Genomic DNA, 57,671 nt, shown 5'->3' with positions numbered 1-57,671 from the left:
ATCGCCCCGGCGCCCGCGATGACGACACTCTCCGGCAGCGTCTCGCTGAGGATCTGCTCCTCGTACGTCACCACGCGCTCGGACAGGGACGTGCCGGGCAGCAGGCGGGTCGTCGCCCCGGCCGCGACGATGCAGTGGTCGAACGTCACCGTACGCACCGAGCCGTCCGCGCCGCGGACCTCCATGGCGTTCGGGCCGGTGAAGGCGCCCCGGCCGTCGTACTCGGTGATGCCGTTCTTCTTCATCAGGTAGTGGACGCCCTTGACGCGGCCGTCCGCGACCTGGCGGCTGCGCCGGAACGCGGCGCCGTAGTCGAGGGAGATCCGGCCGTCCACCTGGATGCCGAACGTCTTGGTCTCGTTCGTGAGGATGTGCGCGAGCTCGGCGTTGCGCAGCAGCGCCTTGGAAGGGATGCACCCGACGTTGAGGCAGACTCCACCCCAGTAACGCTCCTCGACGACCGCCGTACTCAGCCCGAGCTGGGCCGCGCGGACCGCCGCCGTGTACCCGCCGGGCCCCGCGCCGAGGACCACCACATCGTAATGATCGGTCATGGACGGGACCCTACGCCGCCGCCTTCTCCCGCGTTCCCCGGGGCCGGATGGAAGGGGCCGCCCGGGGTAGAGGCCGGGTACGCGCCAGACAGGGAGGAATGACCGACCATGAGCGAATTCGAGCGTTCCCGCAGGATGCCTGCCCCGGCCGACCAGGTCTTCCGGCAGGCGAGCGACGTCGGCAGTCTTGATCTGTGGATGCCGCGCGAACTGCACGTGCGCGAGGAGGAGCCGCCCGCGGTCACCGTCCACGAGGACCAGACGGGGGAGGACGAACGCGCACTGCTGCGGGCCGAGCAGGACCAGCTGCGCATGGAGTGGGGCACCCGGGACGTCGACCGGTACGCCGGCTGGCTGCAGGTGGCCGGCATCGACGACGACAGCAGCGACGTCACGGTCCACCTGTCCTTCTTCGACGAAGGGCACACACCGCCCGCCGAGGCGGTCGAGCGGGCCCTCGACGAGAGTCTCGAACGCCTCGCCGACCAGGTGCGCCGCCAGGCCGCCTGACCCCCTGCCCGGCATGCCCAACGTGCCCGACTGCCCGGCCTGTTCGGGCTACTCGGCCTCCCAGCCGGGGCCCGGGCCGTCCGCGTCCCCCGGGTGGCCCGGATGGCCCGGGTGGCCCAGGCCGGCGGACGGGGTGGGCGGCAGGGGCGGGGTGAACGCGGATGCCCGGGCGCCGGCCAGGCCGAGGACCTGGCGTATCCACGCCTCCAGGCACGTCGGGTCCGGCGGTGCCAGAGGGTCCTGCCCGCTCTGCCCGCTCTGCCCGTTCTGCCCGCCATGCTCTCCGCGCCCCCGCCCGGGAGTCGCCGCGGTCACGCCGTCATCCCAGGAGGGCGGGGGCCAGCAGCCGCAGGTGCTCGACCTGGGCGCCGGCCGAGCCCGCCAGCGGCTGGACGCACACGTGGTCCGCCCCCGCATCGTGGTGGGCGCGGACACGCTCGGCGATCGCCTCCGGCTCGCCCCAGGCCACGATCGCGTCGATGAGCCGGTCGCTTCCCCCGCCGTCGACGTCGGTGTCGGAGAAGCCCAGCTCGCGGAGATTGTTCACGTAGTTGGGCAGGGAGAGGTAGAAGGCGGCGTACTCGCGGGCGATCTCCCGGGCGCGGCCGGCGTCGGTCTCGACCACCACGGCCTGCTCCGGGACGAGAACCGGGTCCGGGCCGAGGATCTCGCGCGCCTTCGCGGTGTGCTCGGGCGGCACGAAGTACGTGTGCGCCCCCTGGGCGTGCTGCGCCGCCAGTTCGAGCATCCGGCGGCGCAGCGCCGCCAGCACCCGGGGCGGCCTCTCCGCCAGCGGCACGCCGAACGACGCCTGGTCCATCCCGTCGAGGTAGTCCCGCATGTACTCGAGCGGCGCGGAGTATTCGTGGCCGCGAGGGGCGACCAGCGGCTTGTGGCTCACACCGAGGCCGAGCACGAATCGGTACCCCCACGCCTCGGCCAAGGTCGCGGCGCCGTTGGCCGCGGCCACCGCGTCCCGGCCGTAGATGTTCGCGATGCCCGTCGCCACGTGCAGCCGCTCGGCGGCCGACAGCAGGAGCGCCGCGTTCGTGAACGCCTCCCGCCCGTCCGGGGACTCGCCCACCCAGAGCGCCGGGTATCCGAGCCGCTCGATCTCCGCCGCGGCCGTTCTGGCCTCGTCCGCGGTCGCCGTTCTCGACAGCGAGAACAGCCACACCCCCGTACGGCCGAGGCGGCGCCTCAGGTCGGACGGTTCGACGGTGGGCGGTCGCGTGCGCTCGGCCATCCGGATGCTCCTTGTCTGTCGCGAGATCAGGCGAAGGGGGGGGCGGTTCGCCGTGGGACGCCGCACCCCCGTGGCCGGACGGCTGCGCTGACGGGCGTCTCAGCCTCAGCATCGCATCGCACGCGCCGGTGACCTCGGCACCTCCCCGCGATCGGTTCGCGTGTCGGGGCGCACTGCCGCGCCCGTACGGCTTACTCCGATTTCTGGCGGTTCATCCGCATTGGTCGCTGATTCGCCCCGAACGGGCGGGAGATCGGTGCGGCGGAACCCACGGAACGGCAAAGGCCTGTCCCCGATCTTGGCGTCCGACGGCGGGGGCACCGGCGCCGCGTGTGTCCTTGGAGCCGACTCGCCCACTTCCGAGGAGGCCCAACATGAGGAAACTGCTGTATACCGGCGCGGTCGCGCTCAGCCTGCTGGCCGCCGGATGCGGCGGTGCCGGCGACAACGAGGCGAACCGGGTCGCCAACGACCAGGCCAACGAGACGACCACGGCGGAGCCCTCCGAGTATCCCTCGGGGACGGTCGCGCCGAGCACCGGAGTCCCGGCGACACCGACCTCTCCCGTCCAGGCGACCCCGACCGGTCCCGCGCGCCTCGACGCGGCGTCCACCTCGCTCGGCACCGTGCTGGCCGGCGTGGACGGCCGGACGGTCTACCTGTTCACCAAGGACAAGGGCGGCGTCTCCGCCTGCACCCAGGCCTGCGCCGCGGCCTGGCCGCCGGTGCTCACCGCGGGCACGCCCCAGGCCGGCTCGGGAGTGCGCGCGGACCTGCTGGGCACGATCAGACGGCCGGAGGGCTACACCCAGGTGACCTACAACAAGCACCCGCTGTACTACTACGCCAAGGACCGGAAGGCCGGGGACGTGACCGGCCAGAACGTCCGCGACTTCGGCGGCGAGTGGCACGCCGTCACCCCCGAGGGGAAGAAGGCCAAGCACTGACGCCCGGGTCGTCCCGGCCCGCCATCCGCCCTCCCGTACGGCTCCCGCCGGGCCGTACGGGAGGGCGGTTTTTCGTGTCCGTCCCGACCGCCGGAGCGGCCTGTCGGCCAACCCTGAGGATCACCTGGATTCCACTGCTCACAGCCCACTAGGCTTAGGGGCAATCCGCCCTGTGTCCGCGGCCGCTTGATCATTTGAGAGTGGGCTCGCGATGGCATCGGACGCGTCGTCGGTGTTGGAGAACGTCCTCACCGGCATGGCAGGCCTGTTCGGCGTGGACGGCGCCGCGTTGATGCTCCTCGACGCACAGGACCGCCTCCGCGCGATCGGTGCGACCGACGACGCCGGGGTCCTGCTGGAGTCCGCCCAGGAGCACGTGGGCGACGGCCCGGCCATCGCGAGCGCCGCGAGCGGCGGTCTCGTCGCGATCCAGGATCTGCACGCCGATCGCCCCCTGGGGTTCCCGCACGTGGCCGTCCACGCACTCCCGGTCCGGGCCGTCCTCTCCGTACCGCTCATCGAGGGCGGGGAGCTCATCGGCGTCCTGGACTTCTACGCCCGGGCGGGGCACATCTGGGAGCACACAGAGGTGGAAGCCGGATCCCGCCTCGGTGAGCTGATGGTCATCGTTCTGCAGGTCCTGGCAGAGAGCAGGACTGATCGCGCCCCTTCAGGGCAGTTGTGATGGCCGAATCGCCACCTCCCCCACGGCCACGACGGTGCGAGGTGAGGTTCACGAGAGGATACGGAATGACCCATATCGATCCTGAGGCTCTTGTCGCCAGCCTACGACGTCTGCAGAAGGACAGGTCGGCGACCGGGATCGTGCACCACCTTGAGCGAATCGTCCAAGTGGTCGATCGGCTTTTCGGGTACTCCGGCGCCGGCCTGATGTTCGCCGAGGAGGATCGCACCCTGCGTTACCTCTTCGCGACGGACGAGCGCGGCCGCAGCCTCGAACGGGCCCAGGCGGTGACGGGCCAGGGCCCGTGCGTGGCGGCGTACGTGGGGGACACCGCGGTGACGACGGTCGACGTGCGGGCCGACCAGAGGTGGCCGGCCCTGCGTGATCTGTTGCACCCCGAGGTGCGCGGTGTGGCGGGGGTGCCGATCCGGCTCGGTGGTGTGCCCGTGGGCACCCTGAACGTCTACCAGGACGCGCCGCACGAGTGGCAGGAGAACGACACCCAGGCCCTCCACGCGTACGCGCACGTGATCGAGCAGGTCCTGGTGGCGTCCATGGAGGCGGACGAGAAGGCGGTGCTCGCCGACCAGCTCCAGTACGCCCTGGACTACCGGGTGGTGATCGAGCGGGCCATCGGTTATCTCATGGGCAAGCACGACCTGACGGCGTCACAGGCGTTCACGGGACTGCGCAAGCAGGCCAGGGACAACAGGCGGAAGGTATCCGAGCTCGCGGCGGAGCTGCTGGGCGAGCAGGGCCCGAGGAATGTTGCGAATCCGGACCACGTCGTCTGAGGCGGGCCTCGGGCTCATCCTGAGCGGCGACCTCGACGTGTCGGGGGCGCCGGAGTTCCGCGCGTGCCTGGGCCAGGTGATCGGGACCCACCGGCCCGGGCACGTCGAGGTCGACCTGTCCGGGGTCGGCTTCCTGGACTGCGCGGGCGCCCGGAGCCTGGTGTGGGCCGACGAGCGCGTGCGGAGCTGGGGCGGCAGCGTGACCTTCCGTCACCCCGGCAGAAGTCCGCTGCGCCTGCTGCGGCTGCTGGGCTTCGACGCCGCGCTGTCCATCCGGGTGGCGAGGCGCGTGCCGCTCGTCCAGCCCACCGCCCAGGGCCGCCCGCGGCTCAACTGACCCGCCGGAACCGGGAGGCGCGGGCCGGACGCACGGCGTCCGGACGATAGTCTGGCCGTGATGTATCGACTCGTGTTCACGCAGGTCCTGAGCCGCCTCGACGCCGAGGCCGCCCACCATCTCACGATCAGGCTGCTGCGCCTGCTCGGGATGTTCCCGCCCCTCACGCGGCTGCTGCACCGGCTGCTCGCGCCGCGGGCGGAGTCGCTGCGCGTCCAGGCGTTCGGCGTCCACTTCCCCTCCCCGTTCGGGCTCGCCGCCGGGTTCGACAAGGACGCCCGCTGCGTCGAGCCGCTCTCGGCGATCGGCTTCGGGCACGTCGAGGTCGGCACGATCACCGCGCACGCCCAGCCGGGCAACCCGCGCCCGCGGCTGTTCCGGCTGCCCGAGAGCCGCGCGGTCATCAACCGGATGGGCTTCAACAACGCGGGAGCGGCGGCCGCCGCCACCCGGCTGCGCCGGGTGCGCCATCTCCCGGCGGTGGTCGGGGTGAACATCGGCAAGACCAAGGTGGTGCCCGAGTCGGAGGCCGTGCGGGACTACGTCGACAGCGCCCGCAGGCTGGCGTCGCTCGCCGACTACCTGGTCGTCAACGTCAGCTCGCCCAACACCCCGGGCCTGCGCGACCTCCAGGCGGTGGACCGCCTGAGGCCGCTGCTCTCCGCGGTGAAGGAGGCGGCCGGGCGCACCCCGCTGCTCGTGAAGATCGCGCCGGACCTGGCCGACGAGGACGTGGACGCGGTGGCCGAGCTCGCCGCCGACCTCGGCCTCGCCGGAATCATCGCGACCAACACCACGATCAGCCGTACGGGTGTCTCCAGCACCGAGACCGGGGGGCTGTCGGGGCGCCCGCTCAAGACCCGTTCGCTCGAAGTGCTGCGCCGCCTGCACCAGAAGGCCGGAGACCGGCTCACGCTCGTCTCCGTCGGCGGCGTGGAGGACGTCGACGATGTGTGGGAACGGCTGCTCGCCGGGGCCACCCTCGTCCAGGGATACACCGGCCTGATCTACGAGGGCCCGCTGTGGCCGTCCCGGATCAACCGGCGACTCGCCCGCCGGCTGCGGCGGCACGGATACCGCTCGGTCCGCGACGTGATCGGCCGCACCGCCTGAACCCCGTTTTCCCGGATCTGGAGACCGTATGAGCGTGAAGACCTACACCGTCGAAGGCATGACCTGCGGCCACTGCGTCAGCTCGGTGAAGGAGGAGGTCGGGGAGATCCCCGGCGTCACCGGCGTCGAGGTCGATCTCGGCAGCGGCCGCCTGGAGGTCTCCGGCGACGTCACCGACGACGCCGTACGCCAGGCCGTGAAGGAGGCCGGTTACACCCTGGTGTGACTCGGCCGGTCTTCCTGGGCGGAAGGGCCGAACGCGATCTTTTCCGGGGAAAAGTGCGAGATCATGCATGGGCGACGTCTCGCAGCCCGCCCCGACGAGAACTGGTAAGCGTGACACCCCCATGAGCGCCATCTACGACCAGGCCGACGGCGAGAGGATCGCCGTGGCCGACAGCGGTGATCTCGTGAGCATCGTCAACCGCTCCGGGAGGATCGTCGTCGCCAAGAAGGACGTGCGGAGGCTCGCGGAGCGGATCCTCGCCGCGGCGGGCCGGATGGCCGTCGTCCTGTTCCCGCCCGCGCTGCGGAAGGACACCCTCTCGGTCGCCGCACGGTCCGGCGGCTGGACGGTCCGCGTCTCGCCGAAGAACGGCGCCCGCATTCTCGCCGAGATCGACCCTCAGGGGCTCGGGCCGGACGACGCCTACGAGTTCGCCGCCGCCCTCGCGGTGGCCGCCCACCACATCGGCGACGCCGCCCACGCCGACCTGAGCCTGACCAGCAGGATCCGGGAGGTCATCGAGGCCCACAGGGACCTCGACACCGAGAAGATCGCCGCCGCCATCGTGGCCGAGGTCCTCGACGGCACCTGACCCCCCGAAATGCGCCGCCGGCGCCGAGGGGACCGGGGGCGTAGGCCGGGGGAGTCACATGCTGGGGCGGGTGGAGTCGGCGGAGAGGCTCAGCTCGTGCAGGTGGCGCATGACCTCCTGGACGGTGACGACGCCTGGGCGGTGCCGCCGCCGGCCGCCGCCGCGCTGCCAGGGCCGGGGCCCCGAGAGTGGGCGATACTCGACGCCGATCGCGTCCAGCCGCCCGAGGTGCCCGCCGAGACGGTGTGCGAAGTCCTCGGACGCGGCCGGGCCGCCGGTCCACGCGACCTCCGCGGCGGCGCAGCCCCGGGGCCAGGCGCGGTAGTCGAGGGTGCGGCCGTCCGGGATGTGCTCGCTCCACAGCTGGAACTGCGTTCCGATCACCCGAGCCCGCGCCTCCGGCGGCCACGACGCGGGCGCCGGTTCGAACGCCGCCACGTCGGCCACGGTGATCGCGTCGCCCAGGCCGGTCGGCTCCTCCGCTGAGGCGGCCTCGGCGTAGTCGAAGTACATCGGGAAGACGGGCGTCGCCACCACGTCGTGCCCCGCCGCGGCGGCCCGCCGGGCGACGTGCTCGCCGCGCCACGGCATCACGATCGTGTCCGGCCTGAGCCCGCCGCTGACGAACGCCTCGTCCCACACCACCGCACGGCTGCCGCGCTCGGCCAGCGCGTCGGCGAGCCGCCGCAGGAACCACGCGTGCAGGTCGCCCGCGCTCTCCAGCCCCAGCGACGCGCCGTACGCCGAGATCTCGGCCGAGGCGGCCCAGTCGTCCAGCACGCACTCGTCCCCGCCGATGTGGAAGTACGGCGCCTCGCCCAGGGCGCCGGCGATCTCGCCGAAGACGGTGAGCAGGAAGTCGACGGTCGCCGGAAGCGGGGAGAGGATCGCCGGCGAGATGCCCCACCGGTCGAGCACCCGATAGCGCTCGCCCGGCCGCGACGCGAGCGCGGGATAGGCGGCCAGCACGGCCGAGGCGTGTCCCGGCACGTCGATCTCCGGCACGACGACGACCGCCCGCGCGCGGGCGTAGGCCGCGATCTCCGCCAGGTCGGCGAGCGTGTAGTGACCGCCGTGCGGGACGTCGTCGAAGGCGAGGTCCTCCCCGTGGTGACTGACGACCGTGCGGGGACGGTGCGCGCCCACCTCGTGCAGCAGCGGGAACGCCCGGCTCTCCACCCGCCAGCCCTGGTCGTCGGCCAGGTGCAGATGGAGGCGGTTCAGCTTGTGCGACGCCATCAGGTCGATCATCCGGAGCACCTCCCGCTTGGGCAGGAAGCTGCGGGCCACGTCGAGGTGCGTGCCGCGCCAGGCGAAGGCGGGCGCGTCCGCCACCCGGCCGCAGGGGATGGTCCAGCTCGTCCCGGGCGGGAGCGCCGACCGGAACGCCTCGTCCGGCAGCGCCTGCCGCAGCGTCTGCGCCGCGTAGAAGGCGCCCGCCCGGTCCCCGGCCGCGATGCGCACGCCGTCCCCGGCGATCGTGAGCACGTACGCCTCCGGCCCGAGCCGGGGGTCCTCCTCCACCCGCAGGGCCGCCGTGGCGGCCTCGCCGGGCCGCGGATCGAGCACGCCGAGCGCGAGCCGTACGGCGTCGCGGAGGTCGGCCGGCCCCGACACGACGGCCCCGGCGGCGATCTCGGCCGATCCGGCGCCCGTCTCGATCAACCGAGGCAGGGGAAGCAGGTGGTCCATGCCGGTCTCCCAGGGGTTCTCTACCGGGTGGTGAGGTAGGCCTTGAGGCCCTTGGCCAGCGACTCGGCGATGGTCTGCCGGAAGCTCGCGTCCCTGAACTTGCGGGCCTCGCCGGCGTTGCGCATGTTCCCGCACTCAATGAATATCTTCGGCACGGTCGACAGGTTGAGCCCGCCGAGGTCGCTGCGGTAGTTCAGCGCCTGCCTGCCGATGTAGGTCGAGTACGGCAGACCGGTGCCGCTGTGGAAGGCGTCGCGGACCTTCCGGCCGAGGTCCTGGGAGTCGCCGACGACCGGGTCGACCGGCCCGCCGATCTTCTTCGGCATGATGACGTGGAACCCGTGCGCGCCGGGCGCCGCGCCGTCGCCGTGGATGGAGATCGCGGCGTCCGCGTGCGCCCTGTTCCCGATCGCGGCCCGCTGGTTGATGCACGGGCCCCAGCCGGCGTTGTCGGCCCGGGTGAGCTTGACCGTGGCCCCCTGGTCCCGGAGCAGCCGGGCGAGCCGGGTGGACACGTCCAGGGTGAAGGCCGCCTCGGTGTAACCGTCGTTGGTCGACGTCCCGGTGGTGTCGCAGGCCTTCCTCTGGGTGAGGATGTTCACCTGCCGGTTGATCTCCCGGGTGTGCCGGAAGTTGCCCCCGTTGTGGCCCGGGTCGATCACCACGGTCTTCCCGCTCAGCGGCCTGGCGGCGGACTCGGACGCGGCCGCCGTACGGGTGACCGGGGCGGAGGCGCCGGTCCCGTCCGCTGTGCCATCCGCTGTGCCGGCCGGCGTGCTGTCCCCCGCGCTGTCCGCAGAGGCGTCCCCGGAGCCGCTCGCGGTGCCGTCGGCGGTGCCGGTGGCGGTGTCCCGGGCCGTGGCCGGCGGAGAGGCGGCGGGGGGCGCGGCCCCCGTCTCGGCGGCCTCACCGCCGCCGCAGGCGGCGGCACCGAACCCGCACAGGGCCAGGGCTGCGGCGGCGAGCGGGCGTCTGATCACGCTGGAAGTCCCTTCCCGGAGGTGTGGTCTCACCAACCTAACCGGAAGGCGGTCGTGATCAGACCGTTATGCCGGGAACCTGGCTATCCAGGCCGGCTCGGGGATCTCCTGCCGGTGCAGGAGGGCGGCCAGCTCACGGGCGTCCTCGGCGTCGAGGCCCAGCACCACGCGGGGCCGTCCCCACGGATGGTCGATCGAGTGGGCGACGTAGCTCGCCACCGACTCCGCGACGTCCTCGCCGTCCAGCCCCCGGCTCTCCCGCCAGTGCGCCCAGGCCCGCTCCAGCTCGACCGCGGCCCGCTGGGCGCAGGAGACCAACTCAGGATCACGCATGAATCCCCCCGATTCTCGGTCGCCGGCCCGCGGGAAGCCATTCGGAGACCCGCCGGGGGGCCGACGTCACGGCCGCAGTCAACACCGGCCGCGAGGGGACACGTCGCCGGTTGACCTAGCTTTTGGCCTCGCTTGGCACGGGACCGGTGCTGCGCCGTACGACGAGCTGGGGGGGTCACCTGCCGCAGCCGCGCGGTCTGGCCCGGCTCGGTGATGCGGTCGCTGAGCAGCGCCGCCGCCGAGCGGCCCATGGCCCGCCGGGGCTGGTCCACGCTGGTCAGCGAGATGTGGGTGACGGACGCGAGGTGCGTGTTGTCGTACCCGACGACCGACAGGTCCTCCGGCACCCGCAGGCCCAGCTCGCTCGCCGCGGTCAGCACGCCCATGGCCACGATGTCGTTCGCCGCGAAGATCGCCGTCGGGCGGGGTTCGCGCCGCAGCAGCGCCAGCGCCGCGCGCCGGCCGCCCTCCTCGCTGAAGTCGCCGTGCTCGACCATGATGTACGGCGCCAGCGCGTGGCGGCGCATGGCCACCAGGTATCCCTCGCAGCGGCAGCGGGCGGCCGACGACGGAGCGCCCTCGATGTGGGCGATGCGCCGGTGGCCCTGCTCCACGAGGTGGTCGACGGCGAGGCGGGCGCCGTACTGGTCGTCGTCGACGACGATGTCCACGCCGTCGAGTTCGACGTCGCGCTCGCCCACCACCACGGTCGGCGTGTACGCCGCGGCCTCGGCCAGCGTGTCGCTGGAGGGCGCGACGCCGAGGAGGACGAGACCGTCCACGCGCAGCTCCAGGAAGGCCTCCACGGCCTCGTCCTCGAACGCCGGGTCCCAGCGGCCGCTGCCGATCAGCAGCCGCAGCCCGTCGCCGTGCAGGCTCTCCTGCAGGCCGTCGAGGAACTCGGCGTAGAACGGGTTGTGCAGGTCGGCCACGAGAGCGCCCACCAGGTGGGTGCGCCCCTCGACCAGGCTGCGCGCCACCGCGTTCGGCCGGTAGCCGAGCTCGCGGGCGGCCTGGAGCACCGCTTCCCTGCGGTGCTCGCTGACGTGCGGGGAACCCCGCAGTACGAGTGACACCAGCGACTTGGAGACGCCGGCGCGTTCGGCCACGTTGCGGATCGTGGGACGTGGCCGAGGGCTGAACCCGTCGGACAGTCCGCAGTCGGGTATCCCGACCCCGGCGTCTTTCCGGGCAGTGGTCTGCATGGACGGTCCTAACATGGTTCTCCCCACGATGCGTGGACGTGCACCTGACACACCAAACGATCGAGTTGCCCTGAGGGTACGGGTTGACCGCCTTAAGAGCGCCTTAAAGCGGGATCATTCCTTCCCAGCGGGTGTGGGAAGGGTAGCCGGAACGTGGGTACGGCGCCTGTCGCGGATGCGGTTCCGGGGCCAACCCTTGATCCGCCCGATCCCCCCATAACGAGGACGATTCGCTAGGGTGCGGGATGTGGGTGCCACACGCCAGGCGGAGGAGGGCGCACGGCCGGCGCGGCGCAGGCTGAGCGTCGACCGGCGGCGGGAAGAGCTCATCGCCGCCGCGTTGGAGCTGTTCAGCAGGCATGACGCCGAGGACGTCTCGATCGACGACGTGGCGGTCATCGCGGGCGCCTCCCGGGCGCTCGTTTACCACTACTTCGGGGGCAAGCAGGAGCTCTACGTGGCGGCCCTGCGCAGCGCCGCCGCCGAGTTGCAGGCGCGGCTGCAGCCGCAGAGCGAAGGCGGCCCCCTGGAGCGGCTCACGGTGGGCCTGACGCGTTACTTCGACTTCGTGGAGGAGCACGCGGCCGGCTTCGCCGCGCTGCTCAGGGGTGGCCCGGCCAACCGCGCGGGCGAGAGCGGCGAGATCGTGGACGGCGTGCGGCAGCGCATGCTCCGCATGATCACGTACGAGCTGGGCGTCGAGACGCCCGGCCCGGCGCTGCGCGTCACGCTGAGGTCGTGGATCGCGTCGGTGGAGACGGCCGGGCTCGACTGGCTGGAGTACCGCGACATGGCGCGGCGAGACCTGGAGCGGCTGCTGGTGGGCCAGGTGGTCGCGCTCCTGGAGGTGGCCGGTGGGCACGACCCCGAAGTGGGGACGTTACTGAGTCCTCCGGCACTCGTGCCGGACGGCGAGACGGTCCGCTGAACCGGATCAGGCCAATCGCCGAACGGGGCGGTCTGATCGCCGAACGGTCGGGTGCGCGCCTCGGCGTTCCCCGTACGGAACAGTGAAGACGCCCGCTCCGGGCGTGCCGGTAAGGATCGGCTGACCATGGCGGCAGGGAAGAAAGGCGCACGGGACACCGTGCGCGCGGGGAGGCGCCGGGCGGGCGGCGCCGGCCCCAGATTCATCCCGTGACCGGTGACTGGTCACGGGAGCATGGTGGGCGCGCTCACATCCCCGACGCGAGCGCGCCGTCGTTCCCCCGTGACGCGGCGGCCACGTCCTACTCGGACCGCTGCTGCGGAATCCCCGCGAGCAGTGCGCGGACCTCGGTCTCCCGGTACCGCCGGTGACCGCCGAGGGTGCGGATCGACGTCAACTTGCCCGCCTTCGCCCACCGCGTGACGGTCTTCGGGTCGACGCGGAACATCGTGGCGACCTCCGCCGGGGTGAGCAGTGGCTCGGCCTCGGGTGTACGAGCTGACATTTGTGCGGCCTCTCCTCCGTGTGGACCGTCGGCAGCGATCTCCGACTTGTCTGACGCTCGTGCCGCTCCGTACAGCACAATGCTGTCAGCGCGGCACTGTCACGGATGTCCGTCAATGATCCAAAAACGTGCGGTTTCTGGGATCATTTACGGCATCACCCGATGTGACCATACAGCCACGTAGCGCGATTGGCGAGCCCTCCGGGCACAACGTCTCGACCACGGGTTGATGTCACGCTGGGTGATTCTAGCGACACGTTTCGTGGTATCGCAGTGAAAACGGCAAACTACTCAGTTCGTAGATGTGTGATCGACTATCCCATGACCAGAATCTGCAGGTCGGGGCATGTTGATGACCCTCAGTTTGCCGATTCGAGCGCGCGGATCGACCTCCAGCGGACAATCACCCGCTGATACATCGCGAAGGCAAGTTCTTCCTGACCCGTGTCCAGGCCCGCGAGGGCCGCGGCGATCTCCGCGACGGACTGGTCGCCCTGGAGCGTCCGGTCGTCCATGAGGTGGACGAGGCCGCCGTAGTCGAGCTCGACGAGCGAGTGGGGATGGAACTCCTCCAGCCAGCGGCCGATGTCCTCCACCTCCGTCAGCGCGGAGACCTGCCCGACGTGCCGGCGGATCACCACCAGGGCCCGGGCCACCCGGCGGCGGGCCTGCGCCATCGAGGTGACGTACAGCATGTTCCTGGGCGGCGCGGCGGTGGTCTGCGAGGCGGGCTCGGCCGGCTGCTCCGAGCCCAGCACGAGCCAGCGCTCGGCCGAGTCGAACGGCACGAACCACGCGGTCGGGACGTGCCAGGTGCTCGCACGGATATAGGTGCGCAGGGACTGATCCCCGCGCTTGAACCGGTCGAAGTCGTCGGCGGTCTGCTCGGCGATGGCCTGGGGGACGAACCGGGAGGCCAGCTTGACCGGCGTGCCGCCCCGGAAGGAGGCGAACGCCAGCCACGACCGGAGCCTGCTCTGCCAGGGGCAGACGTAGAGCGTCTCCTCCACCCGCCGCAGGTAGGCGTTGGGGCTCTCGCGCTCGGGCGCGGGCAGAGGCGGGACGCTCAGCAGGCGGCGGACCGCCTCGCCGTGCTCGACCTCGAGCGCGCCGGCCCGGCGCGGCCGGTCGCGTGAGCCTGCGTACCGGGCCCACCGCGCCCGATCCTGAGGGGTGAAAGCGGTCAGCGGCTCGTACACACGGAGATAGGCGGCGTAGGGGAGCACACCAGAATCGTGCCATGTCGGGGGAGGAACGCGCAGCACTGTCCCGGTTTTTCATGATCGTTTCTTGGCCGGGTCCGATAAGCTGGTGCCGAATCGCCGCAACGAGGCGGCGTACACGATCAGGAGTCACCACCGTGACCGACGTTTTCGGGCTGTCCCACAAGGAATCCGGCTCGGGTGACGGCGCCAACCCCGTTCAGCCGGTACGGCACGAGCAGGTCGTCTTCTGCTCCGACGAGCGCAGCGGCCTCTACGCGATCATCGCGATCTACAGCACCGCCCTCGGGCCGGGGCTCGGCGGCACCCGGTTCTATCCCTACGAGAGCGAGCAGGCCGCCCTCGCCGACGTCCTCAACCTCTCCCGGGCCATGGCGTACAAGAACGCGCTGGCCGGGCTCGACCACGGCGGCGGCAAGGCCGTGATCATCGGTGATCCCACGGCCGACAAGAGCGAGGCGCTCCTGCGCGCGTACGGCAGGTTCGTCCAGTCGCTGGGCGGCCGCTACTACACCGCCTGCGACGTGGGCACCTACAGCGAGGACATGGACATGGTGGCGCGCGAGTGCTCCTACGTCACCGGCCGCACCCCGGCGCACGGCGGTGCGGGAGACTCCTCCATCCTCACCGCCTTCGGGGTCTTCCAGGGCATGCGGGCCGCCGCCGACCACAGGTACGGCACCTCGTCCCTGAGCGGCCGGCGGGTCGGGGTCGAGGGGGTCGGCAAGGTCGGCCGCCGGCTCGTCGACCACCTGATCGAGGACGACGCCGAGGTCGTCGTCTGCGACGTGGACGAGCGGGCCGTCGAGCGGGTGCGGCAGCGCCATCCGGCCGTCGAGGTCGTGCCCGACGCCGCCACGCTGGTGGCGTCCGACATCGACGTGTACGCCCCCTGTGCGCTCGGCGGAGCGCTGGACGACGAGACCGTCCCCCGGCTCAAAGCGAAGATCGTCTGCGGTGGCGCGAACAACCAGCTCACGCATCCGGGCGTCGAGAAGCAGCTCGCCGAGCGGGGCGTGCTGTACGCCCCCGACTACGTCGTGAACTCGGGCGGGGTCATCCAGGTGGCCGACGAAATCGAGGGGTTCGACATGGAACGCGCCCGCGCGCGGGCCGCCATGATCTTCGATACGACCCTCAAGATCTTCCGGTCGGCGGAGGAGGAAGGGGTGCCTCCCGCGGTCGCCGCGGACAGGCTGGCGGAGCGCAGAATGTCCGAAATAGGTCGGCTAAGGGGGATTTGGCTTCGGCGCTGACCGCCGCCGCTCCTACGACGTACCGAGCGGCGCACAAACCAGGTACGGTAATAGGCGAACGAGAGACTGACGCCTGAAGTCAGGTGGCGTCGGTGCGCGGTGCGTTAGTGACGAGGGGTCGGGCACGACCCCGCATGAGGGGGTCGAGCCAATGGGGCGCGGCCGAGCCAAGGCCAAGCAGGTCAAGGTCGCCCGTCAGCTGAAGTACAACAGCGGCGGGACGGATCTTGAGCGCCTGCGCGCGGAGCTCGGAGTCGTGGACGCCGACGATTCCGGCCACAGTGACGAGCATGACCCTTACGACGAGTTGGCTGATCGCTACAGCGATTACGCGGCCGTCGACGACGATGACGGCGACGACGGCAGCCCCGGGCGGCGTTGAGCCGTTTCCGATCGCCAGTTGAGTGACCCGGCGGGGATCGTTCCCCCGCCGGGTTGCTGACTGATATGCGGTGACCAGCGTGTCCGCGATCGGGGACGCGCCTTCACGCGAGGCGGTGCGCACGGTTGTGCGCGCGTTCGCCTCGCGAGGCTGCCACAGCTGCCTCCCGGGCCTGCCACGGCGGCCGGTTCCCGGCTTACTCGAATGACGCCCGCGTTCTTCCGCTGACGGGCACCCTCCGCTGTCGGGCACCCTGCGAAGGGAGCCGGGGTGAGCCCTCGCCGCCGGTCCTTGTGCCTTGTGGGCGGCGGGCATCCGGTGAGAGGTGTCACACACCGGACGACCGCCGCACGACGCGGGGTCACTGACGGAAACGCGCCTGCCCCTCTCCGGGGACGATCTCGCCCAGCACCCAGGCGGGCAGGCCGCGGCCGATCAACAGCGCCAGCGCCCTGTCGGCCTCCGCCGCCGGGACGATCGCGCACATGCCCACGCCGAGGTTGAACGTCCTGTCCATCTCCTCCCGGGGCACGCCGCCGTGGCCGGCCAGCACCTCGAAGATCGCGGGAGGCGTCCAGGAGCCGCGGTCGAGCACGGCGTCGGCCGTCTCGGGCAGCGACCTGGCCAGGTTGGCAGCCAGCCCGCCGCCCGTGATGTGGGCGAGGGCGTGCACCTCGGTCTCCCGGATGAGCGCCAGGCAGTCGAGCGAGTAGACGCGAGTCGGCGTGAGCAGTTCCTCGCCGAGCGTGCGGCCCAGCTCGGGCAGCTCCTGCTCCAGGCCCAGCCCGGCCTTCGCGATCACATGCCGGACCAGCGAGTAGCCGTTCGAGTGGACGCCGCTGGAGGCCAGCCCGAGCACCACGTCTCCCGGCACGACCCGGTCGGGCCCGAGCAGCTCGTCGGCCTCGACGACCCCGGTGCCTGCGCCCGCGAGGTCGTACTCGTCGGGTCCCATCGCGCCGGGGTGCTCGGCGGTCTCGCCGCCGACCAGCGCGCAGCCGGCGAGCCGGCAGCCCTCGGCGACGCCGCCCACGATGTCGGCGATGCGCTCCGGCACCACCTTCCCGCAGGCGATGTAGTCGGTCATGAACAGCGGCTCGGCCCCGCACACGACGAGGTCGTCCACCACCATGCCGACGAGGTCGATGCCGATCGTGTCGTGCTTGCCGAGCCGCTGGGCCAGCATGACCTTGGTGCCCACGCCGTCGGTGGACGTGGCGAGCAGCGGCCGGCGGTAGCGCAGGAAGGCGGAGGCGTCGAAGAGCCCGGCGAAGCCGCTGGCGTCGTCCACGACCTCGGGCCGCCGCGACCGCGCGACCCGCGACTTCATCAACTCGACCGCGCGGTCGCCCGCCTCGATGTCGACGCCGGCGGCGGCGTAGCTGGTCATCGTTGGGCCTCCAGCACGAACTTGCCCACCCGGTCGTCCTCGATCGGGATGGGGTACTCACCGGTGAAGCAGGCGCGGCAGAGCCGGTCGGCGGGCAGCGTCGTCGCCCGGGTCAGCCCGTCGAGCGAGATGTAGCCGAGGGAGTCGGCGCCGAGGGAGGAGCGGATCTCCTCCACCGACAGCGACCCGGCGATCAGCTCCGCCCGGGTGGCGAAGTCGATGCCGTAGAAGCAGGGCCAGGCGACCGGCGGCGAGGAGATCCGGACGTGCACCTCGGAGGCGCCCGCCTCGCGCAGCATCTTCACGATCGCCCGCTGGGTGTTGCCGCGGACGATCGAGTCGTCCACGACCACCAGGCGCCTGCCCTCGATGACCTCGCGCAGCGGGTTGAGCTTGAGCCGGATGCCGAGCTGGCGGATGGTCTGCGACGGCTGGATGAAGGTGCGGCCGACGTAGGAGTTCTTCACCAGGCCCTGGCCGTACGGGATGCCGCTCTCCTCGGCGTAGCCGATGGCGGCCGGGGTGCCGGACTCGGGCGTCGGGATGACGAGGTCGGCCTCCACCGGGTGTTCGCGGGCGAGCACGCGCCCGACCTCGACCCGGGTGGACTGCACGCCGCGCCCGGCGATCGTCGTGTCGGGCCGGGCGAGGTAGACGTACTCGAACAGGCAGCCCTTGGGCTCGGCCACCGCGAAGCGGCGCGAGCGCACGCCGCGCTCGTCGATCGTCAGCATCTCGCCGGGCTCGATCTCGCGGATGAACGACGCGCCGACGATGTCGAGCGCCGCGGTCTCGGAGGCGACCACCCAGCCGCGCTCCAGCCGGCCCAGCACGAGCGGCCGGATGCCCTGCGGGTCGCGGGCGGCGAAGAGAGTGGTCTCGTTCATCCAGACGAGCGAGTAGGCGCCCTTGACCTCCGGCAGCAGTTCGGCCGCGACGTCGTCGACGGGGCGCGAGGCGTCCTGCGCGAGCAGCGCGGTGAGCACCTCGGTGTCGGTGGTGGCCCGCATCGCGCCGGACGTGAGCCGTTCGGCGAGCTGCGCGGTGTTGATCAGATTGCCGTTGTGGGCGAGCGCCAGCCCGCCGCCGTCGGTGGAGCTCAGCGTCGGCTGCGCGTTCTCCCAGACGCTCGATCCCGTCGTGGAGTAACGGCAGTGCCCGATCGACAGATGCCCGCGCAGGGTGCCGAGGATCGACTCGTCGAAGACCTGGGCCACCAGGCCCATGTCCTTGTAGACGAGGATTCGGCTGCCCTCGCTGACCGCGATGCCCGCGGACTCCTGTCCACGGTGCTGCAGCGCGTAGAGGCCGTAGTAGGTGAGTTTGGAGACGTCCTCCCCAGGCGCCCATACGCCGAAGACGCCACAGGCGTCCTTCGGAGCGCGGTCCTGGGGGTCGAGGTCATGGCCCAGCCGGCCGTCGCCCTTCAACACACAGCCAAGTCTATTTGGGCGTTGGCGCTGCTCAAACCGGCGCATGCCCTCCGGACGCCGGAACCCGCACCTGCTCTTTGCCGTGTCGTCCCTGCTCACAGGGTGATTACGGGAGAGCCTGAGGGCCGCGGCAGAGGCCAGAATCACGTACGGGAGGGAGCATCGTGGCGAGACCCGGCGACCCCGGGCCCCCGCGCGGGCCGTACGGCGAGCCCCCTTTCGGTGAGTCACCGGGCAGCCCGCCGTACGGCGGGCCGTTGCCGCCGCCCCCCTGGGGGCCGGGCGGTCCCGGCGGCGGCCCCTGGGGACCCGGCGGGCCGGGCGGCGGGCCCGATGGGAGTCCCGGCGGAGGGCTCGGCACGGCCGCGCTGGTGCTCGGGATCTGTTCGCTCGTCCTGCTGCTGTTCTGCGGCGCCGGGACGGTCCTGGCGGTCGTCGGACTGGTCATCGGCATCGTGGCGATCACCCGGAACTCCAACAGGGGCAGAGCCACCGCCGGGGTCGTGCTGAACGCGCTGACCCTGGTCCTCGCCCTGATCCTCGGCGTGGTGCTCTACCACTGGTTCCAGAGCAGGCACCTCGGCGAGTGCTTCGACTCCCGGCTCTACCCCACCCAGCAGGACGCGCGGCGCTGCGTCGACGACAGGCTCGGCCGCCCGCGGTGACTCACGCCAGCGGCAGGAGCCCGGACAGGTCGGCTCGGGCGCCGCTGGCCGCGATCTTCCCGGCGTCCGTCGCGTCGGCCCAGGACAGGCGGCCGGTGGCCAGTTCGAGCCAGGTCCGCGGATCGGTCTCGATCACGTTGGGCGGGGTGCCCCGCGTGTGCCGGGGCCCCTCCACGCACTGCACGGCCGCGTACGGCGGGACGCGCACCTCCACCGACCGCCCCGGTGCCCGCGCGGCCAGTTCCTCCAGCAGGTGCCGTACGGCGGCGCGGGCGGCGGCCCTGACCGGCGCCCGCCCGGCCTCGAAGGCGTCCAGCACGGCCCCCACACACGCGCCGGCCGCCATGGTCGCCGGGCCGTCGTAGGGCGGCCGTCCGAGATCGGCGAGCTGGGCGTCGAGCGCCTCTCTGATCTTGGCGGGGTCGAGTCTGCGTGCCGGCACCGGCCCATTGTCCCGGATCCCGCCCCCGCCGCCCTTTGCGGGGAGGGCGGAGATCTTCGGCGCGAAATGATGAGCGGTCTCCGCACATGGAAGGGATGTCGATACCCGCGCGGACAAAGGAAACGATCATTGGGACCCCCCGTGAACGACGAACCGTCGGCCAGGTTCGAGGCGGTCTACCGGGAGACGTACGGCCGGCTCACGGCCTATGCGGTGCGCCGCTGCGACTCTCCACACGACGCGGCCGACGTGGTGGCCGAGGTCTTCACCGTCGCGTGGCGGCGGCTGGACGACTTACCGCAGGGAGACGAGGCCGTCCTGTGGCTGTACGGCGTCGCCCGCAAGGTGGTGGCCAACCACCGCCGGGGCGAGGTGCGCCGCCAGGCCCGCAGCGCCCCGCTCGACGCCGAACTGACAGACCTGTACGGAGACTCCCCCGAGAGGGGGGTCGAGCTGACCGCGATCGGCGAGGCATTCCGGAGCCTGTCCGACGACGACCGTGAGTTGCTGTCGCTGGTCGCCTGGGAGGGTCTGAGCCGGCAGGAGATCGCCACCGCGCTCGGCCTGTCGCGCAACGCCGTACGCATCCGGCTCCACCGCGCCCGAAGGCGCCTTTCCCGCGCGCTCGCCGAGGCGGGCGTCCATCTCACGTCACGGAGCCGGCTGGCGCCGGCGGGGAGGTCACTGTGAAGGACGTCGACGAGATCATCGGACCGTTGGCACGGGTCGAACCGGGAACGCCGGGCGGCCGCCCGTCCGACGCGGGGGCGCGGGCGTTGCTGGCCTCGATCACGGCCGAGCCGCCCGGAGGCGGCGCGGGCGCACCGGCGCGGGCCGGGCGGCGCGGGCCACGCCGGCTCGCTCTGGGCCTGGCCGCCGCCATGGCCGCCGCGGGCATCGTCGTCGGCCCGAGCCTGCTGGACGACGGAACCCTCGGCACACCCTCCTACGCAGTGACCAAGGACTCCGACGGGGTCGTGTGGGTCAAGGTGCGCGACTTCCGCGACGTCACGGGGCTGACGAAGCAGTTGCGCGGCCTGGGAGTCCCGGCCGTCGTCGACTACGCGCCTCCGGGAAAGAAGTGCCGGGAGCCGCGCGCCGCCTACGTGAAGGACATCCCCGAGGGCCTCTACGACCCGCCCACGAACATCCGGGGGGAGGAGGAGGGCTGGCAGATGCGGATCGACACCAGGCTGTTCAAGCCCGGCCAGACCTTCGTCTGGACCCTCACGGCCCTGCCCGGCGGGGGGACCAGTACCAGCACGATCCTCATGAAGGACCCGGTGGCGCCCTGCGTGCTCGTGCCCGACGACGCGAAGAGCGAGATCATCGAGAACCCTCCGTATCGCATCGCGACTCTCCAGGGCCGCGCGCTCGCCGGCTACCGGGTGGACGGGAAGACCGTGGGCGAGGTCGTGCCGGAGATCGAGAGGCGCGGCATGACGGTCACCTATCTGATCATCGAGCCCAACTCGCGGAACCAGGGTGGCTACGGCGTCGATCCGCGACGGCAGGACGTTCCCGTCGGCGGGGACTGGACCGTCTGGGAGGCGGAGGAATCCACCCGGAAACCCAAACTGATCCGCCTGCTCGTCACCAGGGAACATCTCGGCTGGAACCCGATCTACGCCGGCGGTTCGCGCGACAACGTGATCAAGGGGTAGCCGGGGTCGTCCCCGTACGGCTCCGCGCGCCGCGGAGTCGTACGGAGACTCAGACGACGGGCTCGGCGACGGCGTCCACGGCGTCCACGGGGACGGCGGGGGCGGCGGTCCGGGTGCGGCGCAGAGAGTAGAGGCTGACCGGCACGCCGACCAGCACGATCGCCGCCGCGATGAGCAGCGTGAACCGATAGGCCTCCAGGAAGGTGTGCAGCGGAGGGCCGGTGAGCGCGCTCTGCCTGGCGCTCAGGACGGCGCCCAGGATCGTGACCCCGAGAAGGCCGAAGACCTCGCGGGAGACGTTGAGCACGCCCGAGGCGACGCCCGCCCGGGCGGGGGGCATGGCGTTCAGCACGACGTTCGTCAGCGGGACGAGCAGGCCGCCGCCCAGGCCGTAGAGCAGGAACCAGGGGAGCAGATCGCCGTAGTGGGAGCCCTCGCCCGCGCTCGACAGCCCGCCGACGGCCACCGCCATCAGGCCGAGACCGGCCGCGACGGTCGGCCCGCTGCCGAAACGCTCGGCGAGCCGGGGCGCGAGGGTCGCCGACACCGCCATGAGCAGCGCCATCGGCACGAAGCCCGCACCGGCCTCGATCGGCGAGAACCCGAGCGCGCTCTGCAGGTAGATCGCCGTGAAGAAGTAGATGCCGAACACTCCGAACGCCCACAGCCCCATGGACAGCAGCCCGCCGCTGAAGACCCGCTCCCTGAACAGCGTCAGGTCGATCATCGGCTGCGCCGTACGGGACTCGACCAGGAGGAAGACGACGGCGGCCGCCGCGGCGACGGCGAACGCGCCGAGGATCGGGCCGGAGGTCCACCCGCGCGACGCGCCCTCGATCAGCGCGTAGGTGAGGGCGAACAGCGAGACGGCGGAGGTGACCAGGCCCGGCAGGTCGAGGGAGAGCCGCCCGGTCGTGCCCCGCCCGGTGGTGACCTGTTCGGAGGTGACTCGCTCCACCCGGATCGCCCGGGCGCCGATCACGGCCGCCACCACGCCGATGGGCACGTTGATCAGGAAGATCCACCCCCAGTGGGCGTTCTCACTGAGAAAGCCGCCGGTGAGCGGGCCGATCGCGAGGGCCAGGGCGCCGACCGCGCTCCAGACGCCGACGGCCGTCGCCCGCTCGCGCGGGTCGGGGAAGATCCGCGGCAGCAAAGCCAGCGTGGCCGGTGTCACCAGCGCCGCGCCGAGCCCCTGCAGGGCCCGCGCGCCGATCAGCGTCTCCTGGTTCCAGGCCAGGCCCGCCGCCACCGAGGCGAGCGTGAAGACCGTCAAACCGGTGAAGAACGCGGCCCGGGGGCCGAAGACGTCGGCGAGGCGCCCCCCGGCGAGCAGCAGACCCGCGAACACCAGGATGTACGCGCTCACGATCCACTCCAGGCCGGAGATCGTCAGCGCCAGGTCGCGCTGGATCGTGGGCAACGCCACGTTGACGACGTTGTTGTCCAAATAGGTCATGAATGTCGCAAGCGCCACCGCGACGAGCGCCCACCACCGTCCGGACATGAGTCCTCCTCCTGTACGAGGTACATGTACGGCGTACATGTACGGTGCATAGGGAAACTTGTACGTCGTATAGTTGTCAAGTGCGGAGGCAGTGAGGGAGCGGACCATGGCTGACACGGAGCGGCTGAGCCGCCGGACGCTGGTGGAGAAGGCCGTGGAGGTGGCCGACTCCGAGAGCCTCGACGCCGTCACGGTGCGGCGGCTGGCCCAGGAGCTCGGCGTCACGCCGATGGCGCTGTACTGGCACGTCAAGAACAAGGACCAGTTGCTCGCCTGCCTCTCCGACCACCTGCTTGCCGAGGTGACGCCGGAGTTCGACCCCGCCGCGCCGTGGAACCTCCGGCTGCGCGCGATGGTCGAGGCGCTGGTGGGGGTGATGCGGCGGCACCGCTTCATGCCGGGACTGTTCACGCTGGTCAAAGAGGAGGAGGTGCCCAGCTTCACCCGGGCGACCGAGGCCGCGCTCGACCTGCTGTCCCTGGCGGGCTTCACGCTCGCGGAGGGCTGGGCCGTGTCCCACTACCTCCTGTACGGCGCGATCGCCCTCGTCGACGGGGAGCCGGGGTGCCCCCGGACGCTCACCGCCGCGCAGGCGGCCGAGTGGCGGCGGCAGAAGCGGCTGGCCCTGGAACGGCTGCCCGCCGACGAGTTCCCCCGCATGGTGGAGTTCGCCCGGTTGATGGAGAACGAGGCCGATGTGGAGGCGTACTACACGTTCGGCCTGGACCTGCTGATGAGCGGCGTCGAGACCATGGCCGCGGGGAAGTCGCAGGGCGGCGCGACGGACGACGGCACGAGATAGGCGTGTGCCGTCGGCGGGCGCGGCGGCGTGGGCCCTTCAGAGCGCCCGGGCAGCGTACGGCCGGCCGACCTCCGGGCCGCTCGGCTGATTGTCCCGGTCCAGTCGGGCACCGCACGCCTTTCCTGACCATGAGGATTACTGGGTGCGGAGATGCGCATACGTGATGTTTGTTCTGTCAACCGTTTCTTTCTCTCACGCGTGTATCAGTCGTATCTCTTGTGTTCAAAGCACCTCGTGTGCCGCAGAAAGGGAAGTCCCGTGGCTATCAAGTTGCCGGGCGGTCGGACCATCGGCCTTGTGACAGCTGGTGCTCTGGTGGGATCGGTCCTGGTCCTGGGTGGGGCGGCGACCGCCTCGTCGGCGAGCGGCACCGTGTACTACGCGTGCGTGAACAAGACGACGCGGTACATGCGTCTCGTCGGTGTCACCACCGCCTGCAAGGCGACCGAGTACAAGGTGTCGTGGAACCAGACGGGCCCGCAGGGTCCGCAGGGTGCGGTGGGTATCGGAGGCACCGGTCCGCAGGGACCCCAGGGTCCGCGTGGTCTGCAGGGTCCCAAGGGCGACACCGGGCCGCAGGGCCTCAAGGGCGACACCGGCGCGCAGGGTCCCAAGGGCGAGAAGGGCGACAAGGGTGACACCGGCCCGCAGGGGCCGCAGGGCCTCAAGGGCGACAATGGCGCGCAGGGCCCGAGGGGCGCCGACGGCAAGCCGGGCGCGCAGGGTCCGCGTGGTCTGCAGGGTCCCAAGGGCGACACCGGCCCGCAGGGCCCGAAGGGCGACAAGGGCGACACCGGCCCGCAGGGCCCGAAGGGCGACAAGGGCGACACCGGCCCGAAGGGCGCCGACGGCAAGCCGGGTGAGGAGGGCCCCCGTGGTCTGCAGGGCCCCAAGGGCGACACCGGTCCTCGCGGCCTGGCCGGCGAGGACGGCAAGAGCGCCTGCGAGATCTGGAACAAGGGCACCTGCAGCGCCAAGGACGAGGCCGACTTCCTGAAGTGGCTCAAGGGCCAGGGTGACTCCGGCGGCGCCCCCAAGCTGACCTCGCGCATGGCGAGCCAGTACATCTCGGGGAACAGTGCATCCGTCTCCTGCGCGGCGGGTGAGACGGTCACCGGCGGCGGCTACAAGGTCAACTCAAGCAGGACTGTCACGGGCAGCTACATGAGCGGCAACGGCTGGACCGTCGAGCTGACGGGCAACGGCAGCGGGACCGGCCTCGTTTACGCCATCTGCACCAAGATCTCGTAAGAGCGTGCCGGTGGAGTCCGTGGGGGGCTCCACCGTACGGCGCTCCATGGGTGCTTGCCGTGCGCGACGAGGCGTTGGCGTACGGCACTGCGAAGGCCCTTCCGGAGGGGTTACCGGAAGGGCCGTTCGCCGGTCCTGAGAACTAGGGTGTCGATAATGATCGAGCCCCCCTATGTCCGGGTCGCCCGGGCGGCGTACGACGCGATGGCCGGAGACTACGTCGACTTCGCCCGGCACTCGCTGGACGGCAAGCCCTTCGAACGCGCGATGCTCGCCACGTACGCCGAGCTCGTGCGTACGTCGGACCTTCCGGGCCCGGTGGCCGAGGTCGGCTGCGGAACCGGCCGGATCGCGGCGCACCTGCACGCGCTCGGCCTGGACGTCTTCGGCGTCGACCTGTCGCCGGGCATGATCGCGGTGGCCCGGCGGGATCACCCGCACATCCGGTTCGAGGAAGGCCGCCTGGCGGCCCTGGACATCGCCGACGAGTCCCTGAGCGGCGTGGTCGCCTGGTATTCGATCATCCACACGCCGCCGGAGGAGCATCCGGCGGTGCTGACCGAGTTCCACCGGGTGCTGGCGCCCGGCGGTCATCTCCTGCTCGCCTTCCAGGTCGGCCAGGTCGGCGACGAGCCGTTCCACATCGCGGAGGCGTTCGGGCATCAGGTCGCGCTCGACTTCCATCGCGTCTCGCCGGATCACCTGACCCGGCTGCTGGCCGACGCGGGAGTGCCCGTGATCGCCCGCCTGCTCTGCGAACGCGACGAGTCCGAACGAACCCCCCAGGCCTACCTCGTCGCCCGCAAGCCCGTGACCGCCGCCGGCACGCCGTCCGGGTCGTGAGGAAGAGTCAGGTCCACTCCACGTGGGCCCGTACGGCCCCGGCGTCGTCGACCCAGCCCTTGGAAGCCGCGTACTCCAGCATCCGGTCGAGCCTGCCGCGCCACTCCGGGTCCCGGCCGTGGTCACCGGCCAGGCGGATGATGTCCTCCCGGGTGAGCCAGACATGGTCCTCGCGCCGGGCCGTCACCTTGAGAGCGGTGAAGTCCTCCGCGTCGTGAAGAGACCGGGGACTCAGTTCCGCGTCAAGCCACACTGTCTTCTCCTCTGCCGGAGGCGACGATCACCGGAGTGACTTTACGCGCTCTCGCCCCGGATGGGCGTCCTGACGCCCTCGGGGCGTGACGCCTCACTGGCCCACGCGGCCGTCGACGCACTCCCGCAGCAGGTCCGCGTGTCCGCAGTGCCGGGCGTACTCCTCGATCCGGTGCACCAGCAGGTCCCGGACGGCGATGGCGTCCTTCCCCAGGCGCACGCTCAGATCCGGGTGCTCGGCCAGCGCGGCGTCGGTGGCCGCCTGCTCACGGGCGAGGTCGGCGTACGCGGCGTCGACCACCGCCTGGTCGGCGACCGCCCCGGCGAAGTCGCCACCCGGACCGTACAGCTTCGGCGGCGGGCCGCCGGGAAGGATCCAGCCGCGCCAGTCCCGCTCCGCCTCGGCTAGGTGCCGGATCAGACCGAGCAGCGACATGGTCGACGGCGGTACCGACCGGCGGGCCAGTTGCTCCGCGCTGAGCCCCTCGCACTTCATCAGCAGGGTCAGCCGGTAGTTTCTCAGGTACTCCCGCAGCGTCGCCAGTTCGCCTTCCGGGCCGGCTCCGTCGTTCTCGCGGGGATCGTCGGCCGGATCCACCCACATGTCCGGATAGACGGTCGCCTGGGTCCACCGCTGGGGCTGGTCGCTCATTGTGCCCATGGTGGTCCCCCGGTCGTCCCGCCCGCCAGCGATTTTCCCGCCACGGCACGAGCCCGGCGAAGGCGAGGGGCCCTTCCGGACTGGGGCGTCCGGAAGGGGCCTCGGTTGACGATCAGCCGAAGACGCGGGGCAGGGCCGAGGTGTGGGCCTCGCGAAGCTCTTCGACCGGGACGTCGAGAACGCCCTCGGCCACGAGCGTGTCGCCGCCGGTGAGGCCGAGCCCGGAGCAGGGCACCTCGTGCCGGGCGCACAACTCGGCGAACGCGTCGAACGCCTCCGGCCGGACGCACACCAGCGCACGCGCGGCCGACTCGCTGAACAGGTCCGTGAACGCGTCCCCGCCCGGCAGCGTCACCGTGCAGCCGACGCCCCGCGAGAGACACGCCTCGGCCAGGGCGATCGCGAGACCGCCGTCGGAGAGGTCGTGCGAGCCCTCCAGCAGCCCGCGGGCCGCCGCCTCGGCCAGCACCGTGGCCAGGGCGCGCTCGGCCTCCAGGTTCACCTGGGGCGGCAGCCCGCCCAGATGGCCGTGGACCACATGCGCCCACTCCGAGCCGCCGAACTCCTCGCGGGTCTCGCCCAGCAGCAGCACGCGCAGGCCGGCCTCCGGGAAGCCCGACCTGACCCGCCGCGCCACATCGTCGATCACGCCCAGCACGCCGATCACGGGGGTCGGGTTGATCGGGGTCGAGCCGGTCTGGTTGTAGAACGACACGTTCCCGCCGGTGACCGGCACGCCGAGGGTGCGGCAGGCGTCGGCGAGCCCGCGTACGGCCTCCGAGAACTGCCACATGACCTCGGGGTCCTCCGGCGAGCCGAAGTTGAGGCAGTTGGTGACCGCGAGCGGCTTCGCGCCGGTCACGGCGACGTTCCGGTACGCCTCCGACAGCGCGAGCTGCGCCCCGCTGTACGGGTCGAGCCTGGTGTAGCGGCCGTTGCCGTCGGTCGCCAGCGCGATGCCCCGGGTGGTCTCCTCCGCCCCCGGCATCGCCTCGGAGATCCGCAGCATGCCGGCGTCGGCGGGCTGGGCCAGAACGGTGTTGCCCCGCACGTACCGGTCGTACTGGGAGGTCACCCACTCCTTCGACCCGAGGTTGGGCGAGCCGAGCAGGGTGAGCAGGGTCTCGCGCAGGTCGGCGGGCCGGGGCAGGCGCTCGGGGCCGTCGGCGTTGAGCGCCGCCTGCCCGGCGGGCTCGTGGAACGGGCGCTCGTAGACCGGGCCCTCGTCGGCGGCGGTGCCCGGCGGGATGTCGACGATGACCTCGCCGTCCCACGTCATGACGAGCCTGCCGGAGTCGGTGACCTCGCCGATGACGGTCGCCGGGACGTCCCACTTGTCGCAGATCGCCATGAAGGCAGGGATGTCGTCGGGCGTGACGACCGCCATCATGCGTTCCTGCGACTCGCTCATCAGGATCTCCTCGGGCCGCAGCGAGGGATCGCGCAGCGGGACGAGGTTCAGGTCCACTCGCATGCCGCCGGTGCCCTTGGCGGCCAGCTCGGTCGTCGCGCAGGACACCCCGGCCGCGCCGAGGTCCTGGATGCCGACGACCACGTCCGCCTGGTAGAGCTCCAGGCAGCACTCGATCAGCAGCTTCTCCATGAACGGGTCGCCGACCTGTACGGCGGGCCGCTTGGCCTGCGACTCGTCCTCGAAGGTGGCCGACGCGAGCACCGACGCGCCGCCGATGCCGTCCGCGCCGGTACGCGCGCCGAACAGCACGACCTTGTTGCCGGGGCCGGGGGCGGTGGCGAGCTTGATCTGGTCCTTGCGCAGCAGGCCGACGCACAGGGCGTTGACCAGCGGATTGCCGATGTAGCAGGGATCGAAGACGACCTCCCCGCCGATGTTGGGCAGGCCCAGGCAGTTGCCGTAGTGGCTGATGCCCTCCACCACCCCCGGCAGCACCCGGCGCGTGTCGGGCTGGCCGGCCCCGCCGAAGCGCAGCGAGTCCATGACCGCGACCGGCCGGGCGCCCATCGACATGATGTCGCGCACGATGCCGCCGACGCCGGTCGCGGCGCCCTGGTGCGGCTCGACGTACGACGGGTGGTTGTGCGACTCGATCTTGAAGGTGGCGGCCCAGCCGTCGCCGATGTCGACCACGCCGGCGTTCTCGCCCATGCCGACGAGCAGGGCCTCCGACTCGGGCGCCTTGGTCCCGAACTGCCGCAGGTGGACCTTCGACGACTTGTAGGAGCAGTGTTCGCTCCACATCACCGAGTAGATCGCCAGCTCGGAGCCGGTCGGCCGCCGCCCGAGGATCTCCCGTACGCGCTGGTACTCGTCGTGCTTCATGCCCAGCTCGGCGTACGGCTGGCGCTCGCCGGGCGTCTCCTGCGCGCGCTTCACGCTGTCGAGGGTCATCACGCGTTCACCAGACTCTTCAGGATGGAGGTGAAGAAACCGCGGCCGTCCACGCTCGGCGCGCCGGTCAGGTCCTCGACCGCGTGCTCGGGGTGGGGCATGAGGCCGACGACGTTCCCGGCCTCGTTGGTGATCCCCGCGATGTCGTTGAGCGAGCCGTTGGGGTTGCCGCCGGAGTAGCGGAAGACCACGCGGCCCTCGCCCTCCAGCGCCGCCAGCGTGGCGGCGTCGGCGACGTAGCGGCCCTCGCCGTGCTTGATCGGCAGCACGATCTCCTGGCCGTCCGCGAAGTCCGCGGTCCAGGCGGTCCGCGTGCTCTCCACGCGGACGCGCTGGTCGCGGCAGATGTAGTGCAGGCCCTCGTTGCGGGTCAGCGCGCCCGGCAGCAGGTGCGCCTCACAGAGGATCTGGAATCCGTTGCAGGTGCCGAGCACGGGCAGCCCGGCCTGCGCGGCCGGGATCAGCTCGGTCATGAGGGGGGAGAACCGGGAGATCGCCCCACAGCGAAGGTAGTCGCCGTAGGAGAACCCGCCGGGCAGGAAGACGGCGTCGACGCCCTTGAGGTCGTGGTCGGCGTGCCACAGCGGCACGGCCTCCGCGCCGGCCAGCCGTACGGCTCGCGCGGCATCCTGGTCGTCGAGTGTTCCGGGGAAGGTGACGACGCCCACCCGGGCAGCGCTCATGACTGTGTTCCCTCCAAGGATCGCCGCCAGGCCGGACGGCACCGTCTCATGTGCCGGACGGCGGTCAGTGGCGGTACACCTCAGGGTATCGGAGCCGCCAAATCAGCCGCTCTGGTGGAGCCCCGAACCGATCGGCCGCGTCATGGCCGGACCCGCCGCGCCGTGAGGCGGCGCGGCCGGTGGCCGGAGCCCTCGGACCCGGAGTCCTCAGACCCCGGCCAGGTGGCGGTCGAGAGTGAGATGGTGGGCGATGGCGTCCTCGGCCCAGTCGAGCTCCTTCCACATCCGCACGGTCGTGCCGCGGCCGGGCGTGATGTCGAAGGACAGGTCGTCCACGACGGCCCGCATGATCAGGATTCCCCGGCCGTGCTCGGTCTCGGCAGGCGGGTGCTGCCGGGGAATCATGTGCAGCCCCTGGCCGCCGTCGGCGACGCGCAACTCACAGCGGCCGTTGCCGATCGTGGCCATGACCTCGTAACGGTTGGCCGGGCCACCGTGCCTGACGGCGTTGGCGCACGCCTCGGACGTGGCCAGGAGTATGTCGGACACGCACTCCTCGGTCACCCCGAGCGACCGGAGCGCGTTCCCCACCACACGGCGGACCATCGGGATGCCGATCGCATCCCTCGGCATGGCCAGCGAGAACTCAATATCCACCGGACCCCTCCCCGGTGTCGAAGGTCACCACGGTAGGCTTCCCCGATGAATCAGGGCTAACCGCAAAATCACGGTCCTGTTATTCGGGGCGTGCCTCATGGGTGGGTTTAAGACGACCTATGTCCCATTTATGAGGGGGAAGTCAGGGGCACGGCGTTGTGAAATGCACCACTTCACTCCGCGACGCTGATCGCGAAGTCCTCGATCACCGTGTTGGCCAGCAGGGTTTCGGCCATCTTTCGGACCTCCGAAAGGGTGGCCTCGTCCGCGGGCCCGTCCAGCTCCAGCTCGAACCGCTTGCCCTGCCGCACCTCGGAGACCCCGGAGAAGCCGAGCCGCGGCAGCGCCCGGGCGATCGCCTGGCCCTGCGGGTCGAGGATCTCCGGCTTGAGCATGACGTCGACGATGACGCGCGCCACGATGTGCCTCCAGTTTCGGGTGGACCCGCCGGATTCGGGGGGCCCGCCAACCTCAGGTGGGTCCGTTTCGGGGTCAAGCCTAGTGGCGGCCCGGCGCCGCGCTCGCGGCAGGCCAGGGGGGGCCACGCGGCGGGCCCACGGAGGGCGGGGCCGCGCGGCGTAAGGGTGTGGCGTCTCACGCCCCGGGAATCGGAGAGGTGTGGACAGGAGGGTGAGGGGTCTTGCGCGTAGGGGTGTGACTTCTGCCACGATGTCCGCATATGCGACCGGTCGCCCACCCCAGCGGCCGTGCGCCGACCCTATCCGGCCCTCCGGCGGTGGCGACCCCACCTGTGGGGGCAAGAGACGCACAGGAGCGGCATGTGACAGCCCACGCCCCTCGCGGTGCCGACGCACCCCCGGAGCTCGTCCAACTGCTCACCCCCGAGGGAGAGCGGGTCGAGCATCCCGACTACGACATCGAGCTGACCACCGAAGAGGTCCGCTCCCTCTATCGCGACCTGGTCCTCGTACGCCGCGTCGACCTGGAGGCCGTCGCGCTCCAGCGGCAGGGCGAGCTCGGCCTCTGGGCGTCCCTGCTCGGGCAGGAGGCCGCGCAGGTCGGGTCGGGCCGGGCGCTCAGCGGCGCCGACATGGCCTTCCCCACCTACCGCGAGCACGGAGTGGCCTGGTGCCGCGACGTCGACCCGGTCAACCTGCTCGCGCTGTTCCGCGGCGTGAACCACGGCGGATGGAACCCGGCCGAGCACAACTTCCACCTCTACACGATCGTCATCGGCTCCCAGACCCTGCACGCGGTCGGGTACGCCATGGGCATCCAGCGCGACGGCGGGGAGTCCGCGGCGATCGTCTACTTCGGCGACGGCGCGACCTCCCAGGGTGACGTGAACGAGTCCTTCATCTGGGCCTCGGTGTTCAACGCCCCGGTGGTGTTCTTCTGCCAGAACAACCAGTGGGCGATCTCCGAGCCGCTGGAGAAGCAGTCGAAGATCCCCCTCTACAAGAGGGCGTCGGGCTTCGGCTTCCCCGGCATCCGGGTCGACGGCAACGACGTGTTCGCCTGCCTGGCCGTGACCCGCGCCGCGCTGCGGAACGCCCGCCAGGGCCAGGGCCCGACCCTGATCGAGGCGTTCACCTACCGGATGGGCGCGCACACCACCTCCGACGACCCCACCCGCTACCGCCTCGCGAACGAGCTGGAGGCCTGGAAGCTGAAGGACCCCATCGAGCGGGTCAAGGCGTACCTGTTCAAGAACGAGCTCGCCGACCAGGAGTTCTTCGAGAAGGTCGACGCGGAGGCCGACGCGCTCGGCAAGGACGTGCGCGACCGGTGCCTCGCGCTGCCCGACCCGCCGCCCGGGGCTATCTTTGATCACGTGTACGCGGGCGCCCACGCACTCCTCGACGAGGAACGCGAGCAGTATCTGACCTACCTGGCGGGATTCGAGCGATGACCACACTGACTCTCGCCAAGGCGCTGAACCAGGGCCTGCGCCGCTCGATGGAGGACGACGCCAAGGTTCTCCTGATGGGAGAGGACGTCGGCAAGCTCGGCGGCGTCTTCCGGGTGACCGACGGCCTGCAGAAGGACTTCGGTGAGGACCGCGTGATCGACACGCCGCTCGCCGAGTCGGGGATCATCGGCACGGCGATCGGCCTGGCCCTGCGCGGCTACCGGCCCATCTGCGAGATCCAGTTCGACGGATTCGTGTTCCCGGCCGCCGACCAGATCATCACGCAGCTCGCCAAGATGCCGCTGCGGTCGCTCGGCACGCTGAAGTTGCCGGTGGTCGTGCGCATCCCCTGCGGCGGCGGCATCGGGGCGGTCGAGCACCACTCCGAGTCGCCGGAGGTGTACTTCACCCACACCGCCGGCCTGCGGGTGGTCGCGTGCTCCAACCCCGCCGACGCGTACACCATGATCCAGGACGCGGTCCGCTGCGACGACCCGATCATCTTCTTCGAGCCCAAGCGCCGTTACTGGGACAAGGCCGAGGTGGACCTCGCCGCCCCCGGGCTGGCGCTCGACCGCGCCCGCGTCGTACGGCCGGGCCGCGACGTCACGCTCGTGGCGTACGGGCCGATGGTGAAGACCTGCCTAGAGGCCGCGGCGGCGGCCGAGGAGGACGGACGGGACATCGAGGTGATCGACCTGCGCTCGCTCAACCCCCTGGACGCCGGGGTCCTGACCGAGTCGGTGACGCGGACCGGCCGCTGCGTGGTCGTCCACGAGGCTCCGGTCTTCACCGGGTTCGGGGCCGAGATCGCGGCGCGGGTCACCGAGCGCTGCTTCTACCACCTGGAGGCCCCGGTGCTGCGAGTGGGCGGGTTCTCCACGCCGTACCCGCCGTCCCGGCTGGAGGAGCACTACCTGCCCGACCTCGACCGGGTGCTCGACGCCGTCGACCGCTCGTTCGCTTACTGAGGGGAGAGATCCGATGCTCCGCGAGTTCAGGCTCCCCGACGTCGGCGAGGGGCTGACCGAGGCCGAGATCGTCAGGTGGCACGTCACCCCGGGCGACTCCGTGAAGATCAACCAGACGATCGTGGAGATCGAGACGGCCAAGGCCGTGGTCGAGCTGCCCTGCCCGTACGAGGGCACGGTGTCGGCTCTGATGGCCGACGAGGGCCAGACGGTCGACGTCGGCTCCCCGATCATCTCGGTCCGTACGGGCGACGGCGAGGGCCCGGCCGACGCCGGCCGGGAGGCACTGGCCGGCGACCTGGTGCCGGACGTGGCGGACGGCGCCGAGCCGAAGAAGGAGAAGCGCCGGCCGGTGCTCGTCGGGTACGGCGTGAAGACGTCCGCCACCCGCCGCCGCCCCCGCAAACCCGCCGCCCCCGCGCCTGCTCCGTCCGCGCCTGCTCCGTCCGCGCCTGTTTCGTCCGCGCCTGTTTCGGCCACTCGCGCCGCCCCACCGGCCCCCGCGACCTCTGTGTCGGCCGCGCCGGTGAACGGGCACGCGGCCTCGGCCCGGGTTCGGGTCCTGGCGAAGCCGCCGGTGCGCAAGCTCGCCCGGGACCTCGGCGTCGACCTGACGGCCCTCACCGGCACCGGCCCGCAGGGGTCGATCACCCGGGCCGACGTGGAGGCCGCGGTGGCGGCGCCCGCCCCGGTGACCTCAGTGACCACGGGGAGCGCCCGGGAGGAGTACATCCCGGTAAGAGGGGTCAGGAAGGCGACCGCGCAGGCCATGGTGGCCAGCGCGTTCTCGGCTCCGCACGTGACCGAGTGGCTCCAGGTCGACGTGACCGAGACGATGGAGGCCGTGCGGCGGCTGCGGACACTGCCCGAGTTCGCCGAGGTCAAGGTGTCGCCGCTGCTCCTGGTGGCGAAGGCGCTGATCACGGCCGTGAAGCGGCACCCGATGGCGAACGCCTCGTGGACCGGCGAGGAGATCGTGGTCAAGCACTACGTGAACCTCGGCATCGCCGCCGCCACCGACCGCGGGCTGATCGTGCCGAATGTCAAGGACGCCGACGCGATGTCGCTGCCCGATTTGGCGCGGGCGCTCGGCGAGCTCACCGAGCGGGCTCGGGCCGGGAAGTGCCAGCCGGCCGAGCTGACCGGCGGCACGATCACGATCACCAACGTGGGGGTGTTCGGCGTCGACGCCGGCACGCCGATCCTGAATCCGGGTGAGGTGGCGATCCTCGCCGTCGGGCAGATCAGGGACATGCCCTGGGTGGTCGACGGGCAGCTCGCGGTCCGGAAGGTGACCACGCTGGCGCTGTCGTTCGACCACCGCGTGGTCGACGGCGAGCTCGGTTCGTACGTCCTGCGCGACGTCGGCGCCATGCTGGAGGACCCTCTGCGCATGCTCGCCTGGAGCTGACGCAGTCGACCCCGGAAGGGCCGGAGACCGGAGACGGTCTCCGGCCCTTCCGCTGCCCGCGAGCCGAACGCGACCTGTGCGGCGAGGGCCGGTGTCCTTTTCGCACGTTCAAGAAATCGGCACCCTCAGCAGATAAATGGCTACCGCCGTTTCAGATATGACCGAGTACGGCAGTCATCGACGCAATTGGCCGGATGTTTGCTGCTCCTCTATAAGGATATCCTCCCAGCGTCACGATCAAGGTCAGGACGTGGCGAAGAAGCGACCCCCCGTTTCTCCTAGAAATCGGCTGTTGTGCCGTGAAGGATCCGGGGAGGTCCATTTGCTGGCTAGGTCTGGCATGCGCAGAAGGTTGCTCACCGGTGGTCTGGTGGGCTCTGTCGCGTGTGCGATTGGTTTGGGGCCGCTGGTGCACCCCTCTTTCGCTACTTTCCGCCCCAGAAGCGGAGATCTGCCCGTCGTCATCGACTGTGGTCCGGATCGTGTGGGTCCGACCTTGCGGTTGCGGCAGCAGTCACGCCCGGACGGCGACCGCGCCGTTGTGACCGTGCTCATCGCGAACACCGGGCGGGAGGGCGCGAAGGGGGCGGGTTTCACCGAGGACCTCTCCGGCGTTCCCGGGCAGGCGGCGGTGGGCGAGGCGCGGGCGAGCGGTGGTGCGCTGTCCTTCCACAAGCCGATGCTCAGGTGGACGGGTGACCTCCCGGCCGGTGACAGCGTGACGGTCCGTTACGCGATCAAGAAGCCGGCCACGCAGGCGACCATCCCGATGGTCGACACGACCGCCGGACGGACCTGCCGCGACGCGGCCCCGAGCGCCGAAGCCACGGATACGCCCACCGGTGAGGCAACCGGTGAGGCCGCCGGTGCGGGGACATCGGCCGACGCCCAGCCAGGCACAGCCGGCACCACGGCCGCCACCACATCCGGCACCACGGCGGGCCCGGTGTCCGCGACCACGTCCGGGACCACCTCCGCTCCCGCGTCCGACGATGCGTCCGAGGATGCGTCCGACGGGATGGTGGCGGAGCGGCGGCCGGCCCGGCGCGGGTCGTCCGCCGAGACGGAGACCGCGAGCACGTCCGAAACGCTGCGAAGGACGTCGAAGGCCCTTCTGGCGCCGGTTCCGTTCTCCCAGCGTTACGTCGACAACTACCGGGGGGCGGTGACCCGGGCGGCGAACACCGTGCTGACCTGTTACCCGCCTGCGGTGTCCGACTGTACGACCCGGCGTAACGGGGTGGGCAACAACGACGTCGCGTCCACCTATGTCGACGTCGACTCCGACTCCTCGACGTTCAACTCCAGCACCGCCGACCTCACGCTGACCGCGGGCGCCCAGGTGGCGTACGCGCGGCTGTACTGGGGTGGGCGCGGCCAGACCACGACCGACACCCCGGGCCTGCCGGCGAACAACCGTTTGGCGCCCAACATCGCCCAGCGTGGGCAGGTGCTGATCAAGGCGCCGGGAGCGAGCGGCTACCAGACCATCAGCGCCGCCGCCGCGGACGTCGGCGACACTCCCGACAACGTGACCGCGAGCGGGATCGTCTACGGCGCCTCGGCGGACGTGACCTCCCTGGTGGCGGCGGCGGGAGCCGGCACCTACACGGTGGCCAACGTGCAGGCGTCCCGGGGATTCGACACTCTCGGCGCCTTCGGCGGCTGGACGCTGGTGGTGGCGTACAAGGACCCGTCCCTGCCGCTGCGGAACATCTCGGTGTTCGACGGTTTCCTGAACCAGCAGAGCAACGCGGCCGCGACCACCATCTCGTTGTCCGGGTTCCGGACCCCCACGACCGGCGCGGTGAACGTCAAGCTGGGCGAGGTGGCTCTCGACGGCGACAACAACATCGTCGGCGACTCACTGGCCGTGAAGTCGACCAACGGGCCGCAGACCACGCTCAGCGACGCTCTGCACCCGGCGAACAACTTCTTCAACTCGACCATCGCCAATCTCGGCAGTCAGGTGACGAACCGGAACCCCACGTACACGAACACGCTGGGGTACGACTCCAACATCATCGACGCGTCGTCGGCGTTCCGTAACAACGACACCTCCGCCACGTTCACCTTCAGCACGGTGGGCGACTCCTACTGGCCGTCGGCGTTCTTCACGCAGATCGACCTGCACCAGGCGAACATCCAGCTGACCAAGTCGGCGCAGGTGGTCGGGGGTGGCACTCCCGCACCGGGGTCGACCGTGGAATACACCGTCACCGCGACCAACACGGGTGACGACAACGCCATCAACGTGATACTCACCGACCCGATCCCCGCGAACACCACCTACAGTCCCGAGTCGATCGTCGTGGCGTCCGGGCCGAACGCCGGGCCGAAGACCGACGCCGTCGGCGACGACCAGGGGGAGTTCGTCGGCAACCAGGTCCAGGTGCAACTCGGCACCGGGGCCACTCCATCCGCCGGCGGCACGCTGGCGCCCGGGCAGTCGACGTCGGTGACGTTCCAGGTCGTGCTCGGGCCCAGCTCGGGCGGAACGACGGTGACCAACACCGGGACCGTCACGTACGCCAGTGCGGACAGGCCGACACAGCCGGGCCAAGCCTCCGCGAACGCGTCGACTGTCGTGCCCGCCCAGATCTCCTCCCTGGCGTTGCAGAAGACGGCGTTCCCGAGCACGGTGTCGGCAGCGGGCCAGACGATCACCTACTCGTACCGGGTCACCAACACGGGGAACACGACGTTGACCGGCATCACGGCCGTGGACACGTCGTTCTCCGGCACAGGGACGCCGCCGGTGGTCTCGTGCCCGGTGTCGTCGCTGGCGCCGGGGGTGTCGACCACCTGTACGGGGACCTATGTCACGACGCAGGCGGACATCGATGCCGGATCGATCGTGAACACGGCGGTGGCCTCCGGCACGCCGCCGTTCGGTCCTGTGGTGTCGTCCAACCCGTCCACGGCGACGGTGACCAGCGCCGAATCTCCCGGTCTGACCTTGCAGAAGACGGCGTTCCCGAACACGGTGTCGGCGGCGGGGCGGACGATCACCTACTCGTACCGGGTCACGAACATCGGGAACACGACGTTGACCGGGGTGACGGCGGTGGACACGTTCTTCTCCGGTACGGGGGCACCGCCGGTGGTCTCGTGCCCGGTGACGACCTTGGCGCCGGGGGTGTCGACCATCTGTACGGGGACGTATGTGACGACGCAGGCGGACATCGACGCGGGGTCGATCGTGAACACGGCTGTGGCGTCGGGTTCGCCGCCGTTCGGTCCGGTGGTGCCGTCGGAGCCGTCCACGGCGACGGTGGACGTTCCGCGTGACGCGCAGTTGGCGTTGCTGAAGACGGCGTTCCCGAGCACGGTGACGGCGGCGGGGCGGACGATCACCTACTCGTACGACATCGTCAACACGGGGAACACGACGTTGACCGGGGTGACGGCGGTGGACACGTTCTTCTCCGGTACGGGGACGCCGCCGGTGATCACCTGCCCGGTCACGACGCTGGTGCCGCAGGCGTCGACCATCTGTACCGGGACGTATGTGACGACGCAGGCGGACATCGACGCGGGGTCGATCGTGAACACGGCGGTCGCCTCCGGCACGCCGCCGGAGGGCCCGGTCGTGACATCCGATCCGTCCACGGCGACGGTGAACGCTCCACCGGAGCCGCAGTTGGCGTTGCTGAAGACGGCGTTCCCGAGCACGGTGACGGCGGCGGGGCGGACGATCACCTACTCGTACGACATCGTCAACACGGGGAACACGACGTTGTCCGGCATCACGGCCGTGGACACGTCGTTCTCCGGCACAGGGACGCCGCCGGTGGTCTCGTGCCCAGTGACGACGCTGGCGCCGCAGGTGTCGACGACGTGTACGGGGACGTATGTGACGACGCAGGCGGACATCGACGCCGGGTCGATCGTGAACACGGCTGTGGCCTCCGGCACGCCGCCGGAGGGCCCGGTCGTGACATCCGATCCGTCCACGGCGACGGTGGACGTTCCGCGTGACGCGCAGCTGGCGTTGCTGAAGACGGCGTCACCGAGCACGGTGACGGCGGCGGGTCAGACAGTGGCGTACTCCTATCTGGTCACGAACATCGGGAACACGACGTTGACCGGGGTGACGGCGGTGGACACGTTCTTCTCCGGTACGGGGGCGCCGCCGGTGATCACCTGCCCGGTCACGACGCTGGTGCCGGGGGTGTCGACGACGTGTACGGGGACGTATGTGACGACGCAGGCGGACATCGACGCCGGGTCGATCGTGAACACGGCGGTGGCCTCCGGCACGCCGCCGGAGGGCCCGGTCGTGACATCCGATCCGTCCACGGCGACGGTGAACGTTCCGCGTGACGCGCAGCTGGCGTTGCTGAAGACGGCGTTCCCGAGCAGCATGTCGGCAGCGGGTCAGACGATCACCTACTCGTACGACATCGTCAACACGGGGAACACGACGTTGACCGGGGTGACGGCGGTGGACACGTCGTTCTCCGGCACAGGGACGCCGCCGGTGGTCTCGTGCCCGGTCACGACGCTGGTGCCGCAGGCGTCGACCACGTGTACCGGGACGTATGTGACGACGCAGGCGGACATCGACGCCGGGTCGATCGTGAACACGGCGGTCGCCTCCGGTACGCCACCGTCCGGACCGGCCGTCACATCCGACCCGTCCACGGCGACGGTCACCAGCACCGCGGCTCCCGGCCTGGCGATGGACAAGACGGCCTTCCCGGCGACGGTGTCGGCGGCGGGGCGGACGATCACCTACTCGTACGACATCGTCAACACGGGGAACACGACGTTGACCGGGGTGACGGCGGTGGACACGTTCTTCTCCGGCACGGGGACGCCGCCGGTGATCACCTGCCCGGTCACGACGCTGGTGCCGCAGGCGTCGACCATCTGTACCGGGACGTATGTGACGACGCAGGCGGACATCGACGCGGGGTCGATCGTGAACACGGCGGTCGCCTCCGGCACGCCGCCGGAGGGCCCGGTCGTGACATCCGATCCGTCCACGGCGACGGTGAACGCTCCACCGGAGCCGCAGTTGGCGTTGCTGAAGACGGCGTTCCCGAGCACGGTGACGGCGGCGGGGCGGACGATCACCTACTCGTACGACATCGTCAACACGGGGAACACGACGTTGACCGGGGTGACGGCGGTGGACACGTTCTTCTCCGGCACGGGGACGCCGCCGGTGATCACCTGCCCGGTCACGACGCTGGTGCCGCAGGCGTCGACCATCTGTACCGGGACGTATGTGACGACGCAGGCGGACATCGACGCGGGGTCGATCGTGAACACGGCGGTCGCCTCCGGCACGCCGCCGGAGGGCCCGGTCGTGACATCCGATCCGTCCACGGCGACGGTGAACGCTCCACCGGAGCCGCAGTTGGCGTTGCTGAAGACGGCGTTCCCGAGCACGGTGACGGCGGCGGGGCGGACGATCACCTACTCGTACGACATCGTCAACACGGGGAACACGACGTTGACCGGGGTGACGGCGGTGGACACGTTCTTCTCCGGCACGGGGACGCCGCCGGTGATCACCTGCCCGGTCACGACGCTGGCGCCGCAGGTGTCGACGACGTGTACGGGGACGTATGTGACGACGCAGGCGGACATCGACGCGGGGTCGATCGTGAACACGGCTGTGGCGTCCGGTACGCCGCCGGAGGGCCCGGTCGTGACATCCGATCCGTCCACGGCGACGGTGGACGTTCCGCGTGACGCGCAGTTGGCGTTGCTGAAGACGGCGTTCCCGAGCACGGTGACGGCGGCGGGGCGGACGATCACGTACTCCTATCTGGTCACGAACATCGGGAACACGACGTTGACCGGGGTGACGGCGGTGGACACGTTCTTCTCCGGCACGGGGACGCCGCCGGTGGTCTCGTGCCCGGTGACGACCTTGGCGCCGGGGGTGTCGACGACCTGTACGGGGACGTATGTGACGACGCAGGCGGACATCGACGCGGGGTCGATCGTGAACACGGCGGTGGCCTCCGGCACGCCGCCGGAGGGCCCGGCCGTCACATCCGACCCGTCCACGGCGACGGTGAACGCTCCACCGGAGCCGCAGCTGGCGTTGCTGAAGACGGCGTCACCGAGCACGGTGACGGCGGCGGGTCAGACAGTGGCGTACTCCTATCTGGTCACGAACACGGGGAACACCACGTTGACCGGGGTGAACGTGGTGGACACGTTCTTCTCCGGTAGGGGAGCGCCGCCGGTGATCACCTGCCCGGTCACGACGCTGGTGCCGCAGGCGTCGACGACGTGTACGGGGACGTACACGGTGACGCAGGCGGACATCGACGCCGGGTCGATCGTGAACACCGCGACGGCCTCGGGCACGCCGCCGGAAGGTCCGGCCGTGACGTCCAACCCGTCCACGGCGACGGTGACCGCGCTGGTCACTCCCAGCATCGCTCTGCTGAAGACGGCGTCTCCGTCGTCCGTCGCGTCGGCGGGGCAGACGGTGGCGTACTCCTACCAGGTCACCAACACGGGCAACGCCACGTTGACCGGTATCTCGGTGGTGGACACGGCGTTCTCCGGTACGGGTACCCCACCGGTGATTTCGTGTCCGGTGACGACGCTGGTGCCGCAGGCGTCCACGACATGTACGGGGACGTACACGGTGACGCAGGCGGACATCGACGACGGCAACATCGTGAACACCGCCACGGCCGCGGGCACGCCGCCGGAGGGTCCGGCCGTGCCGTCCAACCCGTCCACCGCGACGGTCGTCACGACGTCGATCCCGGGGCTGGCCCTGCGGAAGACGGCCGATCCCACCACGGTGACGAAGGTGGGTCAGACGGTCACGTACTCCCACCTGGTCACGAACTCGGGGAACGTCACCCTCACCGGCCTGAACGTCGTGGACACGGCCTTCTCCGGCAAGGGGACGCCGCCGGTGGTGACGTGTCCGGTGTCGTCGCTGGCGCCGGGGGCGTCGACGACGTGTACGGGACCCTATGTCACGACGCAGGCGGACATGGACGACGGCAATATCGTGAACACGGCGGTGGCCTCCGGCACGCCGCCGGAGGGACCGGCCGCGTCGTCCAACCCGTCCACCGCGACGGTGACCGTGCAGGCCGACGCCCAGCTCGCCCTGTCGAAGACGGCGTCACCGAACACGGTGACGAAGGTGAGTCAGACGGTCACGTACTCCTACTTGGTCACCAACACCGGCAACGTCACGTTGTACGGCATCACGGCGGTGGACACGGCGTTCTCGGGTTCGGGGACGCCGCCGGTGATCACCTGCCCCGTGACGACGTTGGCGCCGGGGATCTCTACCACCTGTCAGGGGACGTACGTGGTGACCCAGGCGGACATCGACGCCGGGTCCATCGTCAACACGGCGGTGGCCTCGGGGACGCCGCAGGAGGGTCCGGAGGCGACGTCTGATCCGTCCACGGCGACGGTGACGGTGGCGTCGCAGCCCGGGCTGAGTCTGGTGAAGTCGGCCGACCCGACCATCGTGAGGAAGACGGGTGAGGTGGTCACGTACTCCTACCTCGTCACGAACACGGGGAACGTCCTGCTGACCGGTATAACGGCGGTGGACACGGCGTTCTCCGGTAAGGGGACGCCGCCGGTGATCACGTGTCCCGAGTCCTCGCTGGCGCCGGGGATCTCGACCACCTGTAAGGGGACGTACACGCTGATCCAGGCGGACATCGACGACGGCAACATCGTGAACACGGCGGTGGCCTCCGGCACGCCGCCGGAGGGACCGGCCGTCGACTCGGACCCGTCCACGGCGACCGTGGAGGTGTCGCCCGACCCTGGGCTGAGGCTGGTGAAGTCGGCCGACCCGACCATGGTGACCAAGGCAGGTCAGGTGGTGACGTACTCCTACCTGGTCACCAACATCGGCGACGTCACCTTCCACGACATCACGGTGGTGGACACGGTCTTCACCGGTAAGGGGACGCCTCCGGTGATCTCGTGTCCGGCGTCGTCGCTGGCGCCGGGGATCTCGATGACGTGTACGGGGACGTATGTGGTGACGCAGGCGGACATCGACGCCGGGTCCATCGTCAACACGGCGGTGGCGCCGGGGTCCCCGCCGGAGGGTCCCCCCATCACGTCGGATCCGTCGACGGCGACGGTGACCGCGACGTCGAAGCCGGGGCTGAGTCTGGTGAAGTCGGCCGATCCGTCGACGGTGTCGAGGGCGGGTCAGAAGGTGACGTACTCCTATCTGGTGACGAACACGGGGAACGTCACGCTGGACGACATCACGGTGGTGGACACGTCGTTCTCCGGCACGGGGAGGCCTCCGGTCGTCACCTGTCCGGCGTCGTCGCTGGCGCCGGGTAAGTCGATGACGTGTACGGGGGTCTACAGGGTGACGCAGGCGGACATCGACGCCGGTGCGATCGTGAACCGGGCGAAGGTGCGCGGGACGCCGCCGTGGGGGCTGGGGGTGTACTCCGATCCGTCCGCGGCGACGGTGGACGTGCTCGCCGATCCTGGGTTGAGCCTGGTGAAGTCGGCCGACCCGGCCGAGGTGACATGGGCGGGCCAGGAGGTGGCCTACGCGTTCGCGGTCGCCAACACCGGGAACGTCACGGTGAGCGATCTCGCGATCAGTGACGTCGAGTTCTCGGGGGCCGGGAGAGTGTCGAAGGTGATCTGCCCGCAGACGTCGCTGGCTCCGGAGGAGTCGACCACCTGCACAGCCACCTACATGGTGACGCAGGCCGATGTCGACGCGGGGTCGATCGTGAACACGGCGGTGGCGGTGGGGACGGCGGCGTCGGTGGAGGACGCGGTGCGTTCCAACCGGTCCACGACGACGGTGACCGCGGCTGTGGTGCCGGGGCTGGCGCTGGTGAAGTCGGCCGACCCGGCGACGGTGCCGGGGGTGGGCCAGGAGGTGACCTATTCGTTCGCGGTCGCCAACACCGGCAACGTCACGGTGACCGGGCTGGTGGTCGATGAGGTGGAGTTCTCGGGGACCGGGACGCTGTCCGCGGTGGCCTGTCCGGTGACGACGCTGGCGCCGGGGCAGTGGACCACCTGTGTGGGCACCTACGCCACCACCCAGGACGACGCGGGCGCGGGGTCGGTCGTGAACACCGCGGTGGCGGCGGCCGTGGTCCCGTCGGGGCAGATCGTGGGCTCCAACGCGTCCACCACGACGGTCCGGGTGAATTGGGAGGTGCCGCTGACGCCGCGGTTCACCTGCCCACAGAACAGGTGGCTGGGCAACATCGCCAACTACGGGTTCACCGTGTTCAACAACACGCCGCTCGCGACCGAGACCAGCGTCACCAACGACCTGTCGGGGATCTTGGACGACGCCAGGTTCCTGGGCGGCAAGGCCAGCGACGGCGCGTTGTCGAACACGCCGGCGGCCCTGACCTGGAAGGGGAAGCTGAAGCCGTACCAGAAGGCGCTCATCACCTACGCGGTGCAGCTGGCCAAGCCGTCGGGTGACCGCAAACTGGCGAGCACCCTGGTCGGCCCGGCACCCGCCGGTGGGGTGCAGGTCTCACCGGTCCGCGCACCGCAGACCGGCACATGCCAGGGCGCGAACTCCGCCCACCCGATGGCCCACCCGATGGCCCACCCGATCACCCACCCGAGGGCCGCCGGCCCGGCCCGTCCCGGGCGGGGACACCACGGCAGCACGGGCCCGAAGAAGGCCAGGAGCTCAACGCTCGTGAAGGCCGTCAACCGGCCGACCCGGCGACGGCTGTAAGGCATCACGACGAAGGTCCGCCTCCCCTTCCGGGTGGCGGACCTTCGCCATGAGAGGGCGCCGTGAGAAGGGCCGTAAAAAGCAACGCCAAAAAGGCTCAATGAAAACCGGGTGAGCGGGTGAACCGCCTTTTGGCAATGCGCGGTGTGATATCCGTTGTGCATCGTCGGACCTGACCACGCCGCAATGAACGGCATGGCTGACAAAAAATTCGAATACCCCAAATCCACCGATACCGCAGGAGTCGTCAATGAGCATGCGAATAACTGCACCTTCGGCGGTGCGCTCTCTCGCGTTGGCGGTTCTCGCCTCCACGGCGGTCGCCGGCTGTGGTGCGGGCGGGAACGCCACGCCCCAGACGTCCACCGCGGCGCACAAGCAGCCCGCCCCGGAGGCGTCCGCCGCGAAGGTCGTGGCCAACCCCCTTCCGACGAAGGTCGCGAACGAGCCGAGCGTCCGGGAGAACGTCGTGCAGACCAAGTGCGCGTCCGTCCCGGGTGGCTGGGGTGCGGAGGGAACGGCGAAGAACCTCGGCAAGAAGGCCGTCACCTACAAGATCGTCGTCTACTTCACCACCAAGAAGGCGACCACGCTCGACTTCGCCCAGGCGCGCGTGACGGTTCCGCCGGGCAAGACGGTTCCCTGGAAGGCGTCGAAGCACTTCCACGCCGACGGTGAGATGCTCTGCCCCATGCCCGGCATCAGCGTCGAGACCTGAGGCGGGCCGGGGCGTACAAGCCGTCTGCAAGATCGCAACCAGTGACACTCAAGCACGGGTTCCTAGCCTCCCTACCGTGATTCGTGGAGACCACGGCCCGCTCGCGACACGAGACGGGGGAGCGGCGACGATCGCCGAGTGCGTCGAGCGGTGCCTCCTGCCGCATGATCTCGCCGAGGACGACGAGCCGCTGGAGGACGGCGACCTGCGGGAGGCCGTGGCCGAGCTTCGCGCCCGGCGCGGCCTCCACGACCGGGCCGCCACGCTGGCCTGGCTGGCCGAGACGCCGTGGTCCGGGGAGCAGTTCGAGGCGCTCGTCGCCGGCATCGCGCGGCGGCGCCGCTTCCGGCGGCGCAAACAGGCCGAGCTCGGGCCGGGCCACCTCGCCTCCCACCGCTCCGACTTCGACCGCGTACGCGCCCTGTGGGTGACGGGCTCCCAGCCGGTGGGCGGCGAACTGCTCCACGGCGTCACCGCGCTGACCGGTTTTCGGCAGGCGGTGGTGACGGTGGGCGAGCGGTGGGCCGGGGAGCTGCCCGCGCCGCTGCGGCACGCCGGCCTCGGCGCGCTGGTGGGCCCGGTCCCGTACGGCGACGGTTATCTGACCGGCGTCGTGCTGGACCGCCGGGCGGCGCGGGACGATCCGGAGACGCTCGCCGCGGCGGGCGAGGCCGCCTTCGGCGAGTGGCTCGTGGCACGGCGCGGGCGGGCCTCCGTCGAGTGCCACTGGCTCTGACGCCCACGTCGCCGGCGGGCGGCACCGAAGACGCCCGCGCCAGAAGACGCCCGCGCCGCCGGAGACGCCGTGCCGCCGGGGACGGCGGGGGCGCGCGAGATCACCCGGCACGGGGGATGAGAGGATGAGCGCCGTGAAGAACGCGGCCACCGGGCCGCGTGCGTCCCGTCCCAGGGAGAGTGCATGTTCCGCCACATCGTGCTGCTGAAGTGGACCGACGACGCCACCGAGGAGCAGCGCGCCGAGGTGGAAAGGCGGCTGAGCGAGCTGCCGGGCGTCATCCCCGAGATCCGGACCTACCAGATCGGCCCGGACGCGGGCGTCAACCAGGGCAACTTCTCCTTCGCCGTGACGGCCGTCTTCGACTCTCCGGAGGACTACGTCGTCTACCGGGACCACCCGGCCCACCTGGCGGTGGTCGAGGAGTGCATCGCGCCGATCCTCGCCGCCCGCACGGCCGTGCAGTACGTCGTCGCCTGACGCACGCGCCCGGCACCCTGCGCCCGGCACCCTGCGCCCGGCACCCTGCGCCTGACACTCGTCGCCTGAAACCTCGCCGTACGCCCGCGACCTCCGCGCCGCGGGCGTACGGCGAGAGGGTGGTCAGAAGGAGCTCTCGGGCAGGTCCATGAGGTCCTGCCCGGTGGCGGCGAGCACGCGGCGCTCGGCGGCCAGGCGGGGCAGGACGGTCTGGGCGAAGAACGTGGCCGCCCCGACCTTGCCCGTGTAGAAGTCCTTGTCCTGCTCCGAGACGGACAGCGCGTTCAGCGCCACCTCGGCCTGGCGCAGCATCAGCCAGCCGAGGACCAGGTCGCCGAGCGCCATCAGGAACCGGGTCGTGTTGAGCCCGACCTTGTAGACCTCCCGCGGCGTCTCCATCGAGGAGATCGCCCAACCGGCCATCGTGTCGGCCATGGCCTTCACCTCGTCGGCCGCCTCGTCGAGCAGCCCCCGCTCGACCTTCAGCCGTCCGTTGCCCGCCTCGGAGCCGGCGAACGCCTTGATCTCGCCGAGCAGCGACCCCAGCGCCGCGCCCTGGTTCCGCAGGACCTTACGGAAGAACAGGTCCTGGCCCTGGATCGCGGTCGTGCCCTCGTACAGCGAGTCGATCTTCGAGTCGCGGATGTACTGCTCGATCGGGTAGTCCTGCAGGAAGCCCGAGCCGCCGAGCGTCTGCAGCGAGCGCGCGAGCAGCTCGTACGACCGCTCGGAGCCGACGCCCTTGACCAGCGGGAGCAGCAGGTCGTTGAGCGCCTCGGCGGCCTCGTCGCGGCGGCCCTCGAACTCCGCGATCTGGATCTGGTCCTGGATCGTCGCCGTGTAGAGCACCAGCGCCCGCATGGCCTCGGCGTACGACTTCTGCAGCATGAGCTCGCGGCGTACGTCGGGGTGATGGGTGATCGGCACGCGCGGCGCGGTCTTGTCGCCGGAGCGGGTGAGGTCGGCGCCCTGGAGGCGGTTCTTCGCGAACTCCAGCGCGTTCAGGTAGCCGGTGGAGAGCGTGGCGATGGCCTTGGCGCCCACCATCATGCGGGCGTGCTCGATGACCATGAACATCTGCCGGATGCCGTCGTGCGCGTCGCCGACCAGGTAGCCGATCGCGGGGTGCCTCTCGCCGAGGGTGAGCTCGCAGGTCGTGGAGACCTTCAGGCCCATCTTCTTCTCGACGTTGGTGACGTACACGCCGTTGCGCTCGCCCAGCTCACCGGTCTCGATGTCGACCAGGAACTTCGGCACGAGGAACATCGACAGCCCCTTGGTGCCGGGCCTGGCGCCCTCGGGACGGGCCAGCACGAGGTGGAAGATGTTCTCGGCCATGTCGTGCTCGGCGCTGGTGATGAAGCGCTTCACGCCCTCGATGTGCCAGGTGCCGTCGGGCTGCGCGATCGCCTTCGTACGGCCGGCCCCGACGTCGGAGCCCGCGTCGGGCTCGGTCAGGACCATCGTCGCGCCCCAGTGCCGCTCGACGGCCATCTCGGCGAACCGCTTCTGCTCGGGGGTGCCGAGCTCGAACAGCAGGCGGGCGAAGGCGGGGCCGCAGGCGAACATCCACACGGCGGGGTTGGCCCCGAGCACCATCTCGGCCATCGCCCACACGAGGCTGCGCGGAGCGGGCGTGCCGCCCAGCTCCGGCTGCAGCTCCAGGCGCCACCACTCGGCGTCCACCCAGGCCTGGTACGACCGCTTGAAGCTCTCCGGCATGGTCACGTCGTGGGTGGCCGGGTCGAAGACGGGCGGGTGACGGTCGGCGTCCTCGAACGAGTCGGCGATCGGCCCGGTGGCGAGCCGGTTCACCTCGTCCAGCACGCTGCGGGCGGTGTCCTCGTCGACCTCGGCGAAAGGGCCGGCGCCGAGGATCTCCCCGCGCCCGAACACCTCGAAGAGGTTGAACTCCAGGTCGCGGAGGTTGCTCTTGTAGTGACCCATCTGTGTGCGCTCCTAGAACCGAACCCGGGGGTAACGTACTGGTCGGTAACTCTAGCCCGAATGCTACCCGTCGGTAACCCGGCATATCCATGGCCTCCACCACAGATCGCGCGAATCTTCCCGCACAACGGATATGTTGGGGTTGTGAGGAGCGCGGCTCGCGGCCCTCCCGGACGAGGTGCCTGCCGTACCCGGAGCGGCGAAGACGGCGGGCGAAGGGATATGAACCAGCTTCTGCAGATCGCCGGCGCCGTACTCGTCCTCGGCGCGTTCCTGCTCTCCCAGTTGAACGTCCTGGACGGCCGGTCGAAGATCTACCTCGCGCTCAACCTCGTCGGCTCCGCCGTGCTCGCGTGGCTCGCGTATGCGGACGCCAACTGGGGGTTCCTGCTGCTGGAGGGGGTGTGGGCCGTGGTCTCCGCGGCCGGCCTCGTCCGATCGTTCCGGCCGCGACGGGTGGCCACATAACCGGCTTGACACCTTTGGTGGTGTCGCGGTTGGGTGGGTGCATGCTTGAGATCCACACGGTGACTTTCGACTGCGCCCGGCCATACGAGCTGGCCCGGTGGTGGAGCGAGGCCCTGGGCTGGCCGCTCGCCGACTCCGAGCCCGAAGACGACGAGGTCATGCTGGACCGCCCGGACGGTCCTCCGCATCTGCTTTTCATCCGGGTGCCCGAGGGCAAGACGGTCAAGAACCGGCTGCACCTCGATCTCGACCCCACCGGGGACGGCACCCGCGACCAGCAGGTCGAGCGGCTGCTCGCGCTCGGGGCCAAGCCGTACGAGGACCACCGCACCCCCGAGGGCGCGGGCTGGGTCACATTGCTCGACCCCGAGGGCAACGAACTCTGCGTGTGCCGCAACGCGGCGGAGCGGGAGTCCTGAGACTCAGGCGCCCTTGGCCCGGTTCCGCATGGAGAGCGTGAAGACGGCGGTGACCAGCAGCACGAGCAGGCCGCCCCACAGCGCGTCCCAGGCCGCGCCGAAGACGCCCTCGCGGTCGATCACGAGCTGCACCGGATACATCAGGGCCGCCGCGCCGAGCGCCGGGTAGAGCGAGAAGCGCCAGGGGTGCCGCAACGCCCAGTGGCGGGCCTGCCGGGTCACCCGGTCGCCCACGTTCGGCTTGGAGATCGAACCGATCCCCGCGACGAGGGCGAACAGGGTGATCCCCGAGCACAGGGCCCAGGTCAGGTCCGCCGGTCCGGGCAGGATGACGCCCAGGAGGAAGCTCGTGGCGGCGACCGCCCCGCCGGCCGTCGCCGCGGCTCGCCAGGGGGCGCCGCGCAGGGCCGCGCCGGCCAGGGACATCTCGTCCATTCGGGTGAGTTCGTTCATGGTTACAGCGTGCCTGTCCGGGTGGTCCGGCGGCATCGGGGAAGTCCCTGAGCATCCCCTGACACCCCCTGGACAGGTCCTCCGGCACCCCAGTCTCCGGCAGCTCAGCCGCGTCACCCCGGCGGCCCGGTCTCCGGCGGCTCAGCCCGGCGGCTCACCCCTCCAGGGCCGTTCCCTCCGGGAGCGGGGCGACGTCGACGAAGTTGTCGTGGTAGACCGCGCCCCGGCCCATGTCGGCGTCGCGTTCGTCGACCACCGCGTTGGGGTTGGCCCCGCCCGCGTGCTTCGGCCAGTGGCCCTTGGGCGCGACCACCACCCCCGCCGCGACCCGGTCGCTGACCTCGACGTACGCCCGGAACTCCCCGTTGCCGTTGAAGACGCGGGCGGCCCGCCCGTCCACGAGACCGCGCGACGCCACGTCGGCCGGGTTGACCAGCACCCGCGGCCCCTTCGAGCGCCTGCGCAGCTCGGGGTTGTTGCCGAAGGTCGTGTTCAGGAACGTGTGCGACGCCGGAGTGACCAGCACGAGCGGGTACGGCCGGTCGCCCGGAGCCGTACGGGCCGTCAGCGACGGAACGTACCCCGCGACGCGCGGCAGCCCGGCGGCCTCGGCCCGCGCGGAGGCGAACTCCAGCCGGCCGCTCGGCGTCGGGAAGCCCTCCGTGAACGGCACGAACGGGTCGGCCGCCGGCAGCCGCGCCCAGCCCTGTTTGCGGATCTCCTCCAGCGAGATCCCGGCCTGGGCGAGCGTCTGCGCGGCGAGTTCGAGGTCGGTGTCGTAGAGCGACGGCTCGGTCATGCCCATCTGCCGGGCGAGCCGGCGGAACGTCTCGGTCGTCGGCAGGCACTCGCCCGGCGGCGCGACGGCGGGCTCGTTCCACACCATGTACATGTGCCCGTAGCCGTGGTGCACGTCCAGGTGCTCGATCTGCATCGTCGCGGGCAGCACGTAGTCGGCGTAGTCGGCCGTGTCGGTCGGGAACTGCTCCATCACCACCGTGAACAGGTCCTCCCGCGCCAGCGCCGCCCTGATCCGGTTCTGGTCGGAGGTCGAGCCGAGCGGGTTGGCCGCGTAGACCCACAGGCACTTGACCGACTCGTCCAGTCCGTCGGCCAGCCGGGTCATCGTTAGCGTGCGCACCGGGTGGGGGAGCAGATCGTCGCGCGGGTCCGGGCCCGCGGGCGCGTACGCCGAGGTGGAGTAGGCCACCCCGCCGCCCGGGTGCCGCCAGTCGCCGGTCACGCCCGGGATGCAGGCGATCGTCCGCATCGCGGTCCCGCCGCCCTCGTGCCGCTGGATGCCCATGGTGGCTCGGATGCCGGTCGGCCGCGTGTGCGCGAGACGTACGCCGAGGGCCCTGATCCGCTCCTCGGGCAGCCCGGTGATCTCCGCGACGAGCGCCGGGGGATGCCTGCGGATCTCCGCCTCGAACTCGTCCCAGCCGGTCGTGTGCTCCTCGATGTACGCGCGGTCCTCGGCGCCCTCCTCCAGCACGACGTGCAGCAGGCCGAGCGCGAGCGCGGCGTCGGTGCCGGGCCGGATGGGCAGGTGCTCGTCCGCCTGGTCGGCCGTGCGCGTGCGGACGGGGTCGATCGCGACGACGTACGCTCCGGCTGCCCGGGCGTCCTGGACGAACTTCCACATGTGGTGCCCGCTGGTCAGCGTGTTGGTGCCCCACAGCAGGATCAGCCGTGACAGGGCGAACGTCTCCGGGTCCATGCCGCCGGGGGTCCCGTTGACGTACCGCAGGCCGTCGTTGCCCGCCCGCGCGCAGATGTTGAGGTCGTGCCGGGACGCGCCGAGGACGTTCCAGAACCGCCGCCCGGCCTGCCCCGTCTCGCCCTGGACGTACCCGAGCGTCCCGGTGCCCTGGTACGGCCAGATCGCCTCGCCTCCGTGCTCCTCGACGATCGACGTCAGCCGTGCCGCGATCTCCGCCAGCGCCTGGTCCAGAGGGACGCGCTCGAACCGGCCGGACCCCTTCGGCCCGACCCGCTTCAGGGGGTGGCGGATCCGGTCCGCCGCACGGACCTGCTCCAGGTAGCGGTTCACCTTCACGCACAGGGCCCCGCGCGTGTAGGGGTGGTCGTGGTTGCCGCGCAGCGCGGCGGCCTCGCCGTCGCGCACGGTCACGACCCAGGAGCAGGTGTCGGGGCAGTCGAGCGGACAGGCGCCGAGGATGGGTAGCGACGTGCTCATGGCCCCGACGTTAGCGTGCCGCTCCTCGCCGTCCCCCCGCCGCCGGCGCTCCGTAGAGTGTCACTGTCTGGCCGCGCCTTTCCGGCTCGGCGGCCGGCACCGGCGCGATCCCGTCGAGGCTGTCCGAGGCCAGGGATATATACATGCCATTAATTCTGGACACTGAGTGCGAAGATCGCACAGAATCGCTGGTGGTGAGAGGCATCAAGGAGCAGGACCTGACACTGGACACCCCCGGCTCGGGGGTCGTCCTGGTCGTAGAGCCTCTGTTGCCGCAGCGGATCCGCCGTCCTTCGGACGCTTTGCGGTTCCTGCTCACGCTGCTGGCCCTCGCCGCTGTCGTGCTGCTGGCCCTGGCCCTGCAGCGGACGCTCAACGGCCTGGAGTCCGACGTCCACACCGGCACCGGCCGCGCGCCCGAGGTGCTGTCGGGCGCCGCCGGGCTGCTGGGCGGCGTGGCCGTGCTGGTGGTCCCCGTGGCGTTCGCCGTCGAGCGGGTCTTCCACCGCGACGGCATGCGCGTCACCCAGGGGCTGATCGCCGCGATCCTCGCCCTGCTGGTCTCGTACGCGCTGGGCGAGTGGCTGGTGCAGTCCGGCCCCGCGGACCTCAGGCAGCTGCTCACCGGCAACCGGGACGTCGAGCCGCTGAACACCGTGCTCACCCCAGCGATCGCCTACGCCACGGCGGTGCGGATGTCGCGGCGCCCCCACTGGCGGGCGCTCATGTGGGCCGCGCTCGGTCTCGACGTGTTCGCGCTGTTCACCGCCACCAAGGTCACCGCGCTCGGCGTCATCCTCACGTACATCGTCGGCCTCGCCGTCGGTTTCGGCACGTTGTACGGCATCGGCAGCGCCAACACCCGGCCGCCGGGCAGCGCCGTGCTGGCCGCGCTGCGCAGGCTCGGGTTCACGCCGGTCAACGCCCGCCGGGTGGAGGACGACAGCTCGGGCAGCCGCCGCTACCTCATCGGCCTCACCGGCGACCGCACCATCGACGTGACCGTCCTCGACCGGGACCGCCAGGTGGCGGGAGTCCTCTACCGGCTGTGGCGGCGCTTCCTGCTCAACAACGAGACCCGGCGCCGGGCCATCCGCTCGCTGCGCGCCGAGCTGGAGCGCGAGGCGCTCATGGCGTACGCCGCGCAGGCCGCGGGCGTACGGCTGCCGCGCCTGCTGGGCACCAGCGAGGTCGGCACCGAGGCCGCGCTGCTCGCCTACGAGCACGTGGACACCCGGCCGGTGAGCGAGCTGGACGACGAGGACCTCGACGACGAGCTGCTCGCGCGGATGTGGGAACAGGTGCGGCTGCTGCAGGCCCACCGCCTGGCCCACCGTCACCTCACCGGCGAGAGCATCCACGTCGGCGCGGCCCGCGAGGTCTACCTCGTGGACGCCCGCAGCGGTGAGATCGCGGCCGGCGACATGCTGCTGCGGCTCGACATCGCCCAGCTCCTCGCCTACCTCGGCACCCGGGTGGGAGCCGAGCGCTCGGTCCGGTCGGCGGCGACGGCGCTGGGGGAGGACGCCCTGGCCGGGGCGATGCCGCTGCTCCAGCGGATCGCGCTGAGCCGCGACACCCGGACCGCGGCCCGCCGGGACAAGCACCTGCTGCCCGCACTCCGCGAGCAGATCATCGCGCTGAAGCCCAAGGTAGAGGTGGAGGAGGTGCGGCTGGAGCGGTTCCATCCCCGCACCCTCGTCACGATCATCCTGAGCGTGATCGCGGCCTACCTGCTGCTGCCCCAGCTCAGCCAGGTCAACCTGGTTTCCGTCGTCACCACGGCCAACTGGGCGTGGAGCGGGGTCGCGCTGGCGGCGGCCGCGCTGAGCTACGTGGCCGCCGCGGTCATGCTGCGCGGCTTCGTCCCCGAGTCGCTGCCGCTCGGGCACACGATCCTGGCCCAGTTCGCCGGGTCGTTCGTGAAGCTGGTCGCGCCCGCCGCGGTGGGCGGAGTCGCGATCAACACCCGCTATCTCCAGAAACGCGGGGTGCCGCCCGGCGCGGCCGTGGCGAGCGTCGGAGCCTCCCAGCTCGTCGGCCTGACCATACACATCTCGCTGCTGCTGCTGTTCGGCTACCTGACCGGCACCCAGGCCGCGCCGTCCCTGACCCCGTCGCGCGGGCTCCTCATGGTGCTGCTCGGCGTGGCCGTGCTGTTTCTGATCCTGCTCGCCATCCGGCCGCTGCGCCGGGTGGTCACCACCCGCGTGCGCGCGATGTTCTCGGGGGTGATCCCCCGGCTGCTCGACATCGTGCAGTCGCCCCGGAAGGTCCTGGAGGCCGTCGCCGGCACGCTGCTGCTCACGCTCAGCTTCGTGACCTGCCTGGCGGGCTGCGTCCACGCATTCGGCGGCCAGGTGTCGTTCACGGCCGTCGCCGTGGTCTTCCTCGCCGGCAACGCGATCGGCTCCGCCGCTCCGACGCCCGGCGGCCTCGGCGCGGTGGAGACCTCGTTGTCGGTCGGCCTCACGGTGGCCGGGCTGCCCGCCACGGTCGCCACCTCCGCGGTGCTGCTGTTCCGGTTGATGACGTTCTGGCTGCCCGTGCTCCCCGGCTGGGCCTCCTTCGCCTACCTCCAGCGCAAGAACGCCCTCTGACCCGCTCCTCCCGTACCTCCCCCGCGGCCGCCCGGAACGGCGCACGGGGGGGTCGGGGGCGGTCACCTCGGAACGGTCACTCGGGGGTGGTCACTCGGCGCTGGAGGCGGCCCAGAGGTTGATGCCGCAGTCGACCGCGTCCTTGTCGATCGCGTCCAGTTCCTCCTGATCGAAGTCGAGCCGGCCGACCGCGTCCAGGTTGTCGTCGAGTTGCCCCACGCTGCTCGCGCCGATCAGCACCGACGTCACCCGGTGGTCGCGCAGCGCCCAGGCCAGCGCCATCTGCGCCAGCGACTGGCCCCGCCGCCCGGCGATCTCGTTCAACCGCCGCACGTGGCGCAGGCTCTCCTCCGACAGCAGCGATGGGTCGAGCGACTTGCCCTGCGCCGCCCGCGAGTCCCGCGGGATGCCGTCGAGGTAGCGGCCGGTCAGCATGCCCTGCGCCAGCGGCGAGAACGCGATGCAGCCGGCGCCCTCCTCCTCCAGCACGTCGAGCAGCCCGTTCTCGATCCAGCGGTTGAGCATCGAGTAGGAGGGCTGGTGGATGAGCAGAGGCGTGCCCAGGTCCCGCAGGATCGCCGCCGCCTCCCGGGTCCGCTCCGGGGAGTAGGAGGAGATGCCGGCGTAGAGCGCCTTCCCCGAGCGGACCGCGTGGGCGAGCGCCCCCATGGTCTCCTCCAGGGGCGTCTCGGGGTCGAACCGGTGGCTGTAGAAGATGTCGACGTAGTCGAGGCCCATCCGCTTCAGCGACTGGTCGAGGCTCGCCAGCAGGTACTTCCGCGATCCCCAGTTGCCGTACGGCCCGGGCCACATGTCGTAGCCGGCCTTGGTCGAGATGACCAGCTCGTCGCGGTACCTCGCGAAGTCCTGCTGGTAGAGGTGCCCGAAGTTGATCTCCGCGGAGCCGTACGGCGGGCCGTAGTTGTTGGCGAGGTCGAAGTGGGTGACCCCGCGGTCGAAGGCCCGGCGGAGGATGGCCCGCTGCGTCTCGATCGGCTTGTCGTCGCCGAAGTTGTGCCATAACCCGAGTGACACCGCGGGCAGCCTCAGCCCGCTGCGTCCGGTCCGGTTGTACGGCATGGGCCCGTACCGGCCCTCGGCTGCCACGTAGCTCACTCGGTCACTCCAACTCGGTCGAGGATCCAGGAGAGCGCGAACGCCTCCTCACGCCAGGCGTCGTAACGGCCGCTGCGGCCTCCGTGGCCGGCGCCCATCTCGGTCTTCAGCAGGAACGGGCCGCCCGTCGCGTTGTCGCGGAGCCGGGCGATCCACTTGGCGGGCTCGTGGTAGAACACCCGCGTGTCGTTCAGGCTGGTGGTCGCGAGGATCGGCGGGTACGGCCGGCCGTCGACGTTCTCGTACGGCGAATAGCTCTTCATGTAGGCGTAGACCTCGGGGTCGTGCAGCGGGTCGCCCCACTCGTCCCACTCGGTCACCGTCAGCGGCAGCGAGGGGTCGAGGATCGTGTTCAGCGCGTCGACGAACGGCACCTCGGCGACGATCCCGGCGAACTCCTCCGGCGCGAGGTTGGCGACGGCGCCCACGAGCAGCCCGCCCGCCGATCCGCCCCTGGCGACGACCCGGCTCGACCAGCCCGCGGCCTTGAGGTGGCGCGCGCACGCGACGAAGTCGGTGAAGCTGTTCTTCTTGCGGGTCAGCTTGCCGTCCTCGTACCAGCGGCGGCCCATCTCGCCGCCGCCCCGCACATGCGCGATGGCGAAGGCCAGTCCCCGGTCGAGCAGCGAGAGCCGGGCCACCGAGAAGTAGGGGTCGATGGACGACTCGTAGCTGCCGTAGCCGTACAGCAGGGTCGGGGCGGGCCGCTCCGTGCCCTTCCGCACCATGATCGAGATCGGGACCCTGGTGCCGTCGCCGGCCGTGGCCCACTCGCGGAACTGCTCGTAGTCGTCCGGGTCGTAGTCGCCGAGCACCACCTTCCGCTTGAGCAGGATCAGCTCGCGCGACCGCAGGTCGTAGTCGTACACCGACGGCGGGGTGACCATCGAGGTGTAGCCGAGCCGCAGGCGGCCCGTCTCGAACTCGGCGTTGCCGGTCGGCGCGACGTCGTACAGCGGCTCGGGGAAGGAGATGTCGTACGGGTCGCCGCCGTCGCCCGGCAGGATCCGCACGCCGGTGAGGCCGTCGCGGCGGAAGTGGACGACGACGTGGTCCTTGAAGGCGTCCACGTCGAGCAGCCTGGTGTCGTCCCGGTGCTCGATCAACGGGGTCCAGGTGCCCGGCTCGCCGACCGGGGCGGTGGCCAGTTCGAAGTTGACGGCGCCGTCGTTGTGGAGGACGAGAAACCCGTCAGCCGCGTGCTCCAGGCCGTACTCGACGCCGGTCCGCCGCGGCCGCACGACGGCGAACTCGCCGTCCGGGGTGCTCGCGTCGAGCACCCTGACCTCGCTCGTGATCTTGCTGCCCGAGGTCAGCACGAGGTAGCGCTGACTGCGGGTCAGCCCGATGCCCACCCAGAAACGCTCGTCGTCCTCCTGGTAGACGACGACGTCCTCGTTCTGTCCGGGGGCCTGGCCGGGCGTGCGGCCGAGCGTGTGCCGGTGAATCCGGTACGGACGCCAGGCGTCGTCCACGGTGGTGTAGAAGAACGTGGAGCCGTCCGCCGACCAGGCGCCGCCGTAGAAGACTCCGGCGATCTCGTCCGCGAGCGCCTCGCCCGTCTCCAGGTCCTTGAACCGGAGCGTGAACCGCTCGTCGCCGGAGAAGTCGGTGGAGTAGGCGAGCTTCGTGCCGTCCGGGCTCACCGCGCTCGTGCCCATGGAGAAGAAGGGGCTGTCGCCCGCGAGCTCGTTGCCGTCCAACAGCACCTGCTCACCGGGGAGCGACTCGCCCGGCTCCAGCTTCGGCGGGTCGTCGCCGTCGGCGGCCACCCGGCACTGGATGCCGTACTGCTTGCCTTCTTCGGTGCGCGAGTAGTACCACCAGGCGCCCTTCCGCGTGGGCACCGAAAGGTCGGTCTCCAGGGTCCGGCCCTTGATCTCCTTGAAGATCGTCTCCTGGAGATCCCCGAGGTGGGCCGTCGTTTCCTGGGTGTAGGCGTTCTCCGCCTCCAGGTAGGCGATGGTGTCGGGGTCGTCCTTCTTGAGCAGCCACGCGTACTCGTCGACCACGGTGTCACCGTGGTGGCTGCGCTCGAAAGGAACCTTCTTCGCTACAGGCGGCATGTCGCTCACCCGCCAGAGTCTATGTTCGCGATGGTCCTGCCACGGCTCCTCCACGCTGCCTTTGGGGCGGCCTGCGAGTGATCGGCTCCGGGACCAGGCCGGCCTTCGGATGCGTTCCTGTCCATTCGGGTCATGGTGCTGCCGGAGCCTGGTAATCTTGTGATGTCGGCGCGGTCCGGCGCACTCCTCTTCGATCACCTGAGTGGTTGTCTTGGTGTGCGCGGGTCGGTTCGCCGGCCGCCTCTCGTGCTCTCCTGGATCTCGTCCTGATGTGCGGTTTGCATCGGGGTCGGAGTTCGGGTAAGTTAGAGGGGTTGCCTCGGAAACGGGGCGGTCGAATTCCTGTCGGTTGGCGGATTTCGGGTCAAGTCGGTTCTGAAACGG

Annotated in this window: 50 protein-coding genes (1 of these 50 running past the window's edge); 27 read left to right on the top strand and 23 right to left on the bottom strand. The window is 71.0% G+C overall.

The genetic code is table 11. The features are described 5' to 3' along the window. Nucleotides 1-554, bottom strand: partial view of a dihydrolipoyl dehydrogenase gene (lpdA, locus tag OG344_RS06080; protein WP_405087342.1) — the start only. 847 nt of this gene lie to the left of the window's left edge; 554 of the gene's 1,401 nt are visible here — the first part of the coding sequence; it begins with the start codon at nucleotides 552-554; its stop codon lies beyond the left edge, outside the window. 108 nt (nucleotides 555-662) lie between these two features. Here lpdA and OG344_RS06075 point away from each other — a divergent pair, with 108 nt between their 5' ends. Further along, the gene (locus tag OG344_RS06075; protein ID WP_405087341.1) at nucleotides 663-1,064 is read left to right on the top strand and encodes an SRPBCC family protein; all 402 of its coding nucleotides are present in this window, start codon (nucleotides 663-665) and stop codon (nucleotides 1,062-1,064) included. 48 nt (nucleotides 1,065-1,112) lie between these two features. Here OG344_RS06075 and OG344_RS06070 read toward each other — a convergent pair whose 3' ends face one another. Continuing rightward, a complete protein-coding gene (locus OG344_RS06070) occupies nucleotides 1,113-1,379 on the bottom strand; it encodes a hypothetical protein (RefSeq protein ID WP_405087340.1) in 267 nt (88 codons plus the stop codon). A gap of 4 nt (nucleotides 1,380-1,383) precedes the next feature. Then, a complete protein-coding gene (locus OG344_RS06065; protein ID WP_327048267.1) occupies nucleotides 1,384-2,310 on the bottom strand; it encodes a TIGR03620 family F420-dependent LLM class oxidoreductase in 927 nt (308 codons plus the stop codon). 374 nt (nucleotides 2,311-2,684) lie between these two features. On the opposite strand from OG344_RS06065, the gene OG344_RS06060 reads away from it, so the two are divergent. The 7 genes from OG344_RS06060 (at nucleotide 2,685) to OG344_RS06030 (ending at nucleotide 7,004) form a co-directional block, all read left to right on the top strand. Beyond that, the gene (locus OG344_RS06060) at nucleotides 2,685-3,257 is read left to right on the top strand and encodes a hypothetical protein (RefSeq protein WP_405087339.1); all 573 of its coding nucleotides are present in this window, start codon (nucleotides 2,685-2,687) and stop codon (nucleotides 3,255-3,257) included. A 211-nt stretch (nucleotides 3,258-3,468) separates the two neighbouring features. After that, the gene (locus OG344_RS06055; RefSeq protein ID WP_405087338.1) at nucleotides 3,469-3,942 is read left to right on the top strand and encodes a GAF domain-containing protein; all 474 of its coding nucleotides are present in this window, start codon (nucleotides 3,469-3,471) and stop codon (nucleotides 3,940-3,942) included. Between the two features lie 65 nt (nucleotides 3,943-4,007). Continuing rightward, the gene (locus OG344_RS06050) at nucleotides 4,008-4,736 is read left to right on the top strand and encodes an ANTAR domain-containing protein (RefSeq protein ID WP_405087337.1); all 729 of its coding nucleotides are present in this window, start codon (nucleotides 4,008-4,010) and stop codon (nucleotides 4,734-4,736) included. After that, entirely contained in the window at nucleotides 4,708-5,073 is a 366-nt protein-coding gene (locus OG344_RS06045; protein WP_405087336.1) for an STAS domain-containing protein, read from the top strand. Before OG344_RS06050 ends, OG344_RS06045 begins: the two co-directional genes overlap by 29 nt. Before the next feature lie 60 nt (nucleotides 5,074-5,133). Then, nucleotides 5,134-6,186, top strand: coding sequence for a quinone-dependent dihydroorotate dehydrogenase (locus OG344_RS06040; protein WP_405087335.1), 1,053 nt, complete (start codon nucleotides 5,134-5,136; stop codon nucleotides 6,184-6,186). 28 nt (nucleotides 6,187-6,214) lie between these two features. Then, entirely contained in the window at nucleotides 6,215-6,412 is a 198-nt protein-coding gene (locus OG344_RS06035) for a cation transporter (RefSeq protein WP_327048261.1), read from the top strand. A gap of 121 nt (nucleotides 6,413-6,533) precedes the next feature. Next, nucleotides 6,534-7,004: a hypothetical protein gene (locus tag OG344_RS06030; protein WP_405087334.1), complete on the top strand. Its 471-nt coding sequence runs from the start codon at nucleotides 6,534-6,536 to the stop codon at nucleotides 7,002-7,004. A 54-nt stretch (nucleotides 7,005-7,058) separates the two neighbouring features. On the opposite strand, the gene OG344_RS06025 is transcribed toward OG344_RS06030, so the two are convergent. The 3 genes from OG344_RS06025 to OG344_RS06015 all read right to left on the bottom strand — a co-directional run bounded on the left by OG344_RS06025 (nucleotide 7,059) and on the right by OG344_RS06015 (nucleotide 11,118). After that, complete coding sequence (locus tag OG344_RS06025; protein ID WP_405087333.1) at nucleotides 7,059-8,696, bottom strand: beta-N-acetylhexosaminidase; 1,638 nt, start codon at nucleotides 8,694-8,696, stop codon at nucleotides 7,059-7,061. Between the two features lie 20 nt (nucleotides 8,697-8,716). Beyond that, on the bottom strand, nucleotides 8,717-9,676 hold the full coding sequence (locus OG344_RS06020) for an N-acetylmuramoyl-L-alanine amidase (RefSeq protein ID WP_405087332.1): 960 nt from the start codon (nucleotides 9,674-9,676) through the stop codon (nucleotides 8,717-8,719). An 83-nt stretch (nucleotides 9,677-9,759) separates the two neighbouring features. Continuing rightward, the gene (locus OG344_RS06015) at nucleotides 9,760-11,118 is read right to left on the bottom strand and encodes a substrate-binding domain-containing protein (protein ID WP_405087331.1); all 1,359 of its coding nucleotides are present in this window, start codon (nucleotides 11,116-11,118) and stop codon (nucleotides 9,760-9,762) included. A 343-nt stretch (nucleotides 11,119-11,461) separates the two neighbouring features. Here OG344_RS06015 and OG344_RS06010 point away from each other — a divergent pair, with 343 nt between their 5' ends. Continuing rightward, nucleotides 11,462-12,142, top strand: a complete 681-nt coding sequence (locus OG344_RS06010; protein WP_405087330.1) for a TetR/AcrR family transcriptional regulator — start codon at nucleotides 11,462-11,464, stop codon at nucleotides 12,140-12,142. A 301-nt stretch (nucleotides 12,143-12,443) separates the two neighbouring features. Here the strand turns inward: OG344_RS06010 and bldC are convergent, their stop codons facing one another. Then, on the bottom strand, nucleotides 12,444-12,647 hold the full coding sequence (gene bldC / locus OG344_RS06005) for a developmental transcriptional regulator BldC (protein ID WP_013133571.1): 204 nt from the start codon (nucleotides 12,645-12,647) through the stop codon (nucleotides 12,444-12,446). Between the two features lie 359 nt (nucleotides 12,648-13,006). Further along, on the bottom strand, nucleotides 13,007-13,873 hold the full coding sequence (locus OG344_RS06000) for a hypothetical protein (protein ID WP_405087329.1): 867 nt from the start codon (nucleotides 13,871-13,873) through the stop codon (nucleotides 13,007-13,009). Between the two features lie 134 nt (nucleotides 13,874-14,007). Here OG344_RS06000 and OG344_RS05995 point away from each other — a divergent pair, with 134 nt between their 5' ends. Continuing rightward, nucleotides 14,008-15,126 (top strand): Leu/Phe/Val dehydrogenase, encoded by a 1,119-nt coding sequence (locus tag OG344_RS05995; RefSeq protein WP_405087328.1) that lies wholly within the window; start codon nucleotides 14,008-14,010, stop codon nucleotides 15,124-15,126. 151 nt (nucleotides 15,127-15,277) lie between these two features. Continuing rightward, a complete protein-coding gene (locus tag OG344_RS05990) occupies nucleotides 15,278-15,508 on the top strand; it encodes a DUF3073 domain-containing protein (protein WP_117410310.1) in 231 nt (76 codons plus the stop codon). 361 nt (nucleotides 15,509-15,869) lie between these two features. Here OG344_RS05990 and purM read toward each other — a convergent pair whose 3' ends face one another. Continuing rightward, entirely contained in the window at nucleotides 15,870-16,898 is a 1,029-nt protein-coding gene (gene purM, locus OG344_RS05985; protein WP_327048252.1) for a phosphoribosylformylglycinamidine cyclo-ligase, read from the bottom strand. Then, nucleotides 16,895-18,331 (bottom strand): amidophosphoribosyltransferase, encoded by a 1,437-nt coding sequence (purF, locus tag OG344_RS05980; RefSeq protein ID WP_405087327.1) that lies wholly within the window; start codon nucleotides 18,329-18,331, stop codon nucleotides 16,895-16,897. The genes purM and purF overlap by 4 nt, the downstream gene beginning before the upstream one ends. 164 nt (nucleotides 18,332-18,495) lie before the next feature. Here purF and OG344_RS05975 point away from each other — a divergent pair, with 164 nt between their 5' ends. Further along, entirely contained in the window at nucleotides 18,496-18,996 is a 501-nt protein-coding gene (locus tag OG344_RS05975) for a hypothetical protein (protein WP_405087326.1), read from the top strand. 1 nt (nucleotide 18,997) lies between these two features. On the opposite strand, the gene OG344_RS05970 is transcribed toward OG344_RS05975, so the two are convergent. Next, entirely contained in the window at nucleotides 18,998-19,438 is a 441-nt protein-coding gene (locus OG344_RS05970; RefSeq protein WP_405087325.1) for a sterol carrier family protein, read from the bottom strand. A gap of 141 nt (nucleotides 19,439-19,579) precedes the next feature. Here OG344_RS05970 and OG344_RS05965 point away from each other — a divergent pair, with 141 nt between their 5' ends. Both OG344_RS05965 and OG344_RS05960 read left to right on the top strand, forming a co-directional pair. After that, nucleotides 19,580-20,128 (top strand): RNA polymerase sigma factor, encoded by a 549-nt coding sequence (locus OG344_RS05965; RefSeq protein ID WP_405087324.1) that lies wholly within the window; start codon nucleotides 19,580-19,582, stop codon nucleotides 20,126-20,128. Then, nucleotides 20,125-21,102, top strand: coding sequence for a hypothetical protein (locus tag OG344_RS05960; RefSeq protein WP_405087323.1), 978 nt, complete (start codon nucleotides 20,125-20,127; stop codon nucleotides 21,100-21,102). The genes OG344_RS05965 and OG344_RS05960 overlap by 4 nt, the downstream gene beginning before the upstream one ends. Before the next feature lie 49 nt (nucleotides 21,103-21,151). Here the strand turns inward: OG344_RS05960 and OG344_RS05955 are convergent, their stop codons facing one another. After that, the gene (locus OG344_RS05955) at nucleotides 21,152-22,609 is read right to left on the bottom strand and encodes an MFS transporter (RefSeq protein WP_405087322.1); all 1,458 of its coding nucleotides are present in this window, start codon (nucleotides 22,607-22,609) and stop codon (nucleotides 21,152-21,154) included. Nucleotides 22,610-22,715: 106 nt separating this feature from the next. Here OG344_RS05955 and OG344_RS05950 point away from each other — a divergent pair, with 106 nt between their 5' ends. The 3 genes from OG344_RS05950 (at nucleotide 22,716) to OG344_RS05940 (ending at nucleotide 25,505) form a co-directional block, all read left to right on the top strand. Beyond that, complete coding sequence (locus OG344_RS05950) at nucleotides 22,716-23,411, top strand: TetR family transcriptional regulator (RefSeq protein WP_405087321.1); 696 nt, start codon at nucleotides 22,716-22,718, stop codon at nucleotides 23,409-23,411. Nucleotides 23,412-23,708: 297 nt separating this feature from the next. Beyond that, nucleotides 23,709-24,662 carry a hypothetical protein gene (locus tag OG344_RS05945; protein ID WP_405087320.1) on the top strand — a complete coding sequence of 318 codons (954 nt, stop codon included), beginning with the start codon at nucleotides 23,709-23,711 and terminating at the stop codon, nucleotides 24,660-24,662. Between the two features lie 156 nt (nucleotides 24,663-24,818). Further along, nucleotides 24,819-25,505 (top strand): class I SAM-dependent methyltransferase, encoded by a 687-nt coding sequence (locus tag OG344_RS05940; RefSeq protein WP_405087319.1) that lies wholly within the window; start codon nucleotides 24,819-24,821, stop codon nucleotides 25,503-25,505. Between the two features lie 7 nt (nucleotides 25,506-25,512). On the opposite strand, the gene OG344_RS05935 is transcribed toward OG344_RS05940, so the two are convergent. The 6 genes from OG344_RS05935 to purS form a co-directional block, all read right to left on the bottom strand. Next, nucleotides 25,513-25,758: a hypothetical protein gene (locus OG344_RS05935; RefSeq protein WP_327048241.1), complete on the bottom strand. Its 246-nt coding sequence runs from the start codon at nucleotides 25,756-25,758 to the stop codon at nucleotides 25,513-25,515. 93 nt (nucleotides 25,759-25,851) lie between these two features. Beyond that, nucleotides 25,852-26,409 (bottom strand): DinB family protein, encoded by a 558-nt coding sequence (locus tag OG344_RS05930; protein ID WP_405087318.1) that lies wholly within the window; start codon nucleotides 26,407-26,409, stop codon nucleotides 25,852-25,854. Between the two features lie 121 nt (nucleotides 26,410-26,530). Then, entirely contained in the window at nucleotides 26,531-28,786 is a 2,256-nt protein-coding gene (purL, locus tag OG344_RS05925; RefSeq protein ID WP_405087317.1) for a phosphoribosylformylglycinamidine synthase subunit PurL, read from the bottom strand. Continuing rightward, nucleotides 28,786-29,469, bottom strand: coding sequence for a phosphoribosylformylglycinamidine synthase subunit PurQ (gene purQ / locus OG344_RS05920; protein ID WP_405087316.1), 684 nt, complete (start codon nucleotides 29,467-29,469; stop codon nucleotides 28,786-28,788). The genes purL and purQ overlap by 1 nt, the downstream gene beginning before the upstream one ends. Before the next feature lie 207 nt (nucleotides 29,470-29,676). Beyond that, nucleotides 29,677-30,126 (bottom strand): ATP-binding protein, encoded by a 450-nt coding sequence (locus OG344_RS05915; RefSeq protein WP_405087315.1) that lies wholly within the window; start codon nucleotides 30,124-30,126, stop codon nucleotides 29,677-29,679. Between the two features lie 173 nt (nucleotides 30,127-30,299). Beyond that, nucleotides 30,300-30,545 (bottom strand): phosphoribosylformylglycinamidine synthase subunit PurS, encoded by a 246-nt coding sequence (purS, locus tag OG344_RS05910; protein WP_327048236.1) that lies wholly within the window; start codon nucleotides 30,543-30,545, stop codon nucleotides 30,300-30,302. 362 nt (nucleotides 30,546-30,907) lie between these two features. On the opposite strand from purS, the gene pdhA reads away from it, so the two are divergent. From pdhA to OG344_RS05875, 7 genes are all read left to right on the top strand, one after another. Continuing rightward, nucleotides 30,908-31,999 (top strand): pyruvate dehydrogenase (acetyl-transferring) E1 component subunit alpha, encoded by a 1,092-nt coding sequence (gene pdhA / locus OG344_RS05905; protein ID WP_327048235.1) that lies wholly within the window; start codon nucleotides 30,908-30,910, stop codon nucleotides 31,997-31,999. Beyond that, nucleotides 31,996-32,970, top strand: a complete 975-nt coding sequence (locus OG344_RS05900) for an alpha-ketoacid dehydrogenase subunit beta (RefSeq protein ID WP_405087314.1) — start codon at nucleotides 31,996-31,998, stop codon at nucleotides 32,968-32,970. Before pdhA ends, OG344_RS05900 begins: the two co-directional genes overlap by 4 nt. A 13-nt stretch (nucleotides 32,971-32,983) precedes the next feature. After that, nucleotides 32,984-34,381: a dihydrolipoamide acetyltransferase family protein gene (locus OG344_RS05895; protein ID WP_405087313.1), complete on the top strand. Its 1,398-nt coding sequence runs from the start codon at nucleotides 32,984-32,986 to the stop codon at nucleotides 34,379-34,381. A 541-nt stretch (nucleotides 34,382-34,922) separates the two neighbouring features. Continuing rightward, on the top strand, nucleotides 34,923-44,084 hold the full coding sequence (locus OG344_RS05890; protein WP_405087312.1) for a hypothetical protein: 9,162 nt from the start codon (nucleotides 34,923-34,925) through the stop codon (nucleotides 44,082-44,084). A 250-nt stretch (nucleotides 44,085-44,334) separates the two neighbouring features. Beyond that, nucleotides 44,335-44,802, top strand: coding sequence for a hypothetical protein (locus tag OG344_RS05885; protein WP_405087311.1), 468 nt, complete (start codon nucleotides 44,335-44,337; stop codon nucleotides 44,800-44,802). A gap of 76 nt (nucleotides 44,803-44,878) precedes the next feature. Continuing rightward, the gene (locus tag OG344_RS05880) at nucleotides 44,879-45,538 is read left to right on the top strand and encodes a hypothetical protein (protein WP_405087310.1); all 660 of its coding nucleotides are present in this window, start codon (nucleotides 44,879-44,881) and stop codon (nucleotides 45,536-45,538) included. Between the two features lie 183 nt (nucleotides 45,539-45,721). Next, on the top strand, nucleotides 45,722-46,018 hold the full coding sequence (locus tag OG344_RS05875; protein ID WP_405087309.1) for a Dabb family protein: 297 nt from the start codon (nucleotides 45,722-45,724) through the stop codon (nucleotides 46,016-46,018). A gap of 123 nt (nucleotides 46,019-46,141) precedes the next feature. On the opposite strand, the gene OG344_RS05870 is transcribed toward OG344_RS05875, so the two are convergent. Further along, nucleotides 46,142-47,965 carry an acyl-CoA dehydrogenase gene (locus OG344_RS05870; RefSeq protein WP_405087308.1) on the bottom strand — a complete coding sequence of 608 codons (1,824 nt, stop codon included), beginning with the start codon at nucleotides 47,963-47,965 and terminating at the stop codon, nucleotides 46,142-46,144. 222 nt (nucleotides 47,966-48,187) lie between these two features. Between OG344_RS05870 and OG344_RS05865 the strand changes: the two genes are divergently transcribed. Further along, a complete protein-coding gene (locus tag OG344_RS05865; RefSeq protein ID WP_327048227.1) occupies nucleotides 48,188-48,433 on the top strand; it encodes a hypothetical protein in 246 nt (81 codons plus the stop codon). 41 nt (nucleotides 48,434-48,474) lie between these two features. Then, nucleotides 48,475-48,852, top strand: a complete 378-nt coding sequence (locus OG344_RS05860) for a VOC family protein (protein ID WP_405087307.1) — start codon at nucleotides 48,475-48,477, stop codon at nucleotides 48,850-48,852. A gap of 3 nt (nucleotides 48,853-48,855) precedes the next feature. On the opposite strand, the gene OG344_RS05855 is transcribed toward OG344_RS05860, so the two are convergent. Both OG344_RS05855 and OG344_RS05850 read right to left on the bottom strand, forming a co-directional pair. Then, entirely contained in the window at nucleotides 48,856-49,305 is a 450-nt protein-coding gene (locus OG344_RS05855; protein ID WP_327048225.1) for a hypothetical protein, read from the bottom strand. Between the two features lie 154 nt (nucleotides 49,306-49,459). Next, nucleotides 49,460-51,505 (bottom strand): molybdopterin-dependent oxidoreductase, encoded by a 2,046-nt coding sequence (locus OG344_RS05850; RefSeq protein WP_405087306.1) that lies wholly within the window; start codon nucleotides 51,503-51,505, stop codon nucleotides 49,460-49,462. Nucleotides 51,506-51,699: 194 nt separating this feature from the next. Between OG344_RS05850 and OG344_RS05845 the strand changes: the two genes are divergently transcribed. Next, nucleotides 51,700-54,105, top strand: coding sequence for a YbhN family protein (locus tag OG344_RS05845; protein WP_405087305.1), 2,406 nt, complete (start codon nucleotides 51,700-51,702; stop codon nucleotides 54,103-54,105). A gap of 90 nt (nucleotides 54,106-54,195) precedes the next feature. Here the strand turns inward: OG344_RS05845 and mgrA are convergent, their stop codons facing one another. Together mgrA and OG344_RS05835 are read right to left on the bottom strand one after the other, a co-directional pair. Continuing rightward, complete coding sequence (gene mgrA / locus OG344_RS05840) at nucleotides 54,196-55,221, bottom strand: L-glyceraldehyde 3-phosphate reductase (protein ID WP_405087304.1); 1,026 nt, start codon at nucleotides 55,219-55,221, stop codon at nucleotides 54,196-54,198. Then, nucleotides 55,218-57,287, bottom strand: a complete 2,070-nt coding sequence (locus OG344_RS05835) for a S9 family peptidase (protein WP_405089052.1) — start codon at nucleotides 57,285-57,287, stop codon at nucleotides 55,218-55,220. Before OG344_RS05835 ends, mgrA begins: the two co-directional genes overlap by 4 nt. Between the last annotated feature and the right edge of the window lie 384 nt (nucleotides 57,288-57,671).

The organism is Microbispora sp. NBC_01389 (assembly GCF_045040095.1).
Taxonomy (GTDB): Bacteria; Actinomycetota; Actinomycetes; order Streptosporangiales; family Streptosporangiaceae; genus Microbispora.
This window is presented reverse-complemented; position numbering and strand designations above follow the sequence as displayed.

Bases quoted from the DNA above. Each gene is read 5' to 3' on its own strand.
- OG344_RS06075 (WP_405087341.1), top strand. From the start codon at position 663: ATGAGCGAATTCGAGCGTTCCCGCAGGATGCCTGCCCCGGCCGACCAG.
- OG344_RS06065 (WP_327048267.1), bottom strand. From the start codon at position 2,310: ATGGCCGAGCGCACGCGACCGCCCACCGTCGAACCGTCCGACCTGAGG.
- OG344_RS06060 (WP_405087339.1), top strand. From the start codon at position 2,685: ATGAGGAAACTGCTGTATACCGGCGCGGTCGCGCTCAGCCTGCTGGCC.
- OG344_RS06055 (WP_405087338.1), top strand. From the start codon at position 3,469: ATGGCATCGGACGCGTCGTCGGTGTTGGAGAACGTCCTCACCGGCATG.
- OG344_RS06050 (WP_405087337.1), top strand. From the start codon at position 4,008: ATGACCCATATCGATCCTGAGGCTCTTGTCGCCAGCCTACGACGTCTG.
- OG344_RS06045 (WP_405087336.1), top strand. From the start codon at position 4,708: ATGTTGCGAATCCGGACCACGTCGTCTGAGGCGGGCCTCGGGCTCATC.
- OG344_RS06040 (WP_405087335.1), top strand. From the start codon at position 5,134: ATGTATCGACTCGTGTTCACGCAGGTCCTGAGCCGCCTCGACGCCGAG.
- OG344_RS06035 (WP_327048261.1), top strand. From the start codon at position 6,215: ATGAGCGTGAAGACCTACACCGTCGAAGGCATGACCTGCGGCCACTGC.
- OG344_RS06030 (WP_405087334.1), top strand. From the start codon at position 6,534: ATGAGCGCCATCTACGACCAGGCCGACGGCGAGAGGATCGCCGTGGCC.
- OG344_RS06025 (WP_405087333.1), bottom strand. From the start codon at position 8,696: ATGGACCACCTGCTTCCCCTGCCTCGGTTGATCGAGACGGGCGCCGGA.
- bldC (WP_013133571.1), bottom strand. From the start codon at position 12,647: ATGTCAGCTCGTACACCCGAGGCCGAGCCACTGCTCACCCCGGCGGAG.
- OG344_RS05990 (WP_117410310.1), top strand. From the start codon at position 15,278: ATGGGGCGCGGCCGAGCCAAGGCCAAGCAGGTCAAGGTCGCCCGTCAG.
- purM (WP_327048252.1), bottom strand. From the start codon at position 16,898: ATGACCAGCTACGCCGCCGCCGGCGTCGACATCGAGGCGGGCGACCGC.
- OG344_RS05955 (WP_405087322.1), bottom strand. From the start codon at position 22,609: ATGTCCGGACGGTGGTGGGCGCTCGTCGCGGTGGCGCTTGCGACATTC.
- OG344_RS05950 (WP_405087321.1), top strand. From the start codon at position 22,716: ATGGCTGACACGGAGCGGCTGAGCCGCCGGACGCTGGTGGAGAAGGCC.
- OG344_RS05940 (WP_405087319.1), top strand. From the start codon at position 24,819: ATGATCGAGCCCCCCTATGTCCGGGTCGCCCGGGCGGCGTACGACGCG.
- OG344_RS05930 (WP_405087318.1), bottom strand. From the start codon at position 26,409: ATGAGCGACCAGCCCCAGCGGTGGACCCAGGCGACCGTCTATCCGGAC.
- purL (WP_405087317.1), bottom strand. From the start codon at position 28,786: ATGACCCTCGACAGCGTGAAGCGCGCGCAGGAGACGCCCGGCGAGCGC.
- purQ (WP_405087316.1), bottom strand. From the start codon at position 29,469: ATGAGCGCTGCCCGGGTGGGCGTCGTCACCTTCCCCGGAACACTCGAC.
- OG344_RS05900 (WP_405087314.1), top strand. From the start codon at position 31,996: ATGACCACACTGACTCTCGCCAAGGCGCTGAACCAGGGCCTGCGCCGC.
- OG344_RS05895 (WP_405087313.1), top strand. From the start codon at position 32,984: ATGCTCCGCGAGTTCAGGCTCCCCGACGTCGGCGAGGGGCTGACCGAG.
- OG344_RS05885 (WP_405087311.1), top strand. From the start codon at position 44,335: ATGAGCATGCGAATAACTGCACCTTCGGCGGTGCGCTCTCTCGCGTTG.
- OG344_RS05875 (WP_405087309.1), top strand. From the start codon at position 45,722: ATGTTCCGCCACATCGTGCTGCTGAAGTGGACCGACGACGCCACCGAG.
- OG344_RS05870 (WP_405087308.1), bottom strand. From the start codon at position 47,965: ATGGGTCACTACAAGAGCAACCTCCGCGACCTGGAGTTCAACCTCTTC.
- OG344_RS05865 (WP_327048227.1), top strand. From the start codon at position 48,188: ATGAACCAGCTTCTGCAGATCGCCGGCGCCGTACTCGTCCTCGGCGCG.
- OG344_RS05860 (WP_405087307.1), top strand. From the start codon at position 48,475: ATGCTTGAGATCCACACGGTGACTTTCGACTGCGCCCGGCCATACGAG.
- OG344_RS05855 (WP_327048225.1), bottom strand. From the start codon at position 49,305: ATGAACGAACTCACCCGAATGGACGAGATGTCCCTGGCCGGCGCGGCC.
- OG344_RS05850 (WP_405087306.1), bottom strand. From the start codon at position 51,505: ATGAGCACGTCGCTACCCATCCTCGGCGCCTGTCCGCTCGACTGCCCC.
- OG344_RS05835 (WP_405089052.1), bottom strand. From the start codon at position 57,287: ATGCCGCCTGTAGCGAAGAAGGTTCCTTTCGAGCGCAGCCACCACGGT.